A 55,314-nucleotide genomic window follows, 5' to 3' on the forward strand; every position below is an offset into this window, starting at 1 on the left:
GTCCGTCGCCTTGGTGTCGGAGCTGCGGTGGTCGTTGTTGTTGCGGTTGTCCCGGGTCGATTTGGAGCCGTTGTCGCTCTTCGCCGACTTGCTGTCCGTCGCCTTGGTGTCGGAGCTGCGGTGGTCGTTGTTGTTGCGGTTGTCCCGGGTCGATTTGGAGCCGTTGTCGCTCTTCGCCGACTTGCTGTCCGCCGACTTGCTGTCGGTGGAGTCGGTGTGCCGGCGGTCGCGGTTGGCGTGGTTCTTCGCGTCGTTGGTGTGGGTCCGCTTGTCGTCGCGGTGGTCGCGTCCCTGATGCTGGTGGGTCTTGTTGTTGAGGTCGGCGGTCTTGGCATCGCGCTGGGTCTTGCTGTGGCTGGAGTTGTCGTTCTTGGCGAGCCGGTCGGTCTTGTTGGTGCTGGTCGTGTTGCTGGAGTTCCCGGAGACGCGGTTCTCGCTGATCGAGTGTTGCTGGCGGATGGTGGTCGCCGTGCCGGTGCGGCCCAGGCGGGCGGCCAACGCCCGGAGCAGAGCGCTCACGGGGCCTTCGCCGGGGTTGCCGGAGGGGTCCTTCCTGCCGTTGGCGTCGGCCCTGCCGTCCGTGCCGCCGGTGTCCTTGGCGGGGTCGCCGGCCTGGGCGCGGTCGGCGGTGGTTCCGAGGACGGGGCGGGCGGGCTGGACGGGCGTCAGGATCTGAGTGAGGGCGCTGTGGCGGCCGTTCTCGGTGGGCCCGGACGGTGCCTCTGCGGGGTGTGCGGCGCCGTCCTCGGGCGCCGGCGGGGCGGGCGGCGCGGGCGGTCCCACGACCGGCTCGGGAGCGGGCCCGGGGGGCATCGGGGGGACCGCCGGCGGGGTCGAGGGCGGGGGCGGGATGTCGGTCGCGGGAGTCGCGGTCACCACATTTTCCTCACTGTTAGTGACCTCCCTCCCTCCTCCCTCCCGATCGGAGAATGCTCTCCTGCGGCGTCTGATCTGCCGGGAGGAGGTATTCCCGAGGGAGGGAGGAGGGAGGGAGGAGGTCACGGAGCGTTATGACTTGGCGAAACGCTTCTTGGCCCAGCCGAACGCCACAAGAACGCCGGCGCCGCCGAGGACGACGAGTCCGGTCCCGGACGCGGAGGCGTCGTCACCGGCGCTGGAGGCCACCTTCTGGGCGGTATTGACCATGCCCGGGGAGGTGTCGGGGAACGCCTTGCCGCAGTCGGCGATCGCGTTGTAGCCGACGGCCTTGGCGACGCACGCCTGGACCGCCTCACGGCGGGCCTTCTGCGCGTCGGTCTCAACGCTGCTGGTCTTGGCCGTCTCGGCCGCCAGCGAGGCCTCCTGCTTCTGCCGCTCCAGGTCGACCTTGGATGCGTCCAGCGCGATCTGCGCCTTGCGAACGTCGGCGTCGGCCTCGGCGGAGGCGTACTGCGACCAGGCGACCATCCCGGTAGCGACCAGGACGACCGCCCCGCAGGCCACGCCGGCCTTGGCGCGCGGGGACAGGCGGGCATTGGGGGCGTAGGCGCCGTGCAGCGGCGGCGTCTGCTTCCAGGACGGGATGCTGCTGATGTCGTAGGCGGGGTCGTTGTAGACCGAATCACGCTCGGCCATGGGCGTGCTCCTTCTCTGTTCGGTGGTGCTCGGCGCCGGGGCCGGACGCCTTCGCCGACCGCCGGAAACACCCCAGGTCCAGGGGCGTGCCGGCGGCTGGCCGAGAGGCCCGGATCGGTGGACTGGGGCCGGTCGGTCAGCGGCGGCGCAGCCGGGGGTGGCACCACCAGCAGGTGGGGCCGTGGTCGCGCTCGCGGGCGTGGACCAGCAGCAGGGGGGTGGTCACGGCCGCGATGACGACCAGGACGACCAGGACGAGGCCGATCAGGTACAGCAGGACGCTCATCGAAGGACTCCTCATGCGGGCGGCGGACAGCCGCCTGACCTGCGGTGTTGTGGGTGTTCTCGGCGATCCGGGCCCGTACGGGGTCTTCGGATCGCTACGGTGGTGCTCGGCGCTTCGGCGCCTTCGGCGGTCACCAGGGCGATTGCTGCGCCCTGGTGACCACCGGAGAGGCCGACCCTGCGTCAGGCCGCCTCGTCGTCGGCCTGGACGTCGTCGTGCTTGGTCTCCTCGGAGACCGGCATCTCGTCCTCCAGCGCGGAGGTGATGACCTCGTTCTCGAAATCGGTGTCGTTCGCGAGGCGCTTCTTCGCGGACCGCACGCGGTCTCCGACCCACGTCTCGCCCTTGCCGTAGCGCTCGCCGATCGCCTGCTGGTCGATCTGCGAGCCCTCCAGCATCAGCCGCGCGACCTCGCGCTCGGCCTGCTCGCGAAGCTGCGAGCGCAGTTCGCGAGGGACCGTCCCGCCGTTCTGCGAGGCGATTTCCGAGGGGACACGCGAGGAGCCGTTGCGGGAAGCGCGAGTGGTCTGCGAGGCGAGTCGCTGCTGCCGCGAGGCAGCCCGCTCCTCCGCCTTGCGGCGCTTCTCCGCAGCCTCGGCGGCCTCCTTCGCCAGACGCGCCTGCTCGGCCGCCTGCTGCTGCCTGACCTGCTCGTTCGCCAGCAGGATCTTCGCCTTCGCCTCACCCTCGGCCTTGATCCGCAGCGCCTCGCGCTCGGTTTCCGAGCGCCGCCGGGCCTCCTCGTCTTCCCGGGTCTGACGCAGCTTCTCCGCCTCAGTTTCCTGCTCGCGGCGGGCCCGCGCGTCCTCGTTTTCCTGGGCGATCCGGGCCTGCTCGGCCTCGCGAAGCGTCCTCGCGTTCTCCAGCTCGCGCTGCTCGCGGATGCGCTCGATTTCCGCCTCACGTTCGCGCTGGAGCTTCTCGGCCTCGTTCTTCGCTCGGGTTTCCTCCAGCTCCTTCTCGCGAAGCAGCTGCTGCGCCTCGAACTCGCGGGCCTCGCGAAGCTTGCGGTCCTCGCGTTCCGCCTTCTCGGCCTCCAGTCGGCCCTGCTCGCGCAGCCGCTCGATCTCCGCCTTCGAGGCACGCTCCGCCTGCTCGGCCATCGACGCGACCCGCTCGCGTTCGCGCCGGTCCTCTTGCTCGACCCGCTGCGCGTCGACTACGGCCTGCTCGGCCTTCTCGCGCTCGGCCCGCGTCCGCTCCTCGCGGTCCTTCTTGGCCGCCTGCTCCTGGTCCTCGTAGGCCTGGATGACCGCACGCAGCGCCTCCAGACGCTTGGACAGGTAGGAGCGGTAGCCGGAGGACGCCTCCGCCAGGGTGATCAGCAAGAGTGGCGCGACCGAGTGGAGCAGCAGGCCGCCGGCGTCCGGCTTGGTGGGGATGAAGGCGAAGACCCCGTCGGGGTAGAGCGAGGTCCAGGAGTTCATGAGCCAGGTGGACAGGCCGGCGAACCAGCGCAGCACGAACGGCCAGCCCTTGGCGCGATCGCCGCCCTGTTCGGTCAGCACGCCGTCCACGTACAGGACGGTCAGCAGCGCCAAGCTGGCCAGCGGGTCGAGCATCCAGGCAATCCAGCCGGGGACGTCGTGCGACATCGCGAACAGCGTGACGTTCACGCAGGTGAAGACCAGGGCGCCGCCGCCGATGGCCATCAGCGCCTTGGTGATCAGGGCGCTGAGGCGCTCCAGCTTCTCCAGTGCCTTCTTGGCCGCCAGGTACTCCTGGCGGGTAACGACGTGCCGCACCGCCCTGACCGGGGCGGTGGGCGTCGGGGTGGGGCGGTGCGGGGCCGGCGAGGGGCGCGCGGGGCCGGGCGGGGCCGCCGTCGGCGGCAAGTCGATGGTCGTCACAGGGGCCTCCGGAAGGCTCGGTTCAGGTGGGTCCGAAACGGCGGCCGGTGCTCCCGAAACGCGGGTCCGCGCTTCCGAAACCGGCCGCCGCTGGGGCGAAGAAGGGGCGGCCGGGCCCGAAACGCGGACTCGGTCAGGCGCGGGTGGCGGCCTTCCCGGCGTCGGCGGTCCCGGCCGGGATCGCCCGGCAGACGGCGGCGTGCTCGTTGGCCCACCGGCGGCCGTCTTCCATCCGCCAGGCGCCGTCGGCCTCGCCGCCACACGTCAGGCACTGGTAGCCGTAGATGCGGGCGTCGTCGATGCGGTCCTCGTCCGGCCGGGAGATCAGCGCGACCAGGCCGCCGCCCAAGGTGCGGAACTGCAGCACCGTGTGCTCCGGCAGCTCCGGCTCGGCCGGCTGGCCGGCGCGGGCCTGCTCCAGCTCGGCGCGCAGCTCGGCGATCGCCGCGTCGCGGGCGGCGAGCTGCGCACTCGCGTCCTTCACGACGAGGTTGCACACGCTCTTGGTCCGGGCCTCGCTGGCCATCGCCTCGTCGGCGAGCCGCTGCGCGGCCTCGAGCTCGTCCCGCACGGCGGCCGGGTCGTTGCCCGTGTCCGGCCGTTCCTGGCCGGTCTCGCGCCGCTGCTCCAGGAGCGTCTCCAGCTGGTGGGTGGTGTCGGTGAGGGCGGTCTCGGCCTGGGCGGCGCGCTGGCGCAGCGCGTCGAGCTTGCGGGTGGTGGTGATGGTCAGCACGGGGGAGCTCCTCGTTCGGTTGGTGGTCGTGGCTGGCGTCTGGTCAGGCGCGGGTGGCGGCGCTCTGGACGACGGCGAGGGCGAACTCCAGCTCCTCGGCCCAGCCGCTCAGCGCGTCGGGCCCGCCGCCGGCCTCCACCGCCGCACGGCGGCTGGTGAGCGGGGCGAGCGTCGCCTGCGCGGCGCGGTGCACCTCGTCCGGGTAGACGAAGTCCGCCTGCAGCTCGGTGAGCAGCTCGCGGGCGGCGAAGTCGATCCGGGTCGCCCGCAGGCACAGCGCCTGCGGGTCGAGGGTGCTCTCGGCCGCGTCGGTGCGCAGCACCGTGGCGACGGCGCGCAGCCGGGTCGCCTCGGCGAGGTCCTCGACCAGGACGAGGATGCCGGCGCGGCCGCGGGCCGCTTCCAGGTCCTCGTGCAGGTCGGCGATCCGGGCCGCGCGGGTGTGCTGGCTGGGGCGCTGGGCGTCGTCGTGCGCGTGGTCGGCCTCGGTGACGGCGGCCTCGCGGGCCTTGCGGGCGGCGCGCCAGGCGAAACGGCGAGCCGGGTCGTCCAGCCAGCGGCCCAGCTCCACCAGCTGCGTCAGCGGGTCCGGGGTGTGCTCCGCGCCGAGGTTCGAGGCCATCCAGTTCGGCTTGCTCACGGGGGTCCTCCTATATAGGGGAGAGAGGCGGGTGCGTCGGGCACCGTCGAACACCGCCGCGCCCGGCCCGGCGTGCGGGGCGGGCGCGGCGGCGAACGACAGCAACCGGCGGTCAGGCCGCGGCGGCGAGGCGCCGCAGCGCCTCGACCTGGTCCGGGTGGGCGGCCTCGTACAGGGCGTGCCGCTGCTCCAGGAGCGCGCCGCCGGTGGCCGGCTGCTCCAGGACCGGGTCGGCCCAGGCGGCGACGTCGCGGGCGTCGAGCTCGTCCGTGTATGCGACGTACTCGGCCTGGTCGGCCTCCTCGTACGCGGCGTGCATCGCGGCCAGGTCGGCCTGCCGGGCGTCGTACTCCTCGGTCGTCCTCACGGGCGTGGTCCTCTCTGCTGGGCGCCGCCGGACACGGCCGGCGACGCAAGGGGGGGGCGGCTACTTCGAGGCCGGCTGCGCGGGCGCGGGCGGCTGCGGCGTGCGGGCCGGGGCGGCCTCGTCCGGACGGCGGTGGACCGTGCGGGCAGTTGCCTGCCGCGAGATCCGCAGCATCAGGTCCGTGTCGTACGTGCTGTCGGGGGGCGCTCACCTGCGGCCGTCCTTCGGGGTGGTCGGCGGGACCGGCTTGGGGACGGGGGTGCCACCGCCGGCGTAGGAGCGGCAGACCACGGGGTCGGTGATGGTCACTGGGCGCTTCCCTGGGCGGCGGCCTGCTGCTGGCGCAACTGCTCGGCGAGCTGCCGCTCAGCGGCGTGCTGGGCTTCGAGGCGGGCGAGCTGCTCTTGGATCTGGCGCTGGAGGTCGGCTGCGGCCTGGTCGGTCATGGGGGTCACCCGGCCAGGAGGAGGGTGTGGAGGGTGGCGATCGTGGAGGCGGCGGTCGGGAGGGGCCGCGGCTGGGCGGGGACGGTCCGGTCGGCGACCTCCTCGACCTCCTCGAGGAGGTCGGGCGACTCGGCACGAGGGCGGGTGCGGGGAAGTCCGGCCGGCCACTCGCGAACTCGGACGGCGCGGACGCGGCGGACGGCGTGGTCGAGGAGGACGAGGAGGCCGTCGAGGCCGCGGTGGTCGGTGGGGTAGTGGCCGGCGGCGACGGCGGCCCACACGTCCTGGGTGACGTCCTCGTCGAGCTGGGCGGCACCGGGGCCGATCTCGGCGAGGCGCTCGGCCGCAGCCGCGAGGAGCCGGCAGGAGTAGCGGGTGTAGAGGTCGAGGGTGGTGTCCTCGTGGGGGATGATGGGGTCCACGGTCGTGGTTCCTTCCGTAGTGGGTGGGTGACGCGACCGGTCGGGCCTCCGGGGTTGCAGCCTCGGGGGCCTTCTTGCTGCTCTGGCTGTACGAGCAGCCACGGCCGCCGCCCACCCCGGCGGGTCGGGGTGGGCGGCGGCCGTGGTCGTTCGTGCTGCTGGTGGTCAGTCGGATCGGCGCTCGGACCACGTCTCCTCGAACTCGGGAGCCAGGCCGAGGTACTGCCCGATGAGGTATCCGGGGACAGCGTCCGCGCACTCGTGCCATGACGGCCGGCTCCGGTCCGACGGGACGCGGGCCACACCCTGCTCCACGCCGTCGCTGGTACGGGCCAGGTAGGCGATCAGATGGATTCGCATCAGGCCGCCGCGCGCTGCGGGCGGGGGCACTCGGCGGCGCCGCGGCGCGGGCGGGGGAGCGCCCGGCGGCCGGCGCCGCCCACCGCGATGGTGGCGGGCTCGGCGACGTCGACCGGGTCGACGGCGGTGTCGAGCCGACCCGCCAGGCGCACCTCCGGCCGGCAGCGGAGGCGGTTCACCAGCAGGTCCGCGTTGCGGTCCAAGAGGTCCAGGACCTCCGTGTAGGAGAGGGTGTGGGTGGCGGTGAACTCCGTCGCGTGCAGCCACAGGTCGCCGCACAGGTCCTCGACCGTGTCCACGCCGGCGTCCAGGCCAGCCTCGCCCAGCAGCTCGTGCACAAGCTCGCGCAGGCCGGTCGAGTACCAGGTGTAGGCCTCGGCCAGCAGTTCGGCGGCGGGGGTGTCGGGCATCGCGGTCTCCTCGGGGGTGGTCTCGCTGGGCGGGTTGCTGTGCGGAGCAAGGCCACGGCCGCCGCCCACCCCGTCGTGCGTGGGGTGGGCGGCGGCCGTGGTCGTTCGTGCTGATGCTGGGTCAGGCGGCGGTGGGGTGCAGCGTCGTCCTCGGGGCCTCGATGCCGCGGATCGGCCCGATGGCACCGACCAGCGGCTTGGCCCGCAGGTCGTCGGTCTCCTTGACGACCTGCACCACCTTCTTCCACTGCGCCGTACGCTGCTGGGCCTGCTTCTTGAGCTGAGCGGCCGTGGGCTCGTCGGTCTCCGGCCGGGGCGTGGCCATCAGGTGCACCGGGCCGGGCTGGGCGGGCAACGGCTTGTAGTGCTGGGTGGCCGCGCGGCGTGTCTCGGCCGGCAGGGCGTCGAGCTGCTGGCGCCGACGGCGGGCCAGCCACCGCTCCGGGGTGATGTCGGCCTGGACCTGCCGGTTGCCGCCGGGGCAGCGCTCCCCGGTGTCGCGGCCGTGCTGGACCACCCTCAGGTCGGTCGTGCCGGCGACGCGGTGCCAGCTGTGGCAGTCCCGGCACACGATGGAGAGCTGGACGCCGGGCAGCATGTCGATGTCCGCTGGGTTGAGCCTGCTGAGCTGGAGCGGCTCGCGACCGTAGGTGCGGCGGGAACGGGTACGGGTCGACATCGGGTCCTCCCGGGAGGGTCGAGGGGGAGAGGGGCGAGAGGCTGCTGCTCTCTCCACCCGCCAGGCCCGACCGATGGCCGGTGTCCTGGCGGACAGGCAGCGCAGCACGCTGCTCAAAGATGGTTCTGGGGGTGCCCGATATGAGGTGCAGCCGTCCGGCGCTTGGGGGAGCTAGAGCATCAACCCCTGGACCTCGCCACCGCCCGAAGGCGGCTGACGGCCGCTGTTTTGCAGTCACAGACCCGTAGTCCTAGGACTACGGGCCGTTTCCGTCGCGGACCGTAACCGGCCCGATGCAATCGAAGATAGGGGCTCACCTCCTCAGGTGTCAAGATGGTTTGGATATGTCGTGACGGGCGTCAAGATAGTGACGCTCGCTGCTTGACGCGATAGCCTGTAGCCCGGCAGCCGCTCGATAGGAGACTGAACTTGAACGCCAGCACCATCGCGGCCGAGATTCGGGAAGGGATTTCGGCTGGGCGCTACCGCCACGGGACGCGCCTCCCCGCCGTACGCAAATTGGCTGATGAACGCGGCGTGAGTCAGCAGACCGTCGCGGCGGCCTACGCGCAGCTAGCGGCCCTAGGCCTGGTCCGCACCGAGGCCGGCAGCGGCACTGTCGTCACCGCTGGTCGGACCGCCGAAGCCCACCTCGGAACGTTCGGCCCCCCTGACTTGAGCGTGCCGATCTGGAAGCCGGCATCCGGTGGTGAAGCCAACGAGGCCACCACCCTTGTCCGTCAACTGCCCGCACCTCCGCATATGGCTGCGTGGGGGATCGTTGACACCGATGTCGTGGAGCGCACGCGGGTCCGCTCGGTAGATGGTGTTCCGGTCCAACACAAACTGACCATCGTGCCCTACGAGCTGGCCTCTCGTCGGCCTGAGGGCCACGAAGGCGTCCCGCCTCTGCTGGCCCCGGTTGGTGCCACTCGCATGTCCCCCCCTGCCGGAGTTCGTTTCGCTGACTGGCTCGGCTGGACCGTGCTGCGCACTGACACCGTGATCTCTGCCGAGCCCATGGATCAGGCCGCGGCAGCAGCGCTCGGTGTGGCAGAGGGAACCCCGGGCTTCCGCATCCTGAGCATTGCTCGCGATCCACAGGAGTCCACGGTCTTTGTGACGGTCAGCACCACGCCCCTGCACCATTTGCTGACACTGAGCATTGCTGGCTGACCCCAGGAAGCCACGCTGCGGCGGAGAATGCTGGTCGAGGTTCCTTCCCACATCGTTGGCCTGGACCATCTCCTCCGCCGCGTTTCGTCCATCAGTACGCATTGGCTGTCCTCCCGGTTCGGCTGTCTGTGGGGACCAATCACAGCCGAACCGGAGCTGACAAAGAATCACTTAGAGCTACAGCACTTTCTCAACCCGGTTCAACATCCAGCTACACATGGATTTCGACGGGCCGCCCATAGGCTCCGAAGCATGGCGACGACAGAAGTGGTGGGGGAGATGGCGAAGAAGACTGAGCACCCCGGCTGGAAGCCGTACAAGCTGCGTGAGCAGCGGGAGGCCCACGGCCTGACTCAGGAGCAGGCCGGCGAGGAACTGCGCAAGGTCGCGGAGCGGGCCCGGCTCAGGGGTGTGCCGGCGGGGAACCCGCAGACTATCTCCCAGCATGAGTTGGGTGAGGTGTATCCGGGGCCGCACTACCGGCGGGCGTACGCGTTGCTCTACCGCGCGACCGACGTTCAGTTGGGCTTCCGTGACCCGTTGCCGGGGGAGCCGGCGGCAGCGTTCTCGCTGACTCCGATGGAGCACAAGCACAACGGTGGCCATGTCCTCGCGGTGGAGCGGGCGCTGACGCACATGACTCCCGGCACGGCCGGCATCGACGCGGTGGCCTTCCAGCAGCGGGTGATGGACGCGTGGAAGCGTCGGCACACGGGGGGTGACTCGAACTCGCCGACGCTCGTGCTGGTCGGCGGATACGCCGGGACCGGGAAGACGGAGCTCGCGCGGTTCCTGTCCGAGCTGACCGGGTGGCCGCTGCTGGACAAGGATCCGATGTCGCGGGCGCTGGTGGAGGCGCTGCTGGTGGAGCTGGGCTCGGAGCCGAACGACAGGCACTCGGACCTGTACCGGACGAGGGTGCGGCCGTTGGAGTACGAGTGCCTGTTGAAGGCCGCGTACGCCAACATCGACTGCGGGATCAGCACGGTGTTGACCGCTCCGTTCATCACCGAGATGGTCGATGAGGCGTGGATGCGGCGGCTGGAGAACCGGTGCGCGGCGCGCAGGGTGACAGTCGCTCCCGTCTGGGTGCAGTGCGACGCCGACTCTATGCGGGAGTACATCGGTCAGCGGTCGGCCGCGCGGGACACCTGGAAGCTCCAGAACTGGCCCGACTACATGGCGAGCCTCGACATGGAGCTGCGCCCGGTCGTGCCGCACCTGGTCGTGGACAACCGGTACGGGACCGCGGTCTCCCTCGCAGACCGGGCGCGTCTGGCGCTGGGGATGGTGGGCTAGTGGGCACCCAGGTCAGGGCGGGCGTCCTTCTGTACGGGCCGCCAGCGTCCGGGAAGGACACGATCACCAGGGCCTTGAGCAACATCGACCCGGCGTTCTCCCTGTTCTCGCGGGTGAAGGTCGGCCCGGGCCGGTCAGCTGGCTACCGGATGGGCAACCTCAAGCTGCTCGAGGAGCTGCGGGCGTCGGGCGCGGTCGTGTACGAGAACGTCCGCTACGACAGTGTGTACGTGACGGATCGTCCCGGCCTGGACGAGGCGTTCGCGCACGGCGTGCCGGTGATGCACCTGGGGCAGGTCGACGGGGTGCGGGCGGTGCTCGACCGCTACCCCGCCCAGTGGCTGACCGTCCTACTGTGGTGTCCTCGGGAGATCACCGAGTCGCGATCGACCGGCCGGGCCGATGCGGACACTCCGGCACGGCTGGCCGCATGGGACGCGACCCGGGCCGACCTCGACGCCAACCCCGACTTCAGCTTCGACCTGACCATCCGCACCGACGAGGTCGGGCACGAGGCCGCCGCCGCGCAGATCCGCCAGGCACTCACCGCACCGCGCGCCGACGGCGACCTGGTGCTGATCGACTTCGACGACACGCTGGTCGACCGGCTCGCCGCCGTGACGACCTGGGTGGCCGACTACTGCTCGGGCCATGGCCTGGGCCCGAAGGCCGAGCAGCGGATGCTCGAGGCGATGCGAATCCGGGCAGACCTGGACGTGATCGAGGGCCTGTGCACCGAGCTCGGCCTCCCGGAGTCGGCCAACGAGCTCTGGTCACGGTATGAGCCGGAGCTCGCCTCGTCGGTACAGCCGTTCCCCGGCGTGACCGACGCCCTGACCGCCGTACGGGAGGCTGGCCACCAGGTTGTCGTCGTCACCAACGGCGGCGCCCGGATCCAGAGCGCCAAGCTCAGCGCCTCCGGCATCACCGACGTGGTCGACGCCGCCTGCATCTCCGGAGCGATCGGCGTCCGGAAACCGGAGCTCGGGATCTTCGAGGCCGCAGCCGCCAGCGTCGGTCGGCACCTCGGGCAGGGCGGGTGGATGATCGGCGACAACGCCGACCTTGACGTCGTCGGCGGCCGGAACGCCGGACTGCGCACCATCTGGATCTCGCACGGCAGGAAGTGGCCGGGGCCGGACGGCGCCAAGCCCGACTCCATCGCGCAGGACGCCGTCGAGGCCCTCGCCCACATCGCGGGAGGTGCGCGGTGACGACGGCTCAGCCCGTTCTCGCGGTGCTGCACCCGGGCAGCATGGGCGCGGCCGTCGCGGCCTGCGCGGCATCGACGGGTGCCCGGGTGCTGTGGTGCGCGTCCGGGCGTAGCGCCGCGACCGTGCGGCGGGCCACGCAGGTCGGGCTGGAGCCGGTGGCCGAGCTGGCCGAGCTGCTCGAAATGGCCGAGGTCGTGCTGAGCCTGTGCCCGCCGGCGGCTGCCGAGGACGTCGCCCGCGACGTCGCCGAGCGCGGGTTCACCGGCGTCTACGTCGAGGGGAACGCGATCAGCCCGGAACGGTCGCAGCGGATCGCCAACCTGGTGGGTCGCAGCGCCCGGGCTGTGGTCGACGGCTCGGTGATCGGATCCCCGCCAATCAGCGGCAAGCAGACCAAGTTGTTCCTGTCTGGACCGTCCGATGCCACCACTCTGATGGCGGCACTGTTCACCGGAACTGCGGTGTCGACACCGGTGCTCGGCGAGGAGATCGGCCAGGCGTCCGCGTTGAAGATCTCCTACACCGCCTACCAGAAGGCCTCCAGGGTGCTCGCCGCTCTCTCGTACGGCCTAGCGGAGCACCACGGCGTCGGCCAGGCGCTGCTGGACGTGGCGGGCAAGCGGGTCGGCAGCTACCTGACCGAGACCGACTACATCGCCAAAACGGCGGCGCGGGCGTGGAGGTGGGCGCCGGAGCTGGAGGAGGCCGCCGACGCTCTGCGCGAGGCCGGCTTGCCGGACGAGGTTCTGCGTGCTGTTGCCGAGACGCTTCAGCGTTGGACGGATGCGAAGGACAACGGCGAGATCTCAGTCGAGGGCGCCCTCACGATCCTGCGGGAGTCCAAGTGAGCTGGGATTTGTCGGACCGTCTGGCCGTTGTCCCGTCAGATCGACACGGCGTGCTGGCGGCTACGCTCAGCGTTATCCACAGGGGTAAGCTTTGCCATGCAGTGATCAAAAAGCTTTGCCGTCCGGGCCTTGGACAAGCCCGGACGGCATCAAGGTGGATCGGCGCCCCTGGCCGGGGGCCCGTCCTGGTCAACCACGCGGAAGGTGGTGACGTGATGAAGGGTACCCGTAGTGGCGCCCCCTCATACGCGCGGCACCCCGCCGTGGAGTCGACCGGGAAGTCCCGGGTCTCGCTCCGGCGGGGTGCCGTCGTCGTGTGTGTGGCCGGCCACGGCGGCCCCCAAGGTGGGGGTGTTCCGTGACCTAGCCCTCGTCTGCGGCGCCTGACCTTGCAAGAGGCCCAGCTCCGCCAGCCGCTCCCTGGGACTTTCCACCCCAGATCACCGCGGCCGCCTGCTCCACCTCGCTCGCTGGCTTCCAACCGTTGAGCGGGGCTTGCTGGAGATCGGACTTTCCACCCGACCACCAGCGGTACTACCTGGTTCACCAGAACCGAGCACGACCCCCGAAAGGGACGCACGTCGCACGACCCCCCGAGAGGGGACGCACCACCCGGCCTCCTGGCAGAGGCCGTCTTGCACGACCGGCCCCTTTCCAAGGGCCAACCGCATTTCCGCAGTCGGGGCCTTTCCAGGGGCCTCGGCTGCACCCAACCCGCAACACAGGTCCCGGGAGAACTGGAGGTCGCCGATCGGTTTTCGCCCCCGCGAGGGGGCTTCTGTCCACACCCGCATGGGGTGCTTCTTGTCGGCACCCCTCAGGGGACGCCGTGGTGTCCCCTACACGTCCGTAGGGAGCTTTTCCATTTTGCCGCAGCTCACAGGCCCTTTCCAGTCCCACCGTGTCCCCACCACGAGCGGCGTCGCCTCGGGTTTCAGTTCGCGCGAGGTCCCTGGAGGCCGGAGGAGAACTCTCCTGCCCGCCCCTGCCTTGGGTTCTGTCGGGAGACCAGTTAGCGGACCGGTTGTCGGAAGTGCAGCACACTTCGATACGAGTGTGGCACACATCACACGTTCGGGTGAGGGTGTCGGGGGTGCCGTGGACGGCCGCCCGGGTGCAGTTCCGGCCGCGCCGGCCGTTCCCGGCCAGCGGTCCGCGGGGTGGCAGTCCAAGATCCCTTCGGACCTGTCCGCTCGGATGCGGGCGTTGGTGGTCGAGGGCGCGGGGATGGATCGGTACCGGGAAGGTGGATCTGACGGCGGCTCTGGTGCTGGTCGGGACACGCACCGGGTCACCAGTGCGATCGCCTTCTCCTTCGCCCGTGCCGGGGCCGACCTGCTGGCGCTGCGGGATATCCTGCTGGCCTCTCCCGCGCCCGGTGGTGCCCTGCTGCGGGACCTGTCCCGGGCGAAGGGCTACGACCACGCCGCGAAGTACCTGGACGGGGTGTGGCGGCGTGCGGTTCGTGTGACGGGTGAGTCCGCGCCGATTCGGGAACGGCGGGATGCGATGGCTGCCCTGGCGGAGCGTCGGATCATGGTAGAGACGTTCCCCTGGGACAGGCAGGCCGGGCAGACGGACCGGGCGAACCTTCTGCACCGGCTGGAGCTGTGCGAACGGGCCGGCGGGTTCGACCATGAGGTGTCGCAGCGTCAGCTGGCGCTGGGTATCGGGGTCGGGGAATCGACGGTGAAACGCTCGGACCTGCGGCTGGAGGAAGCCGGGTGGCTGTGGCGTGCCGAGAAGGGGGGTGCCGGGAAGTCCTCGAAGTGGGTGCTGGGCAAGCCCCGCAAGCGGTCGGCTGACGTTGTGTCGCCGGTTGACCCCAACCGCCAGGTAGGGCACGAGGCCCCCGGGTACCTGGATGGGGTCAACCGGCGACACACCCCCACCACGACGGCTCCTCCCCCGTCCGGTTCCCCCGCTGAGCTGGACTTTCGGCTCCTCTCCGACCTGATGGCCCGAGACGCCTTCCGCGCACGCGGCTTGGGCAAGACCGCCGCCGAGATGGTTGCCGCGCTCGCGCTCAGGGACGGGCAGACCGCCGTGGAGCTCGCGGCCAGCACCCGTCGGCACCGCGCAACCGTCCACGCCCGCCTGGCCCCGCTGGTGGAGCACCGTCTCGTGGTGAAGGTCGGCGAGCTGTACTACCTGGCCGACGGTCTCCTGGACGCCCCTGCGAAGCGCGCCGAGGGCAGCCGGCTGCCGTCCTGGCGGCCCGTCGACCGCTGGGACGATCTGGCCTCTGACCTGGGTCTCTTCGGCTCCTCCTACCGACAGTGGTGCCTGTACGCCTTCGACCGGATCTCGGCGGACGAGGTGTACCGCCGGGTGCGCGAGCACGTCCGTCCGGCCCGGCCGGCCAACGAGCTCACCGAGCAGGACTGGGAGTTCATGAACTCCTGGAGCTCCGAGGGCGCCGACTGGGTGGTGAGTGCCTGATGAGCCAGCCCGTCAACGGAGGGGCCGACCTGGCCCGCACCGCCCTGCGAGCCGCTCGCAAAGCCGCAGCCAGATGCGGTGACACCCCGGCGAAGCGCCCCGCCTCCAGCCCTCGCCGCGCCGACCGGCACAGCCGCGAGGCCCGGGAGCCGCAGCCGATTGCGGACGTGTTCCTCGCCCTGGTCGCCGCCCACGGCTGGACCCTGGGCACCGCCGGCGGAGGACTGCGCGACCGCTGGCCCTCGATCGTGGGCCCAGACGCCGCCGCCCACTGGCACCTCGCCGGATACGACCCCACCACCCGCTGCCTGCGCATCACCGCCGACTCCCCGGCCTGGGCGGCCCAACTCCGCTTCCAGACCCGCCGCATCCTCACCGCGCTCGACCAACTGCGCCCCGGTACCGTCCGGGCCATCGACGTCCGCGTCGGCCCCGCCCCCGTCGCGCAGGACGACCAGGACCACGACCACCAGTCGGCCCGGCACGATGACCGGCCCTCCACGCCGGCCCGGCCCCTGCTCGCCGACCACGGCACCTACCAGGAGCTGCGCCGCCGGATGCGCGAGGACGCGGCCGCCCGCCAGACCGCGAGGGGGGAGGTCGCCGGCCCAAAGGCGCCCGGGCATCGGTTGCTACGGACTCGCTTGCACGATGCCGAGGCGTCCCTCCATGGCCTCGGCGTGCCGGGCACGGGCGACCTGCCGAAGCGATTCCTGCATGGCGTCCCGGCCTTGCCCCCGGGTCTTCAAGGCATGGCAGTTGGGGCACAGGGCGATCATGTTGGCGGGGTGGTCCTCTCCACCGTCGGCCAGTCCGGTGATGTGGTCGACTTCCACAATCGGATCCCCGTCGTCGGTCATCGCCCGGAATCCCGGGCTGAGGCAGGCCGGGTTCTCGCAGGAGTGCTCGGACCGGGCGACGACCAGCGCACGCGCGACAGGTGAGCGGACCGGGCGCAGGACAACGGCGGCGCGGCGGCGTCGGGAACGCCCGGTCTGGGCGTACTCCAACGCGGTGGTTTTCGCCCGGTAGTCACCAGCGCCCAGCAGGACGGCTGCAGGCCCGTACCGGCCCGCCGGCGGAGCCTCAGGGGGCGTCGGCAGCTGCGCCGGGACCGTTGGAGAAGGACCGCCGGGTTCCCCGTGCAGGGTCGGGCGTGACCCGGGACTCGGAGGGCGGGGGTATCCGAGGGTTCCCGCCTCGATCGGACCGAGGAGGTGACGCTGGATGCCTTCCACTGTACGGACGGCCCAGTCGATGGCGTCGTCGGCCACGGCCTCCGAGCCGTCCGGGTACCTGGCAACGGCGGGGACGGGGCAGTGGGCCCACACGCTGAACTGGCGCTCCGGATTCCACGACAGCTCGGTGCCGATGAGCTCGGCCGCGGACTGCACGTCCTTGCGCAGTGCCGCCATCACTTCCAACTGTGGCGCCGTCGGCCTGCCGTCGCGTGCCAGGTAGGCCGACACGCTCGGCTTCCCGGTGGTGCCGTTGTAGGCGTTCACGTGCATGGCGAAGCCGTTCGGCACCCAGACGGTGACGGACTGGGGGCTCGTCATGGTGCCGCCGTTCACGCGGGCGGCCACGGTCGCCAAGAACTCCCGACGCATGGCGATCCGTGCGACCTCAGCCTCGTGAACCGCTGCGGCCCGACCAGTGGCAACGGGGATGGCGAACGTGAACGGAGCGGAAGCCTGCTGATCGAGGGCGGAGGCCGGCTCCTCGGCCACCGGAGGAAGGGGTGCGAGAACGAACCGGCGCAATCCCTTCGCAACGTTCACCGCCCAGTCGACGGCCGCGCTGACGACCACTCCCTTGTTTCGGGAGGAACCGTTGAGATAGCGCCATCCCCGTATGTGCTCCGGGGCACGCGCTACCACCTCGTCAGGACCCCACTGAAGAGTGGCGCCGACCCTGCGGGCGATGGCATAGCCGTCGGCCTGCAGGACCGCCATCGCCGATCGCACCGCCTCACTGTCCCGCCCCGACGGAGTCAACCGGACAGTTACCACGGGAAGCTCAGCGTCGGTTGAGGAGACGATCAGGTCAGCAGCCCTACCGACGATGACCGCCTGTGTCTCGTCAGTGGTGGCACCTACCAGCCGTGCGGCCACGGCCCGCATGTAGTGCCCGAGCAGTTGCTGCCGCCGTCCCTCCGGGCTGTACGGACTGACCACGATGACCTTCCCCCTTGGCAGACCGTGCCATTCAACCTGCTATCCCTTGATGTACCAGCGCTCTACGACACGACGAAGAAGGGTGAGCTGAAGACCTCCGATGATGCGGTGCCAACCGCGGCCGCCGAGGCAGTTCCATCGAACTGATCACCCCCGTGCCCAAGTCCGACACTGTCATGCCACCTGATAGGAGGCTTGTCGGGCGGCGGCCTGGCCGCAGCCCAGATACTGGCCGCCCGCCGCCGCGAGCGCGAACTCCTCGGGAGTCGCTGATGGCCGCAACCACCGGAGCCGGCCTGGCCCGCACCGCCTCGCGCGCGGCCCGCCGAGCTGCTCACAGCGACGGAAGCGCCCCCGCCCACCGGGCCCGAACAGCTCGGCCGCTACGGGACCTTGGGACTGCACATCTTGCACAGCCGGTACTGTTCCCCGCCCCGAGGTCCGGTGTGCTCCCGGATCCACGCGGCGGCTTCCTCGATGGTAAGCACCCGCATGTTGGAACCCTGGTAGCCGTGGTGAGCGAAGTCCCGCAGCAGCCGTGTGTCACGCCCCACTGGGTCCCAGCCCCCGAGGTCGGCCAGGGAACCTGCATGTTGGGCTTCCTTACAGACGGAACGATGCAATGCGCGCCGTCCAGCAGCGTACGGGTACTCGTCAGGAACCTTGAGACGCTCCCGTTGAGCAACTGCGTCAGCCCGCAGCGCCTCGAAGGCGGGCTTGGCCTCGGCGCAGACTGCGCACCCCACTGGGCAGTCGGAACCCCAGGGCGCGCTGTTGACAGGCTCGTCGTCCATCCCGGGCATCGGCTCGTCGTAGGCGTTGCGAATTTGCTCGGCGAGGCGAAGGAGCTGCCCTTGGAGTTCCTCGACGGAGACGCTCCGCTGCGCGACCAGGTGCACCATCTCGATGACCGCGGGCAGTTCGACGGAGATGCCCCAGCCGACCTGCCCGCGTCGAGCCGGGTTGTAGTGCACACCCCAGGTGAACTGCACGTTCTCAACACGCTGGCTGCCGATGGGCAGGTTCGCAGAGCCGTCGATAGGCACGATCGCTACCTTGCTGTCGAGTCCAATGACCTGCGCAGCGTACCGGCGATGCAACATCCGGATTCCGGCCTCGTCGGATCTGGTCCCCTCGCATTGACCTCGGTCGCCTGTCCGGTCCGCAAGGCGGTGAGCGCCCAATGACCCACCCCACCAACACCGGGGCCGACCTGGCCCGCACCGCGCCGCCCGCCAAGCCGCCCGCACCGGCGGCAACGCCCCCGCCCAGCGCATCACCCGGCAGGCCACGGCCGCGGCGCGGCCCGCGCGAACCCGAGCCGATCGCCCACTGGCACCTCGCCGGCTACAACCCGACCACCCGCCGCCTGCGCGTGGTCGCCGACTCACCCGCCTGGGCCGCCCAGCTCCGCCCTGGCACCGTCCGGGCCATCGACGTCCGCGTCGGACCCGCCCCCCTGGTGCAGCACGACCAGCACCCCGACAACCGGCCTGCCCGGCCGCGACGATCGACCTGTCGCGCAGCCGACTCTGCCCCCGCTCGCCGACCACCACGCCTACCAGGAACTGCGCCGCCGGATGCACCCTGCGCCGGCACAACAACCGTCTGCGGAAACCCGAGAGCGCCCACCACCCGTCCGTCGACGACGAACAGGCCACGGCCGAGGCCGTCCACGCCCGGCAGTCCCTCGCACGCCACCGCGCTGCCCTCGCCGTCGCCCGCGTCTCCCGGGCCGGGGCGATCCCGTTGCGCACCGCCCGCCCGGCTCCGCAGCGGCGCGGCGCGGCGTGATCCGCAGCAGCGTCGCTCGTTCGGGGAAAGCCGGGACAACCATGTGGCGGTGGCGGCAGGGTGGCCGCGACCAACCCGTTCGCCGGCCCCAACCGGGCCACGCCGGATCAGCAGCGAGGTGGATGCGTGTGAACGAGCAGGACGTTGTGGAGACGACTCCATCAATAAAGCGGATCGTCTACGCGATCGGCAGCAGCGCCTCGACGCTGGTGAAAATCGGAATCACAAAGAATTTATCGCGGAGGTTGCTGCAAATTCGTACGATGTCCCCACTGCTCCTGTCGGTCATCTGGCAGCACGAGACGGAAGATCTACAGCTCGAGAACAAGCTCCACCGGCACTTCGCCGACCGTAGGAAGCACGGCGAATGGTTCGACTTCGGCGGTCTCACAGCAGACCAGGCCCTGGACGGTGCGGTCCTCCACCTGGAGGCCAGCCTGCCTGTGCAGCGATCCGATGAACCAGTGGAGCATCCTGAAGCACCGGGTCTCGACAACAATTCCCCGGACTGCAACTGCGGTCACTCTGTCCTGCGACACTCGGGGCCGAATGTCATAAACGACCCGCCGTACCTTTGCGCGGCAATCGTCGAATACGGATTCGACTGTATTTGCATGGGCTATGATCCGGAACCGATGACCATGGAAAAGTGGAGCCAAACCGGGATTTGGGCAGACTACGCGGTCTACCATCCGGCCTTCCGCCCCAAGGAAGTCCGGCTCGCCTCACCACTGCGTCCGGCGCTGGCCCGCCTCATGCCGGGTGATCCGAGCGCCCACCCCGAGGGCCGCACGCTCGTCTTGCGGGACGTCGGCCTCTACCTCACCGCTCTCAACCTGATCGAGGCCAACGGCTCGACAAGCGCACCCGAAGTCGTCGAAGCGATCGGCGGGCGTCTGCCCATCGAGGCCGTCCGAGCCGAGCTGGACGCCCTGCTTGAGCAGGACTTGCTGTGCCAGGTCCCGAACCCGGGCTGACGAGCGGCCGCACCGTCCTGGTCCGCGCTAAGCCGCACGCCGCCGGCCGGGCCTGTACGCGGCGCCGCCGTGTGACACGACCCCACCACTACGACCCGCACCTGGAAGTAGGGACCCCCGATGGACGCGAACAGCGGGCACGACGAGCGCTTCCCCGCCGTCCTGTACCGGTATGACATCGGCGAGCTGATGATGCCCGCCATCGCGCGCCCTGAATGGCTATTTCGTGATGGAAACAAACCGAGAACAAGTCACGAAAGCTTGCTCCGTCGGGTATTTTCGTGATGGTTAGACGGCTTGTTGCCATCACGTTTTTGAGGAGGATGTGGGACGTGGGGACAGCAGCAGCGGAACCGGCCTGCGAGGGGTGCGGCGCACCCCTCGGCAGGACGACTGAGGCGACGCGGGGACGGGGACGTCCGGCGCAGTACTGCAACGACGCGTGCCGGGCCCGTGCCTACCGGGCGCGCAAGGCCGGGCGCCGGCGGGCGCTGCCCGCGATGGCGGACGCGCACCTGGTGCTGGCCGACGCCCGCAGGCTGCCGCTGCCGGATGCGTCGGTGGACCTGATCGTCACCTCGCCGCCGTACTTCGCGCAGAGGTCCTACGGGGGCCAGGACGAGGACCTCGCCGGGCAGATCGGCTGCGAGGACTCGCCGGAGGAGTACCTGGAGGCGATGTGGGAGTGCACCGCGGAGTGGGCCCGCGTCCTCAAACCGTCCGGGTCGATGTTCGTACTGCTCGGCGACAAGTACAACGGGGCGCCCGGCGGTGCTGTCCAGGGCGGTGCCTGCGGCGTCCGCTCCGAGCACGACCGCAAGCGCGGGCGCACCCAGTACGCTCCGAAGCGGCACAAGGTCACCACGACCGTGCCGAACAAGTCACTGTTCGGGATGCCCTGGCGGTACGCGATCGGCTGCGTCGACCGGCTCGGGCTCGTACACCGGGCCGAGCTGATCTGGCACAAACCCAACCCCATGCCCGAGTCCGTCGCCGACCGTGTCGTCCGCGCTCACGAGACCGTTTTCCACTTCACCCGGGGATCCAAGTACTGGCACGACCCCGAGCACGCACGCCTGCCGAGTGTGTGGACCGTGCCCACCACTCCGCTGAAGGTGCCGGCCGAGCTGGAGGGCTCCCGGCACTTCGCCGCGATGCCCGAGTCCCTGCCCCGCCGCCTTATCCTCGGCTACGCTCCGCCGCTTGGGATCGTCCTGGATCCCTTTGGCGGCACCGGCACCACCGCGGCGGCCGCCAAGGCCCTTGGACGCGTCGGCATCAGCGCCGACATCTCACCCGCATACACCCAACTCGCCGCCTGGCGCAGCACGACCCTCCCGGACACTGTCCGCCGGCGGGCTGCCGCCCGCCGCTGAGGCGGTACCAACCTGATGCGACAGCAAACCTAGGAGGCTTTTCGGGCGGCGTCCTGGCCGCAGCCCAGATACTGGCCGCCCGCCCGGCCCAGGCGGCCCGGGCCGAGGTGTTCGCCTCCGAGCAGGCCGACACCGAAGCCGACCGTGCCCGCGCCGCCGAGCAGCGCCGCGTCCTCCCCGCGCAGGCGGAGCGGATCTTGGATGACCGGCAGCCCACGACGGACACGAACAGCGGGCACAACGAACGGTTCCCCATCGTCCTCTACCGGCACGACACCGGCGAGCTGATGATGCCCGCCACCCACGTCACCGCCCTGCTGCGCCACGTCGCCGAGACCGTACGGATGCAGCGGGCCACCGGCAAGGTGCCGCTGGAGCTGATGACCACCGCCCGCATCTACGACGCCGTGGTCCGCCACGCCGCCGACCTCGACACCGCCATCGCCGCCGCCGACACGGTCGACACTCCCTCCTCGGACACCGGCCGGGCCGCCGCGGACGACCTCGCCCGGGACCTGGCCGAACTCGCCGCCGACTACCTCGCCACCGGCGAACCCCCTAAGGCCGCCACCGCCTAATGGGACTTGCCGGGCCGTAGAGACTCGGTGCCGTAGCCGCCAGCAGGTGAGCACTTCTATCGCCGGAACCATCACGAGTTCTGGGGTCAGACCGTGCCCCTGCTGGTCGGCCGGAAGGCCATGACCGCTGATGGGGTGGCGTGCCCGCCCTACAGGGCGTGAGCACTGGATCCATTAGGCCGCGTGCCGTGTCTTCCGCAGGCTGCACGACCAGGAAGTACTCAATGGGGAGGAAGAGTTGCTGCTGATCGGCGACGACTGGGCCGAGGACCACCACGACGTCGAGGTCCAGGACACCACCGGCCGCAGACTCGCGACCGCGAGGCTGCCCGAGGGCGCGGAAGGCATTGCCAGGCTCCACGAGCTCGTGGCCAAGCACGCGGGCGAGGAGCCCGATCCGGCCGACGTCGTCGTCGGGATCGAGACGGACCGCGGCACGTGGGTACAGGCCCTGCTCGCCGCCGGCTACCAGGTCTACGCGATCAACCCCCGGCAGGTCGCCCGCTTCAAGGAGCGCTACGGCACCTCCGGCGCCAAGAGCGACAAAGGGGACGCCCACGCGCTGGCCGACATGGTCCGCATCGACCGCGACCAGCTGCGGCCGATCGCCGGGGACAGTGACCAGGCCCAGGCCGTCAAGGTCGTCGCCCGGGCCCACCAGACCCTGATCTGGGAACGCACCCGCACCTTCCAGCGACTTCGCAGCACCCTGCGCGAGTACTTCCCCGGCGCCCTGGCCGCCTACGCGAGTCTGGGCCTGACCAGCACCGACGCACTGGAACTGCTGATCAAGGCACCCACACCGCAGGAAGCGGCGAAGCTGACCCGAACCCAGATCAGCACGGTCCTCGCCCGCGCCCGCCGCCGCGACCGGGACCAGAAGGCCGGGGCGATCCAGGCCGCACTGCGCGAGCAGCACCTGGAGCTGCCCGAACCGGTGACCGCCGCATACGCGGCCGCCACCACCGCCCACGCCCGTCTCATGCTCGCGCTGAACGAGCAGATAGCGGCGATGGAAAAGCAGGTGAAGACGCATTTTCTCGCGCACCCGGACGCTGAGATCTACCTCTCCATGCCCGGCATCGGAGAGATCACCGGCGCCCGGGTGCTAGCCGAGTTCGGGGACGACTCCACCCGCTACAGCTCGGCCAAGGCCCGCAAGAACTACGCCGGGGCCAGCCCGGTCACCCGGGCCTCCGGCAAGAGCCACACCGTCCAGGCCCGCTACGTGCGCAACAACCGCCTCGGTGACGCCCTCCAGCGCCAGGCGTTCTCCGCCCTGCGCGCCTCACCCGGCGCCCGCCGCTACTACGACAAGCAACGCGCCCGCGAAGCCGGCTACAACCCCGCCCTCCGCCAAGTCGGCAACCGGCTCGTCGGCATCCTCCACGGATGCCTCAAGACCCGCACCTGCTACGACGAAGCGGCCGCCTGGTCGCACCACGCACAACCCCATGCCGCTTGACCTCAAACGTCATGGGGTGTCTGACCCCGCACCACCCGCTCCGGATCCACCAAGGGCCCGCCCCCTCACCCAGGGGGCGGGCCCTCTCGCGTTCCCCGACGAAGGAGACCCCGGTGCCCACCCTCCACTACACCCCCGCCGCCACCCGCGTCCTGCACCGCCTCGAACGCGGACGCCGCGCCGACCCCAGCCGCCTGCGCCGGGTCCGCCGCGCCCTCGACCACCTCGCCGCCGACCCCCGCCACCCCGGACTGTGCAGCCACCGCTACACCTGCCTGCCCGGCCACGAGCGCACCGCCGCCTGGACGTCCTACGTCAACCGGGGCACCGACGCCTGGCGGATCTACTGGACCTGGGGAGCAGCCGACGGCGACGGCCAGGACCGCCACGGCCAGGACGGTGCGGTCACCGTGCTGCTCATCGGCCCGCACCTCTGACTCTTCCAGGCCAGGCCTGTTCTGCCCGTCACCGACGCTCTGACCAGTCGTTATACACGTCACACATATCCCATGCGGGAGGCGTATATGGGCACGTCGACAGAGGACCTGCTCCGGGCCACGGTCACCGCGCTGCTTCGCGCCACGGGCGAGTTGCAGAGCGACCTGGCTCGCGGGCTCGCGCTCAGCCAGGCCCAGGTCAGCCGGAAGACCGCCGGCCGCAGCACCTGGACGGTGGCCGACCTGGACCGGCTCTCCGCGCACTACGGGATCGCCGTGGTCGACCTCGTCGTCGGCCCGACCCACGCCCTGGAAGCGCTGCCCAAGGCGCGCCGGGCCATGGTCGGCGGCATCCAGACCGTGATCGCCGTCTAGCCGGGGCCCGGCGCCCGCGGGACCGCCGCCGCTGCGCCCGAGGGCCGGCCCCGTTGCCCGGCCGAGGTGGTGCGGGATGCCTGGCCAGCGGTGTGCTCCGCTACTACGTCGCCCCATGCCTGGAGCTCGTCGTGGTGCGCCGGCTCGCGCTGCCCGTGTGGCCCCGTTCCTTCCCCGATCGGTGACCTCGCCGACAGCGGCAACCGGGCCCGCTGCGCGCCTTCCTCTCCTGCACCACGCCGAACACGCCCTCATCCAGCTGCGCCCGGCGAACTGGACGAGACCGACAAGCCGATCCCGGCGGCCGGCTCGACCCGCTATTCGTCGATCAGGGGGAACCCGGACACGCTGAACCGCTCGGCAAGGCCGAGAGCGGCCGCGGTGGCCAACGGCATCGGGGTACGGGGGCGCGGGGTGTAGTGCTTCGGCTGGAAGCCGCGTTCGAGATCGGAGGTCACGTACCTGACGAAGGTCGTGATCGTCGCCGAGGAAGCGGCGCTCTCACTGATGTGGGCGTTGCGTTCCTTCCATGCTGCAGCGCTGGCGGCAGCCCGCCACGCGACGCAGTTGACCTGGTCGCGGTGCCATCCAGCGCGGAGGGCGCCCAAGGCGGCCGCGTGGGCTTCCCCGTGCCGGGCCGCAGGAAGCGGCGGGTACTGGTACTCCCTGGTGATGAGGTCGTCCAGGTAGCCGAGCACGCTGTACGCCTGGACACCGAGGGCCTGGTCGACGATCTCCTTGCAGACCGACCTCGACTGGAGGTCGAACTCCTCGGAGTCCCCGAGCATCGCACGAGCCTCGCTGGCCGACTGGGTCAGCCGGTAGGTCACCAGGCCCGGTGCGTAGGACCCGGCGAGCGCGTCGATCCGGCCGTCCTGGAAAGCAGCAGCTCCCATCGAGGCGACATCGAGAGCGAGGAAGCCGCACGCGTACATCGCGACCAGCTCCTCGATGTCCTTCTCCGGTTGGCCGGTCCAGCCCCACGGAGAGCCAGCCGCAGGGGGAAGGGCCTTCGCACCGCCCTCAAGTAGGCACACCATCGCCTCGGCCAGCACGAGCCCGCGCTGCGTCAGGGCGTGAACCGCCGTCTCCGGGGCCTTGCGGGCGACCTGCTGCTCCCACAACGACCGGACCTGGGCCTCAACCCGTGAAGCCTCCCTCGCCTCATGCTCAGCGGCGACCTTCGCCGCCGCCGCGGCAACGGGATTGCCCGACCCGGCCGGGGCCGTACTCGGCGAAGGTTCGGGGGCAGACCACCCGGACCGAGGCCAGGGAACGGCGTTGCGCCGGGGCACCGCGGTCGAGGGGACACGGTGCAGTCCCTGTTCCCGGCACGCCGCACAGTACTGCTTCGCCTTCCAACCGAGCTGCCCGCTGGCAAGGCGCGGAAGTGAGGCGATCTGGCTGACGGCGCTTCGATTCCGAACCGGCAGCGGTTCTTCGCACCCTTGACACGGAGCGGCAAGAAGGAACGCCCGAGACTTTGCCGGCACCGAGTGAATCACCCACTGCTCGTCGCCGAGCTCGGCGACCCGGTACCGCCATGCCGGCTCCGGCTCCGTCGCGATCTGCCAGTACCGGGCGCACACGTCGCGCAGACCAGCGGGGGTATCCGCGTCGATCTCCACCCGGATCAACGGGTCCGCGTCGTCGGGGAACAACAGCACCGATGCCGCGGCATCGGCGATTTCCCGCTGCTGCTCCCGCTTCCGACGCCGTTGCCGCTTCCCCACCTCGGTCCCTCCATCCCGATACGCACGGTAATGGATCGTAACGATAGATCACGCACAGCCCGCGAGATGAAGGTTCGAATGCGTACCAAAGACCGCGGAAGGCAGTCCCACCGCACACCCCCTCCAGGCCGCGGTCGCCTATCGGGCCAGGAAACGGTGCGGACGCCCGGGCAGCGCCTCGCACCCAACGATCCGCCCTGATGGCGCTCCACCGGACGCAGCACCACCCCCACTGGGAAGAGCGGAAGTTGACGGAGCGCGAGCGAGACCCCGGCGACCGCCGGGTGATTCTGCAGCCCCGCGCCGCAGTTGGCGCCCGCGGCAACGACCGGGGCGGGCGCAGGCCGGATTCCCGACGCGGCAACGCCGCCGGAGCCGGCCTGCACATTTTCGACGAGGTCCCCAAGCGGCTGTTCACGGTGCCCCGGCAGGACCGCCGACTCGACGCCACCGAGACCCAGCGCCGCGAAGCCGGCCTCGCCCACGGCTGCGAGCCCTGGCAGATCGGCCCGTGCGCCGGCTGCGGATCACCCATCCGCCGATACGGCAACGCCGGCGTCCACGCCTGCCAGCCGTGCCGGACGAGGACCACCCGACGGTAAGCACCCACCCGAGCGCCTCGACAAGCCCACCGCGTCGGCAACGCCGCCCCACCCGGCGACAATCCTCCCCGGTGCCGCTCCTCCACCCGCCCACCGACCGCTACCGTCGACCATGCGACCCGCCACCACGGCGACCGCCACCATCGAGGAGGCCCAGGTGACCACCCAGCCCGACCACCAGGACGCGGCCGCGCCCCGGCCGGCCACCCTGCACGAGCTGCGAACCGCGCTGTCCCGCTACGGCCTGCCCGGCGACCGCGACCTGTTCGAGCAGAACCTCGCCGCCGCCCTCGACGCCTCCCCGATCGGCGACCTCGCCGCCGTCGCCGACGTCATCGCCACCTACCGCCACCGCCTGCTCCTGCGCACCGACGAGCAGGCCATGGCCTCCCTCGCCGCGCCCATCGGCGGCCAGCAGTGGACCCCGGCCGCCGAGGCCTTCGCCCGGCTCCGCGCCGCCGGCGGCGACCGGTGACCGACCAGCCCGAACAGCCGGCCCCGCTGCACGTCTTCCTCTCCGACGCCGCCGAAGCCGCCCTCGGCACGCTGCGCCCTGGCGAGCTGGACGCGGTCGAGAAGCTCGTCGAACGCCTCGCCATCCACCCCCGGCTCGGCATCCCCGTGCCCGGCGGCACCGACCCCGAGGTCGACGACTACACCGCCCGCACCGACCCGGCCGCCGACTCCGGCGACCGCATCAGCGTCGTGTACCGGGTGCACGAGGGCATGGGCTCGGTGTTCATCACCTGGGTGATCGCCGGTCCCTGACCCAGCGCGCCAAAACCGGGCACCCGACCGGGGAGGCCCGGCCGTCGCCGCGTCGGCAACCGCCAGCCGCCCCAGCGTCGTTTGGCATCCCCTCCCCGCTCCGCCGGGGCACGGACCACCGGTGCCCGCGCGCCCACCGAAGCCGAGCATCTGCGCGTCGCCACCGGAGCAGGTCGGTCGTTGGTCAATATGACCAAGAGCGAACTCGGCCACGACAGGAGCACACCTCCCCGGCCGAGACCCGGTAGCGGCTTGCCGAAGCTGCCGCACGCGCGGCCCGGACCGATGGTGGAGGACCAGGTGACCAGCGACTTCGCCCACGCCGCGCTGAAAGCGGCCCGGGCCGCAGCACGGGGGCGCCTCGCCACCGGCCCGACGCGACGCATGCCCCTTCGGCCGCCGCGCCGTGCCGTCGCGCGGGACGGACGGGAACCCGTCGGCCTCTCAGCCGTCTTCACCGCCCTGGCCACCGAGGCCCACTTCGAGCTGCCCGCGGACACCGGAACCGTCCTCGGCCAGTGGCCCGCGATCGTCCCCGACCTCGCCGGCGACGTCACCGCCACCCACTACGACCCGGCCACCGGCCGTCTCGACCTCCAGCCCGCCTCCCCCGCCTACGCCACCCAGCTGCGCCTGCTCTCACGACAGCTCGTCGCCCGGATCAACACGAAGCTCGGAGCCGAGACCGTCCGCAGCATCCACGTGCTCCCGCCCAGTGCGCGCGCTGCTGCACGAGCCTCTGCCGCCCCGGTGCCCATTCCCGTCGCCCCGCCGCCCGAACCGGCCCCGACGAAGTCCCGTGAGACAGCGTCAGCCGGCTACCGACAGGCGCTGGCCGCACTCCGTAGGGCCAGGCCGACCATACTCATCGACCCCGCCATCACCGCCGCTGTCGAACGCCAGGACCAGGCCCTGAGGAATCGGCGGGAACCCGAGTCCGCCTTCGCCGACGCCCTCGCCTACCAAGAGGACCAGGCCTCCGTCCGGAAGCGGGCCGCCACGACCGCCACCAGTCAGGCCCTGGCCGTCCGTCGTGCCCGTGCCGAACGTGCCACCCCGGCGAACGCCGCCCGCCGCCGACCCGAGGAAGCCGGCCGACCCGAAGACCCGGTCACCCGGATCCGGACGTCCCCGACCGGCGGGCACGGGCCAGCTTCTCCTGACGCGCCCGCCGGAGAGCGTCCTCGTGGATCGCGGAACGCTGCTCCTGGCGGGCCTTGAGCACGGGGCTGTCCTCGCCCTCGGGCTCGGCGGGCGGCCACACTGCCGGATCCTCCCGTACTCCATCCGGTCTGGGACGCAACTCCGGAGCCCGCGAAGGCCGGCGGCGCCGCGGTGCGCGGTCGCTGCGGGAGCTGCCGTTGCGGCGCCTCAACTCCCGGCGGATCGCCGAAGCCTCCGCGCTCACCCGCCGGGGGTCAGCGCGGTTGCCGTCGGTGCCGGCATCCGAGAGCACCTCCCTGATCGGCCGCTCCGGCCGGTCAGTGTCCGCAGGGTGGGCGGTGCACTCCCGACACACCCGGTCCGCCTCGACGAGCCACCCGTCCTCACAGTCCGGGTGCGGGCAGTCACCGGGTGCCACCAGGTGGTAGGCACACTCGTCGGGAGTACGGTCATCGTCGTCGGCGTAGCCCAGGCGCAGGTGGGCCCAGGTCCGCCACCAGCGCACTCCGATCCGGTCGACGAGGCGTCGAGCGTGGACACGGGAGAGCTCGGCTCGCACGACCGCGACGACGTTCGCGTGGAGCCGTCCGCCGCACAGGCTCATCAGGACGTTCGGGAAGGAGAGCAAGACGAGCGTGAGCGGATCGGGGTGGGCACTGGTGAGGCACTTCGCGCAGATCAGCTGCTCCGTGTGTGCTTCGCAGGTGCGGCACTGCCCGCGGCACCTGCGGCAGAGCCCACCACGGATCCGCTCGGTGCCGCCGACCTTCGTCGGGGAGCTGCTGCCGACCGGGGCCCGACAGGCTACGCACTCGATCCGGCAGATCCGGCAGAGGTGGTCGGCGGGATGGGGCACTGGGAGCGGTCGTTCCTGGCACCGAAGGCAGCGGTCGGTCCGGGCCTCGGCCAGCGAGCCGGCGGTGGAGAGGACCTTGTAGACCTCAACGATCGGCGCACCGGGGCAGTCCTCGCAGACAAGTTCCAGTACGGACAGTCTCTTGTCGCGCGGGACCTGGGCTGGCCGGGGCTCGGATCGGGACGGCCTGGGGGAGGGAGGGAGGTCGGGGGACTCCGGCGCCCCGGGACGCCGGAGTCGAACGGTGCTCTCGGCGGGCGCGACAGGAAGGCGGGAGCGTTGCGGCCCCCGGTCGTCCAGGAAACCGGTGGTCAACGATTCCTCCGTCGCGGTTGCACGCGGTTGAGCGGGCATCCTGGGCCCGGCGATGGCGTTGCAGCGTCTGCATCATCGGAGAGTTCGCCGGCCCCGGATCCCGTATCGGGCGGTCCGGCCACTCGTGTGGCCCAGCGGCGGCACCCGATCGGCCCAAGCTCCGCAACCCCTTTGACCCAACCGCAGTTGCCCGCACCATGACATCAAGTGTTCTGAGCGCAGACCTGCGCTTCGGAGACCCCGACACCCAGAACTGGGCCCAGAGCCTGTTCCGGCAGCAGTACTACGATCACCACGAACGCTCCTGGCCGAACGTGGTCCACCCCGGAGAGATCGGCTTCCAGTTCCGGGACTGCCACCGTTGCGGATCACCGAGGGTGATGATCCTCGGCGAGCGGGGCACCACCCCCGTCAGGCAGGACGCGTCCTGCGGCTGGAAGTGCAGCCCGGACAACTGCCCGGTCTGCCGGATCGCCTCCCTCTTCCCGAACGGCAGGATCAGGGCCCGCACGCCGATCTTCCCGTTCAACTGGCGAGAGGGCCTCGCCGCGGCAGGGGTTGACGTGCCGTTGTTCTTCTCCGAGCGAGGTCCCCGATACCGCCCGGTCGAGGAGAAGCCCCCGCACCCGCACAGGGAGCCCGTCCACGTCCCGGAGAACTGACCACTCTCGCCCCATCGGCTACTGAGCGTTCCGATCCGCGCGCGGCGGCGGTAGCACCAGCTGAACCGTTCTGGCCCCCGCCTGGGGGCCAGAACACCCCCTGCACGCTGATCTTCGTACTCGGGAGACTCCTGACCCTCCCTCGGAGCGGGTCCGGGAACCGGCGGCAACTGCAGGTCGTTGCGGACAGCAGCAACAACGACGGCTGGGCGCGGCGTGCTCCGCCCCCGCACCCGTGGCCAGCGCCAAGGGCTGCGCTGGACCAGCCCCTGCCGCCTGCCCTGCGCCGCCGGATCCGCCGTCAGGGCCGTGGCCGGCCCGGCCGTCGGCCCGTCGCCGCACCGGCCGGACCGTGGACGGTCCGGCCTGGGCAGTTGCCATCGACTAAGTGGCTGGTGCCCGTACTGGGTAGGGCCACCTGCCGATCCGGCCCGCCCCGAGTACCGCAACCTGCCCTCCCACCAGGTGGTTGTTGGCGTCACCACCCACCTGGCGAACACCTTGTTGCTCACCTGCACCACCGGGGAGCACTGGCCGGAACCACCACGTTCCGGGACCAGCCGTAGGTCCGCGGCACCGACAACGGCAGGGCACGGGCACCAGCCCCCTGGGCCGGTAGGCATGGAAAGGCCGTCAAGGCCTGGGTCCGGGGCCCTCAGACTTCCATGAGTGACGCAGTGGCATCAGCCGACCCCGGCCAGCGGTCAAACCCGGCCTGGCCAGGACGGCGGCAGCGGCACGGACCTCCGGCTTCAGGTGGTGCTGGAAGCAGTGGGGGTCAAGCGCGGCCTGGGGTGCTCGCCGCCGGGGTGAAGGCCCGCATGACCGCCTGCCTTTACTACCTAAGAAGGGACATGTGCCCTGACCTGCGGTTTTCTCCTTGCTAACGGCTGGTTTTCCAGACGTTGTAGCCAGAAAACCAGACGTTACGACAGGGGTTCGAGGGGAAGCTGCAGCTCGACACGCTCCCGTGCACCTGCGTCTTTCAACGCTCTTCCTGTAGGTTCTTGCCTCTAACGTCTGGTTTTCCAGAGCTAACGTCTGAAAAACCAGCCCTTAGGAACCTGATGGCGGACCGGTCGTTGAACCGGTCCACGGACCGTGACGGCATGGTGAGGAGCAGCATGGCTCGCAGGGGCAACATCGCCCTGGTGAACCTGGACACGGGCGCGGTGCTGCCCGCGCCGAAGGCCAGGACGCCGCACACCATGGACGGCGGTTCCTACACCCTCAACGCCTACACCGACGACGCGCCGCTGTACTCGCTGGCGCTGTCCGGCGCGGAATGGGCGACCATCGACTGGGTGCGCTCGAACGGCGGGGCCGGCGCGGCGGTGAAGGTGACAGCGGCCGCCGTGGCACAGGACATCCTGGCGACCGAGACGACCGCGAAGACGGCGCTCGCCCGCCTGGTGAAACTGAACATCCTGCTCAAGACCAGCCCGCGCAGCCAGACCTACCAGTTGAACCCGAGACGGTTCTGGGAGGGCTCCGGCGACGCACAGGTGCAGGCGTGCCGCAGGCTCGACCCGCCGCCGATCACGCCGGACGCCAAGGCGATCGCCGTCGCGCAGAAGGCTGCGGACAAGGCCGCCGCCAAGACGCCCGGACCGCGCCGCACCGCCACGGCCAAGAGCACGACGAACGGAGGCACCCGATGAGCGCCGCCACCCACAGCCACCACGGCTTCGACCCGGACAGCCTCGGCATGCCGCCCGTCTACACGCTCAACCTGAGCGCCAGCCAGCGCAGCGTCCTGGAATGGCTCACCAGCCACGGCGCCGTGTTCGCTCCGATCACCGCCGACGTCGAGGAGATCGCCCACGACTGCGGGACCTCGACCTCAACCGCGTACGAGGCCCTGGCCCGACTGGAAGCCCTCCAGCTGGTCGACCACCCGGACCCGGGGAGCTACCGGGTCAACCCCCGCTTCTTCTTCGCGAGCAACCCCGAGATCCGCCGCCTGGTCGGAGAAGCACTGGAGGCGCCGGAGATCATCCTCGACGCCCGAGCCGAAGGCCCACGGAAGGTCGGCAACGTCGACGCCCGGCGCCGACGCACCATCAAGGCCGTCCCCGACCAGGAACGGGAGTCGTAGAGCGGTACACCGGGCCGCGTACGCATTCAGACGCTCGGCGCGACCTCACGGGCCACGTGGGACGCCCGGGCACGCCCGCCGCTGTCGGTGCGGCAGTGCTCGCCAGGCACCATGGCGCAGCGGGGACAAGGGAACCCGCGGATCCGCAGGCGCTCCTGGCGCTCCGCCTCCCTCGCTGCGAGGAAGCGCTGCATCGCCTCCTCCTTCGCTGCGGCCGCTTGCTCGGCGGCCTCAGCGCGCTGCTCCTCGGTGGCGTGGTCGGGGCACAGCCCCTGGCCAAGTCTCCAATCGCAGGAGCGGCCGCCGAAGAGCGGGGTGTTGCAGTACTCGATGGCCTGCCATTGGATCTGATGGAAGGGGGTCGCCGTGGCTTCCCCGGCTTCCATGTGCAGCTGAGGGAAGCGATGCCGACGGGCGGACTCGACGACGTTGGTATCACTGGTGTGGGCGATCGACGGGTTCAGCCACAGTGCCTGGATCGCTCCGGCTGGGGACGAATCGGAGACGACGGCTTCGACTGCTTCGAGCTCGGCGACCGCTTCCCTCAGCTCCGCTGGCGTTCCCCCGTACTCGGCGGCCGCTGTCCAGTAGTCGAGTCGCACCGGGGCGTCGCCAGTCAGTCTGCCGGCCAGATAGCAGATCAGCCACAGTCCGGCGGACCCGTATTGGTTCTCGCGCCACCGGCGGCCTTGGGCTTCGACCGCGGCGCGCTTTTTGTCCCGGATCAGCTGTCTCACCGTGAAGAGAGAATCGCCGTAGAAGTGGATGGGGAGGGGCGCAGGGGGCTGGGTGTCGGGACTTGCCACCAGGGTCAGATGGGCGGCGGGGGAGGCGTCCGGACGGCCGGAGGAAGGGATGGGCACAGGTGCTCCAGATCAGGCTCATGCGCCGGTGCGAGACCGGGTAGCTCACATCCTGCTGAGAGTGCGGCTGGATACTGCCGAGACACACCACACCGGTGCCAGCTCTTCGGCCGGGGCCCCGGGCACCCCCTGTCTCCGCTGTCTCGGCCGGCTGCGCACCGAGCCGGACGGCCGGACAGAGGTCGAGCGGCTGCGGCAGTGCCACGAGGGCCGGTTCGCGGGTCGCGGTATCGGCGCCTGCGACGGCCCAGGTCGTCTTCGTTGGCCCTGCTGGCCAGGGCCAGATCACCAGCACCGGTGATAGCGGTCTGGCCTCCCGACCCCGTCCGGGCTGCGAGACTGGCGATCATGACTGACCGCCGCAGGCTCTCCCTGCGCTTCTCCGGGTCCGCCGTCGACGCCGCCGTGCCCGCTCAGTCCGGCGGGCGCCGACTTCCGCCAGCCGCCCAGCGAGATCGCGGCCGCGCCCGCACCGGTTCGGCGACCGCTCGCGGCCGGCGGCCTGACGTTCTCCGATCCGGACCGCCAGATCTGACCACTCTGTCGCAGGTTGCTGACCTGCGGCGCTTTCATAGATCGGCCCTCAAATGAGGACCCGTTTTCACAGATGGTGGTAGCCGATGCGGCCCGGGAGCGGGCCAGCGGCGGCGTAGCCTACCGTCAAACGGCATGCCAATGATCTTGGGGGAGCCATGGCCGAGACGGTCTCGTTGATGGACTGGCCGGACGACGAGATGCGCGGGGAGCACCTGCGCCGTGCCGCGCGGGGAGGGTGGTCCCGGATCCGTCCCCAGGTGACGATGATGCTGCTCATCGGCGCCGCTATGGAAGGCGCACCCTTCACCCGCGAAGAGCTCGGCCCGTTCGTCGCCACGAAGACCAACCCGACCGGCCTCCTCACCCACTCCTGCTGGGACACCGGCGACGAGTACGACGAAGAGACGGCCGCCGAAGCCGCAGAGGCCCTGCCCGGCCAGATCGCCGACGTCACCCGCTACGCCGCGCAGTACGGCCTGCCGCCGCTGGAGACCATCGACGACGTCATCACCCTGCTGGTGGCGGCGAAGGTGCTGCACGAGATCCCGGACGACGCGGGAGTGCTGCGCCTGCACCCGGCCAGCCCACTGCCGTTCCCGAGCGAGGTCCTGCCGCTGAGCGTCGAGGAGGAGCAGGTGCAGCGTGAGCTGCGGATGAGCCTCATCTACTCCGAGGACTCGTTCGAGATCATCGCCCTGTTCGAACCCGACGGGCGCCGCATCGAGGAGGTCACCACCAGCCTGCAGCGCCTCGCCCGCGTCATCGACGGCGACCCCCACGACGCCCGCCAGGCGGTCCTGCTCCTGCTCGGCGAAGGCGACTTCACCGCCACCGAGGACGTCGCCGCGATCCCTGCACACAAGGTCTTCCGGCTGCGCTGCGACTGGGACAAGTTCGACCGCAGCCGCATCTCCATCCACGGCGTCAACGACGAAGGCCAGATCGTCGTGACCCTTCCGGAGGACTGAGCCGCCGACCGGCAGCCGCTGCTACCAGCCGTCCATCGCCCGTGGGTCGCCGGAGATGGCGTAGCGGCGGCAGGCCAGCAGGTGGTCGGTGGTGAGGCCGATGTCGTTGGCGAGGCGGGCGAGGCCTTCGTCCTCGGCCTGGCGGTCGGAGAGGTAGGCCGGGCAGACCTCGAGGGCGAGGGCACCGATGCCGAGCTCGGCGGCGCGCTGCTGACTGATCGCCTCGCGGCCGGCGGCGACGTGGCGGCGCCAGGCTTCGGCGGTGATGCCGTCCGGGGCCGGGCCGATCCCCAGCTCGGCGGCCGGGACGTCCGGACGCGCGCGGACCTCGGCGACCGCCGCAGCGACGATCCCGCCGACCGCCCCGGCCGGGAGCACGGCCCCGCCGGTTTCCTGATGGGCGTCGGCGAGGCGGTCGGCGATCAGGTCGGTGAGCTCGCTGACGCGGCCCTTGAGGTCGACGACCGCGCGCACTGGCAGGACCAGGTCGGTGCTGTCCCACGCGTGGGACACCCCGAGTTCGGCCTGCACTGTGTCCTCGATCGCCTCGGCGACGGCCGCCAGGTCGAGCAGCCGGTACGCCGTCGAGCGGCCGATCCCGAACTCGGCGAGCGCGTACGCCGACCACGACGGGTGCCCGAGTACGGTCCATACCCGCGCGCGGTGGGCGGAGCGGACCCGGCGGGCCAGGAGCAGCACGGCGGCGCGGACGTCCTCGATCGCGGTGCGCAGCTGCTCGGTGAGTTCCCGGGCACGTGCCGCGTCGACCGGGCCGGCCTGCTCCTGGTCCTCGTTCATGCCCGGCTCATGCCCGCGGCCGGCCAGGGGAACCGCCCGAGGCTAAGGTGTCGTCCGGGTTTCCGGTTCCCCAGGGTCGTTGCGGGCCGAGCCGGTCGTCTGGCAGAGGTAAGAAATTCTGATCCTGACATGTTCGCGGCCTGAAAGATTGCAGGTCACAGGCCTGTTCACAGGCCTCGGACGAGGTCTAACATTCCCGGCACGGCGGCCCCGCCACAGCACCACCGGGCCGCCGAGCAGCGCAGCCGCGCCACGCCCCCGGCGCTGCTGGCCTCCCACCGGCCGGGCCCCCGAGGAACGAACCCCCCTGCTCCCCGAGGACCCGGCCGGGCTGCGCCCGGCCAGATCGATCACGTGAGCGTGGTGTTCGCCGTCGGGCCTCTGCCGCCGTCGGGCAAGACACCGGTGATCGACGAAGCGCACAGCTACGACGCATACGGGCACGGGCTGGAGTGGTGCGGTCGCCTGGGCATCCCGGTGGTTCTCAGGAGGGGGATAATCGTCTGCATGACGCTTGCTTCCGCCGACAGCCGTTCCGGGCAGCTGGCTGCCCGCCTTCCGCGTTCTCTTGGGGATTTGGAGGGGCCGACGGCCGGCCGGGTGGAGCTTCCGCTGCACATCGCGTGGTCGGGCCTTCGGGCCTTCGACCTGGGGCAGCCACGGCAGCGGATGGGCCTGTACCGGATCGTGCTGAACGAGGGCATGCGAGAGGACCTTCCACGGTTCCTGGACGCCGGCCTCCTCGTGGCACAGTGGCCGGTGCTGAGGACACTGGTCGGCCCCGCCGTCCGTACGGTGTGGGAGAGCGCCTTCGCCGAGCTCGCGGCCGCCGCCCGGCCCGTCGCGGCGTGAGGCTGACCCCGCTCCACCGGCGCCTGCTGGCCGACGTCCTCGCCGTCGGCGCCCCCTACCGTCTCGTGCTGACCGGCGGCTACGCCGTCCAGGCCCACGGGCTGGCAGACCGGCTCAGCCAGGACCTGGACGTCGCGACCGAGCACCCGGCCGCGATGAAAGAGATCGCCGAAGCACTCACCGCAGGCCTGGCCGAGCGGGGATGGCAGGTCCACGAGGTCGAGGTCGTCCCCCTGTCGGGCCGCCTGGTCGTCACCGACCCCGAGACCGGCGAGAGCTGCGAGGTCGACGTCCTCAAGGAACACCTCTGGAAACCCGCCGTCCAGCTGGAGTTCGGCCCCGTCCTGCACGTCGACGACGTGGTCGGCACCAAGATGAGGGCCCTCGCCGACCGCGGCTACGCCCGTGATCTGATCGACGTCCAGGCCGCTGCCCGCTGGTTCAGCCACCGCGATCTGGAAGACCTCGGACGCCGCCACGCCCGCGACACCTTCGACCTGGCCGAGCTGCGCGATCGCCTGGCCGGCGCGGACTGGATCGATGACGCCGAGTTCACCGCCTACGGCCTGGACGACGATGCGATCGTCGGCCTGCGGACGTGGGCGCAGGAGTGGGTCGGTGACCTGGAGCGGCGCCTGGCTTCCGAAGGGGACTACGAGGGCGGCTGACAAGGCCGCAGTATCGGTTGCGCTGGCCGGGCTTCATGTGGCGGATGTCGTCCTTGCCGGCGGTCGTCATGCCGCCGCCGGGCAGCCGGTCATTTTGCTCATCGCGGAACTCCTGTTTTCCGTGTGCGTCGGCCAGGTCCTGTGCGTGGCCAGAGCTACCACGTGCTCTGTACCCGCTCTCGCCGGTCTGTGACGAGGGCGCGCCAGCGGGCGCGGACGGCCTGGTCGCCGTCGATCCAGCGCGTGTCGGAGGGGGCGGGGCACGGGAGGCCAGCCATGAACGCGGCGATGTCGGGGTAGTAGGCGTGGTCGCCGTCACTGGTGAGGTCGCGTAGCCGGGCGATGTCGGTGGCGAGTGCGGCCTGGTCGTCGTGGACGGCGTGGTGGAAGGCGAGTGCGAGTGCGAGGGTGGCTTGCTGGTAGCCGATGCCGGCGGTGCGGATTTCCGTGTCGAGGTCGTGGGCGCGGTCGGCGATGTCGTGGTGGCCGGCGTCGCGGACCAGGGCGGCGATGCGGGTGGTGAGCCGGGTGGCGGTGAGGTGGAGGCCTGCGAGGTACTGCTCGGCGAGGTCGAGTTCGGCGCCGGCCTGCTCGGGGTCGGTGAAGGCGGTGGTGAAGGCGAGCTGGGCTTGGGCGGTGGCGCGTTCGCTGGCGGCGTCGTGTTGTTGGGCGTCGGTGACGGCGGCCTGGTAGGCGGCGGTGGCTCGTTCGAAGTCGGCGTGGGGCCACCACACGTCGCCGAGGACGCGGTGCTCGCGGCCTTTCCAGCCGAGTTGTGCGGCGGCGGCGAGCGCGGTGGGGAAGTCGCCGGCGAGGCGGGCGAGGTGGGCCAGGCCGCGACGGGCGGCCGGGGCGAGGCGGGTGTCGCCGTCGGCGACCCGCTGCATGCCGCGTCGGGAGGAGTCGGCGCGGCCGAGGTCGCGGTGGGCCTTGGCCCGGTAGTACAGGGCCAGGTCGGTGAGGTCGGGGGGCAGCAGGCGGCTGTCGAGGACGCGGGTGAGGCGGTCGGCGGTGCGGGTGCGGTGCTCGTGCTGGCGCCCGGCGAGCGTGGACAGGGTTTCCACCAGGGCGTCGGCCGGGGTGTCCAGCACAGTGGTGCCAGTGTGGGGCTGCGCGTCGTCGGGGGCGGGCGGGGCGAGCGGTTCCCAGATCTCGTCGCCGACGTAGGCCCACGCGCCGCCGGCGAGCCAGCCCAGGCCCAGGCGGTGGTCGCGGGCCAGCCTCAGCCCTTGGCGCAGGCAGCCCACGAGCAGCGCCCGGTCGTCGGGGCGGGCGGCGTGCTGCTCGCCCAGGCCGGCCAGGGCGCGGTCCGCGGCCCGGTGCCAGTCCTGGTCGGACCAGCGGTCGTCGGTGCGGTCGGCGCCGCGCACGGTGGAGCGGACCAGGGCGTGCAGGTGGTACGGCCACAGCGCGGCCGGGTCCTCGTGGACGAGGGGGCGCTCGGTCAGGCGCAGGGCGGGGGCGTCGCGGTCGGTACCGGCGGCGCGGGTGGCCAGCGGGATGTCGAAGGCGTCGAGGAGGGTGGCGGCGCGCAGCACGTGGCGTTCGTCGGGGGTGAGGTCTTGCAGGACGCGGGAGACGAGGGCGGGGAATTCGGCTTCGAAGTCTGCGGGTTCGGGGGTGCGGGTGCGGCGGATCTCCAGGTAGCGCAGGACGGCGAGGTCGAGATAGAGGGGCAGGCCGTGGCTGCGTGCTGTGATGATGGTGCGGATGTCCTCGTCGATGAGGGGGTGTCCGTCGGGGGTGGTGAGGCGGTGCGCGAGGTAGTGCTCGCAGTCCTCCGTGCTGAGGTCGCCGATCAGGATCTGGCGGGCCGTCGTGGTGGGGGCGGCGGTGCGGGCGGCGGGCACGATCGGGTGCGGGGCGGCCGCGAGGCCGGGCCAGGCCGTGGGCCCGGTGTAGTCGAGCTGGCCCTGGAGGTCGGGGTCGGCCCACTGGAGACGGGAGCGGCCGGTGACGACGAAGAACGCGTCGGGCATGAGCCAGACGGTGCGCTGGATCAGGCGCTCCAGTTCGCGGTGGGTGCGGTCGCCGACGTCCTCGACGCCGTCCAGGAGCACGACCGGCACGACGGCGTGCTGTGCCGGCAGCTGGGAGAGCTCCCAGGCGAGCAGGTGCGGGTAGTAGGAGAGCACGTCGAGGTTCGGTTCGGCGTCCAGCAGGTCGGCGAGCCGGGCGCAGCCGGCGAGGGCGCGGGTGCGTTCGTGGCGCTGGCGAAGCGAGGTGACGAGGGCGGCGGCGACTTGGCCGGCGGCGGAGCCGACGATGCCGGGCAGGGCGAGGTGCTTGGCGGCCTCGCCGATGGCTCCCTTGATCTGGCCGGGCAGGGCGTCGCCGAAGCGGGCGGCAAGCCCGCGGCGGCGCAGGTACTCCTCCAGCGGCTCGCCGGGGTGGACGGTGTCCCAGTAGCGGCGCAGGGCGAGGTCGAAGGCGGGCAGGGCACGGCCGAGGTGCCGGGCGAGCGCGAGGCGCAGGGTGAGCACGTACTGCTCGAAGTCGCCTCCGGCGGCGCGGGACAGGTCGATCCTGACCGGCAGGAGCCGGGGTGCGCCGTCGGGCCAGGCGGGGTCGTCCCAGTGCGCGGGGCGCCGGGCGGCGTCGGTGAGAGCGGACTCCAGCTTGCGGGAGAGCGTCGTCTTGCCGATGCCGCCGACGCCGTGGAGTACGAGGACGTTGCGCCTGGGGGCTTCGAAGTCCTGGACGCTGAAGTCGGGGGAGGTGATGTGGGCGAGGTGCTCGGCGAGCGCCGAGGTCACCGTCTCCCACTGGCCGCCCCGGTTGACGAACGTCTCTTCCTGGTCCATCCGTACCTGGTCGTTCGTGCTGAACAGTGCCCTCAGATCCGCCATCGCTTTTCCCCTCCCCATCGGTCTGACCTGCCATCAACCTACGCGCCCGGGAAGCGGACCCGCACGGTTCCGGACAGGCCCGTTGTCCGTCTTCGTGCGGGAATGGTTCGCGTGCTGTGCTCCTGGGCGGCGGGTGGTCCCTGGATGAGCGGGGGCAGCCGTGTGGGACGGGGCGTTGGCGGTGACCGTGCGGGCCCGGCGGCCGCGCGGTTCGGAACCCGAAGGCGGATGTTGCCGCCGGCCGTGTGAGACTGGGGCTTCAGCATCGTTCCAGCCCAGAGGTGGTTTGCCGTGTCCGATTCCCGGCCCGAGGACCGCGCCGACTTCTCCGAGCTGGCGGGGCATGGAGGAGAGGTTCAGCAGGCCGTGGGCGCGGTGGGGGCCGTCGTGGCCTGGTACAGCGGGCAGCTCGTGGCCGAGAGCCGCCAGCCGGAGCCCGACCTGTCCCGGCTGGAGGATCTCAAGGACGCGCGCCGTCGGGCGGCGGCCGACCTGGAGCGCGCCCGGGACGCGGACCCGCAGGAAGCCGCAGGGATCGTGGCCTTCTACGCCGGCCTGTTGCAGAAGCTGACGGGCTGACCGGCAGGCCGTACCGCGGGCAGCGCGCGGGCGCGGGGCCGCCCGACCTGGGCGGCGCGCATGCCCTCCGGCAGCAGTGGCCACGCCTGCGCTGAGACCGCGTCCAGCTCGGCGCGGTGGCGCGGCAGGGCCTTGCGCAGCGCCCGCTGCAACGCGACGAACCGCAGCGCCTCCTGCGGGACGTAGGGGCGTGTCCGCTCGGCGACGAGCGTGGCGAAGGCGCCGGCCCCAGCACCGAGAAGGCGGCCGGCACGGTCGACCACCCGCACTGCTGCGGCCTGCGGATGCCCCAGGGCCGCGGTCACTTCCTCGACGGCGGCGAAGGACACGTCCTGGCAGGCTGCGGAGGCGAACGGTGCCGGGATGTCGATCTCCAGCGCCCGGGCGTAGCGCAGCGCCGCATCCTGCCGGCTGTCGCACCCGCGCGCGGCCTGGACTGTGACCTCGACCCGGTAGCCGGCCGCGCGGAAGGCGGCCGTGCTGTGCAGGACGGTCCCGGCGTCGGCGGGGGCGGTCCTGATGAGAGCGTCGCAGCGTCGTTCGCGCAGTAGTGCGCAGGCCTGGTCGAACCAGACGGCGCAGTCGGCACGGATGGTCTTGGCCGCTTCGCGCGGGTCGGTCTGTATCAGGGCGAGGTAGTCGGGGTGGGCGGTGTTGAGGTCGTCGTCGGCCAGGCGGGCGGTGCCGGGGCGCATCGCCCGCCGGACCAGACGGGAGAGCACGGTGGTGTCCGTACCGACGGGGGCCACAAGGAACACCGCCACGGGGCCCGGCTGCGGGACGGCGCCGCTCAGCAGTCCGGGGGCGATCAGCTCCTCGAACACCCAGCGGTGTTCGGTCGGGGAGAGTCGGTGGTAGTCGACGCCGGGCGCCCCTGTGCGGGCCTGGGCGATGCGGCGCACCGGCTCGGCCAGCGCGGCGGTCCGTTCGGCGTCCCTCGACACCGCCAGCAGCCGGTCGGCCGGCACCCGGTTCTCGGCCCGCACCAGCGAGCGCTCCGTACGCGTCAGCGCGCGTCGGAACTGCCGCGTCTCCACCGCTCCCCACCAGCGTCCACGTTCGGTTTCCACCGCGGTCCCTGCGGCCGGCGGCCGCACCCAGATGCCGTTGATGAGCTCGTTGCCGTACAGGAGTTCCAGGCCGCGCCGCACCACGGTGACGCGGTCGACCAGGCGCTCGTTCTCCAGCACGTCCAGGGTGTGGGCCAGCTGCCGGGCGCACTGGTCGTGATTGGCCCACGACACGAAACGCCCAGCCCCCTCCCCGGCGCCGAGGTAGCGCTCCAGCACGCCGAGCTGACTCCACGCCAGGGCGCAGGCCAGCGCCACGACCTCGATCCGGTGCCCGGCCTCCCGGTACGCCGCCGCCTGGGCCCGGGCCTCGTCCGGGTCGGCTAACGCGGTCTCCACCAGCGCGTCCAGGCGGTGGGCGCGCACATGCTCCTCCACGAGGGACTGCCAGCGGCGGGTGTCCGGCCGGACCAGGACGCCGGCGGTGCGGACGTCCTGGTCCAGCAGCGCCTCGTAGTGCCGGTGCGCGGCCTTGTACAGGTCGGACCCGACGCGTACGGCGCCGCCGCGCAGGCCGAGGAGAGGGTGGAGTAAGTCCCCCAAGCGGGTCTTGCCGCTGCCGGGAGGGCCTGCGACCAGGACAACCACGGGGTGCTCCTGAGTCACGGCCCGGCTTGTCGAGGCCGGAATGATCGCCCGGGCCAGGACGTCCTGGTGCTCCGCCTCGGGCAGTGCGTTCTGCGCCACGTCCCTCTCCGCCGGGTCAGGTTCGGTCGTAGGCGACGCGGGCCAACGCGATCGCCTGGCGCAGCGTTTCCTCGTCCGTGACGTCGATGCTCACCCGGTACGCCCGGTGTCCCGTGTGCACGGCGAAGGCGTCCGGCGCGAGATCCCTGAGCGACGGGTCGGCGTCGTAGGTCAGGCGGACGTTGACCCGCCCGGTCTCTGCCCACACGTAGGCGAAGCCTCCGAAGTGGCTGCCGACCTTTCGCAGTCGCAGGTAGGCAGAGTAGTCCAGCGGGTCGTTCGGATTTGCGGCCCTGCGCTTGACCCCGAAGACCTCCGCGTTCTCCCACGAGCAGGCCTCGCGGAGAAAGGCGACGAAGTGTGCTGCGGCGGGGTTCTTGGCGAGCAGGGCGGTCACCGCCGCCTGTCCCTCATCGGCGATGCCCGGCACGGCGTGGCCGAGCCGCCAGGCCGCGAGTGACTCACCCTCGGTCCGGACATCCGAGGACGCCGAAACGGCGGCGGCCGAGCCCTTCAAGGCCGCGACGAGACTACGTGCCAGCTCGGAGGAGTCCAGCTCCTCCGGGGTCCCCTCCAGCTCGACGTACCGGACCTTCATCCCAGCTCCCCTCCCAGACAGTGAATAAGCTGGACCCTAGAAGGCGAACAACTACCTGTCAAACGAGCAAGCTCTAGCGGAACTTATATAACTTCCGCAGTAGTTCGGCATGAACTTCCTATCGACGATCCAAGCGCGGCTTGCGGGCGGCTCCTGGCCGGTCGGCGCCGGACGCCCCGAGCGCGACGGTCTGCTCGCCGACTTGGTGGTCGAGCCCGACCTGTCCGGCCGTAGGCGGAAGGAGCGGAAGGACACGTACGCGCACGGCGGCCGGCCCGGCTTCATCACCGACGACGACCACCGCCTGGTCGGGCACGCCCGAGAGCGCGTGCCCGAGCTGCCCGACGGCGCCGCCGGGGCCCCTTCAACGGACGGCAAAGAAGGCGATAGCGTGCCGGGATGAGCGAGAGCCCAGGCACGGTAGCGCCGCAGACGACGTGGGAGCACTGTCTGTCCGCCGCCGACGAGCTGACGCGGGAACAGGCACCGCCGGACACCAGGCAGCACAAGCGGGTGGTCGTACTGCTGGCGGCAGTACTCGCCGCGTGCGCGGAAGGCGCCGGCCAGGTCGGCGCCCAGATCGCCGACCTGCCGATGAACGGTCCCGTCGGAGTACTGGACAGGCTGGAGACCGCGACACGGTGGTCGGTGCACGCCTGCCCGGCCGTGCCCGGCCTCGGTGCCGAGCAGCTCGAGGAACTACTGGCCGACTGTGAGGTCTTCCGCACGGTCCGGGACGTCGCCGAAGGCATCGTGCGCCAGCACCTGGCCGCAGCCCCGCCCGGCACCGTACCGACCGTCCGCGAGTGTGCGACGGCGGCCGCGGCCGCCCGCGGGCTGCAACACGCAGCCCTCGCCCTCGGCATCGAACAGGAGGACTGACCGTGCTGACAACGGATGAAATGCTGCGCGTCCTCGCCGCCCTAGAAGCCGCCTGGACGGGCGACACGCCGGCCCTGGAGAGCCTGGCCGCCGCCAGCCCTGGAGAAAAACCCCTACAGGCCGCCATCGCCGACTACGCCGACATGGCCCTCCAGACCCTGCTCGCCGCCGCCCACGGCATCCACAACGGCCTGTCCGCCGACCAACTGGACGACGCCGTCACCCGCATGCGGACCGACACCGGCACCCGAATGGCCAAACTCCTCGCCCAGACACTGCGCCTGTGGGCTAAGCGTCCGGCGGACCTGCAGACGATCGACGACATGGCCCACGTGCTGATCAGCGCACTCCTCGTCCTCACCGTCGACGACGACCAGGAGAACGTGCTGCCGCTGCTCGCGCAACTGCGTGCCGGCGCGCTGGCCTCGGGAACCTGACACGGGAACGGTCGACTCCGTCCAGCCGCACGGCCGCGCGCCGGCCGCTGTACGACCCCGGTGCCGCACCGTACGGCAGCGACGACCACGGGGGACCGCAGACCGACTTATGACAAGCCGGACCCCTCACGCTCGAACCGCGAGGAGCCTGGCCATCAGCGCAGGGCGGCCGGCCCTGGGGCTACGTCCTGGTCGTCGCCGTCGATGTCGTGTTCCACGGCAGGCTCCAGCTCCTGGCCGTCCTGTTCTTGGGGCGCCACCGCGCGGTCCTCTTCGGTGGGCAGCAGGTCGGTGGCGAGCAGGGGGACGCCGAGTCGGTGGGCGGCGGCCGCGCACAGCGCGTCCGGCATCGTCAGCTCGACGCCGCCGACGGCGGCTTGGGCGGTGAACACCACCCGCTGGTCGCTGGCGGGCGAGACCCGGCTGCCGTCCGGCAGAAGGCGCAGCGCCGCCGGTGAGCATCCGGGCCGGGCCGGTCGGCAGGTGGTCGGCGAGCAGCAGGGCGACCGCCGGGCCGACGATCCCCCCCGTGGTCCTGGACCTCCTCCGTGACCAGCTGAGCCACGTCTGCGGCGCCCCGCCGCCTCCCTGACCATCCGCATCCGACAGCCGGCACGCCCGTACGACCCACCGAGGGCCCGTCACCCCAACCGGGGTGACGGGCCCTTCCGCATGCCCTGACGAAGGAGACCGAGAGCGATGCCGACGCTGCACTACACCCCCACCGCCGCCCGGACCCTCGCCCGCCTGGAGACGGGACGCCGCGCGGACCCGCGCCGGCTGCGCCGGGTCCGCCAGGCGCTGGAGCACCTGGCCGCCGACCCGCACCACCCGGGCCTGCACAGCCACCGCTACGCGGTCCTGTCCGGTTACCGCGGCACGGCGTGGACTTCATACGTCGACCAGGGACCGGGTGCGTGGCGGATCCACTGGGCCTGGGGGCCTGGCGCCCAGGCCGGCGGCGTGGTCACCGTGCTGAGGGTGGGCCCGCACCTGTAAGCGGGGCGCTTCCCATCAGGTCCGCGTGGCGCCGGTCGGGTCCAGCACCACGACGGGCCGGCGCGGGCGGTCGTCGTGCTCGCAGACCTGCTCCACCGCGAACTGGCGCTCCATCTGCCGCGACAGCCTCTGCTCGCGGCCGGCGGGTTCGGGCAGCCGGACCAGCAGCTGCCACGCCCATCTGCCCAGTGCCTGCTCGGCCGCCTGAGGGGTGACGCAGGCCTTCCCTCTGGTGGTGTGGGTGTCGATGTCGGTGAGCAGCATGTCGGAGGCGGCCAGCACCCGCGCGGCGTCGCGCAGCGCCTGGGCGGCCTCGCGCACCGTCACCTCGTAGTGCTCCTGCTGCTGGTGGGCCGCGGCCGCCCAGGCCGCCTCCTCCTGGTGGTCCTCGCCACGGGCCGTGGCGGCCGCCTGGCAGTCCTCACGCTCGCACGTCCACCGTGACCACGCCCCGCGGGCCTCGATGCGGTACCCCCTGCTGTACGACACTGCGCTCCCCTCCGCCAGTCTGCGACCACTTAGTGTGACATCTCCGACACGTCTGCTGCTGGCCTGTGGAGCGGCCGCGCGCTGTCGTCGTCTCGACCGCTTCTGAGCTGCGTGGATTCGAACCGCAGCGCACGGACTGCTGGAGCTCGGTCACCCGGGTGCTGCTCACCGACGAACAACGGATCGCGTACCGCCTGCCGCCGACCGAGGGCAAGAAGAATGACCCGCGCTGGCCGGCCTTCGCCGCGAAGTACGGCTTCGACCCAGCCCGCCCAGTGCAATGGGAGGCCGAGGCACTCGACCGGGACGAGCTGCACGCCCTGCTGATGGCGGGCGTCGACCCGTACGTCGACCGGGGGATCCTGGCCGAGGTGCTCGCCGACGAGCAGCGGCAGCGTGCGCAGTTGCAGACCTTCGTGAACGGCTGGCCCCGCCGGTAGAACGGTGGCTTCCGCAGCTGATGCCACGGCCGGACGGCCGTGCGTCGACCCGTCGGGCGGTGCTGGGACAGGGTGTCCCAGCACCTGTCCCAGGTGAGTCTCAGGGTGTCCGGTTTCGACTGTTTCGCTAGGACAGTCCCAGGCGTTTCGCTTGGTGACGGTGCTCTGGGCCGGGCCTGGGACAAGGGTGGGACATCCGGCCTGGCTGGCTACCGCTCCAGGGCGGCGCCGTCGATCGCGGCGAGCAGCAGGGCGTGGACGGCGGCCGCCGCCTCCCGGGTCGCCGGGTCCTCGCTCTTCAGCTGGGGCACGATCAGCTCGGCGGCCGCGGCGAGGACCGGCACCGGCACGGTCGCCTCGCGCAGATGGAGGAGCTGGGAGGCGGCGCGCTCGCCGGGCGTCGCCTGGGCGCGGGCGTCGGGGATCAGAGAGGTGAGGCCCCGGGGCAGGGGCTGGTTGCTGGTCACCCGCCCCATTCTTTCGTGCCCTGGGCCTACGTGATCACCACGGTCGGTCGTCGGGTCCCTCGCCCGGCAGGTGACCGTGGTGGTGGCGGGCGACGGCCTCCAGCAACGCCTGGCGGGCCCGGCGCCAGCGGACGTCCTCGGCGAGGCCGGCGTCGGCGGCCCACTGCGGCAGCGGCCGGTCCTGCGCGGACGCGGTGAGCCGGCGGCCGAGCTCGCCGATCGCGTCCTGCCAGTGGTCGAGCTCCAGCAGCAGGCCGCGCACCAGCTCGTCGACAGCGCCGGCCGGGTCGGTGCCGAAGGAGCGCGCCTCGGCGGCGGCCTCGGCGAGGACGTCCTCGTCCAGGTCGTCGAAGGCGTCCCGCCACGGCTCGGCCCGCCGCTCGAATTCCTCCCAGACGGTGCGTAGGGCGGCGTCGACGGCGGCCGGTGACCACGGGGGCGGGATGCGGGGAGAGCGGACGGTGTCGGCCAGGACCCGGGCGGCGCCGGGCCCGAGCGCCCGACGGGTCCGGCCGGGCCGCGCTCCGTTGCTGCCTGGGTTCACCGGCCGGGTGCGGCGGCGCGGCCCGCGGCGACCGCCTCGTCCATCACCTGGGCGAGGTGCGGTAGCTCCCGTTCGTACCAGGTCAGCGCGGTGCCCGGCATGGCCAGGGCGAGGGCGGTCACGGCGGCCAGGGCGATCCGCTCCCCGCCGGTGAGCTCCGGGAGCGTCTCCAGGTTGGTCGCGCCGAGCAGCACGCCGCCGTCCAGGCGGTAGCGCAGCTCCGCAGCGAGCTCGTTGTCGTTGCCCGGGATGATCTCGCGGGTGCAGGTCTGCTCGATCGCCTCGGCGGTCAGCTCCAGCACCCGCCCGTGGATCTCGACCGGCTGATGGCGGGCCAGCTGCCGCACCCAGATCGCCGCTCGCTCACCGGCCGCGGCGGCCACCTGCAGCCCGGCACGCTCCTCCTCGGTCAGCTCCTCCCCGGACGGCGCGGGCTCGGGCGCAGGCTCGGCGTCGAGCGAGGAGGGGATCGGAAGCCAGGACAGCGGGGAAATCGACATACCGGTGCAACCGCCCGCCGGACCGGACGGTCACGGGTGCAGCAAGGACACCCTCGCTGCACCCGGGCGCGCTGCTGCTCCTCGTGTAGCAAGGGCGGCCTTGCTACACGCCGCTGCTTCTGGCGGCGCAGCAGCGTGCCCGCTGCACCGCCGGGTGCAGCAGCGGAGAAGTTGCGGCCCGGTCCGTAATCCGTGCCCCTTGATGCCCGCCGGGTGACCGCGCTTTACGACTCGCGGGTCGTAAAGGGATCGGTGTGGGAGGGCGCCAAGGTTACGATCCCGACCGTGAGTAACGACCCGGGCCGTAATTCGGCTACCTGCGCTGACGTGCTGTTCGATGTGCTGCCGGAGAAGCCGGCGGCGCCGGTGTGCGTGCGGCCGGGCTGCGGGAAGCCGGTGCCGGTCGCCGAGTCCGGCCGGGGCCGGCCCACTCTCCACTGCTCTCGCTCGTGCAAGTCGAAGATGGCCCGCGCCAAGGCCAAGGCCAAGGCCGCCGCCGAGGCGGTGGGCCGGACGGTCCCGGAGCAGCCGGCGCCGGCGCCGGAGGGCGTCCGGGCCGCGATGCTGGGCCACCTCGCCGCCATGGAGAGCACAACCCGGGCGTTCTTTGCCGCTGTGGACGCCGACCCGGTGGCCGCGTACGAGGCGTTCTACCAGGAGTACCTGCGGCTGGAATCCCGGGTGCGGGCGGCGGCGGCCGACGCGCGCGACGAGGTCCGCTGGCCCGGTCTGACCGGGGACGAGCTGGAGCTGCGCCGGGCCGAGGAAGACCTGATGCGCCCGGACGTCCTGGCCCGCGTCGCCCCGCACGTTCTGGCTTCTGCGGCCCGGGCCGTAAATGCGCCCGCAGCCGGGGTCGCGCCGAAGCCCGGAGAAACGGCCCGGGCCGCAAATGCCGACCCTGCGCCCGGCACCGGCACACCCGGGGCAACGGCCCGGGCCGAAATCCGCCCCGGCGCCGCCGTGCCCGCCCCGGCTGCCACAGCCGAGCAGCGGGCGGAGGCCTTCGAAGCGCTGCGCCGCGCGGCGTGCACGATCCCGACGGTGCGCTTCGGCGAGCCGGATCGCCTCGACGACCTGGACCTGACGGTCGGTGAGGGCTGGCTGCTGGCCTCCTGGGACGACCCACGAGCTACGGACGTCCACCAGCTGCTCTACCGGGGCCGGCCCATCGGCTGGACCGCGCCGTTGCCGGACGGGTCGTGGGGGCAGGCCGGGCACATCGCCGCCGCGTACCGGGACGCCAAGGAGGCCGTGGTCCTGACCGACCACGCCAGCGGGGCCCGCACCCACCGCTCGGTCGGCCAGGCCCTGGATGTCCTGCACCGCGCGCACCTCGACCGGCTGCGCGCCGAGCGCGCGATGCCCGACGTGCCGCACCTGGCCCTCAAGCGCCCGACCGGCTGGAGCCTGCCCTCCACCCGCGGCCTCGGCGACCCCGACCGCGCCGCCCTCGACGACGGCCTGGTCCACCTCACCTGGCCCGACCACCCGGGCGTCCAGGAACTCCAGCACGACGGCCGACCCGTCGGCTGGATCGAGGAGTACGACGTCCAGCGCGGCACCTGGACCGCCCTGATCGACAGCAGCATCGTCGCCAACGCCGCCAGCGGCGAACCCCTTCGCTGCCCCGACGCCGAAGGTGCCCTCGCCCTGCTGCGCCGGGCCTTGGGGGAGCACCTCACCCGCTGGTAGGCCGGCCCCCGCCGTCCTGCGTATCCCCTGGTCCAGGGCGCGTTTCCCCTGGACACGGTCCACAGGCCCGTACTTCGCCGCACCGCGTCGGGCGGCTCAGCGAACGGGGAGTCGCGGCAGTTGCCTGACCGTCACCGGAGCGGTTGTTGGTCATGTAGGGCACCGCCGTGATGAGACCAAAGGAGACCCGCCGATGAACTGTCTGCCGCACGATCCGTACATCGACGCCGTGATCCGGGCAATCCGCGAGGCCGGGTACAACACCGGCCCGGACTGCTCCACCGAGTACGACACCGACGACGGCGCGGTGATGTGGATGGAGGCGTTCGTCGACCTGGGCGAGGACGGCCAGGACGGGCCCGGCCGGGTCGCGCTCGGCTGGAGGCAGACCACCGGCTGGCTCGGCGTCTACTACGACGGGCGCGGCCGGTACGACGAGGAGTCGTCCGGGTTCTTCGCCGACGACTGCGTGCTGCCAGCCCCGGCTGCGGTCGCCGCCGTCGTCCGGCAGTGGTTCAACGGCAGTACCGTGTGGCCGGTGCCGGGCGCCGATGACACCACGCCCTCCGACGGCCCGCTGCCCGCCCTGCTCGCCGAGGCCCTGGAGGCCGGCGACGTCACCGCGGACCTCGCGGTCCGGCTCGCCGTCTACTGGCCGGCCGCCTGACCGCCTCGGAGTGATCCCAGTCACGGACATACCGGGAGGACAAGGCCCTTGACCGGGGCGAATCGGACAGGACAACACGCTGGTCAAGGGGTCGGACAAGGGGTGGGGCCAGACCGCGGACAAGGGGGTGGTGTGCAGTGTCGGCCGCACCTGGGCGCTCGCCCGGGTGCCGGACCGGCCACTGCGCCCGCACCGGCTTCCTGCTGACGGAAGGCCAGTCCGATGACCACCACCTCGCTCGCCGCGCCCGGTCCGGGCGACGGCGACCAGGCCGCCGACCACGACCAGGCCGGCCAGGCGAAGGCCTCGCCCGGCCGGGACAAGGGCCCCTGCGCCGCCTTCGCGGGCACCTCCGCCGGCACCTCCGTGCCCCCACCCACCCGCCGACCGGCCTGTTTCCGCAGGCCAGCAGCCCCGGACAAGGGGCTCACGGCGTGGCGACAACCCTCTTCCTGCCACTGCCGAGGTGCGGTGGAAGGCGGACTCGACGGAACCGGTGCGGCGTGGGGTCTTGGTGTCGCTCGGCCTGTTCCAGCGCGCCACCGCGAGGGAGCTCTGGCATCTGGTCCTGCCGGGACAGCGGAACGACAAGGCCACCCGCGACGCCCTGGTCGACCTGGAGGCCGCCGGCCGGGTGCGCGAGGAGCTGCGTCTGCCGGACAACCGCAAGCTGTGGACCCTGACCGCGGCCGGCCGCCGCGAAGCCGCCCGACTGCTCCCGGCCGGGACGAAGCTGTCCAAGCTGCGCACCGAGCGCGACGGCCGGGCAGCGGCGTTCTCCGAGCACGCCCTGGACGTCGTCGCCACCGCCGGCCTCCTCGCCCGCGCCGGGCTCGGGTACCTGGAGGCGTTCTCCACTGAGGTCGAGCACCCGATCCCGCACCGCCGCTCCCTGTTCACCGACCTCGTGCTGCGCGACCCCGGCTCGGACGTGCCGGTGCTCTTGGTCGAGGTCGACAGAGAGAACGAAGGCGTCGGCACCCTGGTGGAGAAGCTCGCCTCGTACCGGGCCTGGTGCGAGCTCCCGGCGAAGGGCACGGCGAAGGCCGCCTTCGAGGCCTCGCTGCGCCGCCGGGGCGCCCGTACGCACGGCCTGCGGCTATGGCCGACCCTCTACCCGCCGACAGGCCGCGAGGGGCTGCCGCCGGTCGCCCTCGTCCTGGAGGCCGGCCGCAAGCGCGACCGACCCGGCACCAAGAAGCTCACCCCGCAGCAGAAGAAGGAGAAGGCCAAGCGGGACCACGAGCGGCTGCTGAACCGCATGACCGAGGTCGAGACCGCCTCCGAGGACATCTGGCACGCGCCCGCGTACGGCGGCGACGCCGTCCACGCCCGCGACGCCGTCCACGCCCGCGACCACCACCGCGCCCTGCCGGTCGTGGCCACCACCCTGCCGCTGCTGCGCCGCCACGGGGCCGACGCCCCGGTGTGGCACCGGTTCGGTCGCCGCGGCTGGCACACCCTCACCGACGCGCTCGACAACCCGGACGGCGACGAGCTGCTGGCCGTCGAGCGGGCGGAGGCGGACCGGGCCCGCCGGGCGCGGGAGGCGGCGGAGCGGGAGAGGCGCCGTCCGGCCTGTCGCCGCTGCTCGGCGCCGTTCTCGGACGAGCGGTGGGAGGAGAAGGAACGGGGCTGGAACGACGACGGGCTGTGCGCCGGCTGCCGCCAGGCCGACGCGGACCGGAAGGCGCGGGAGGCCGCCGAGCGCGAGCGGGCCGCCGCCGAAGCCGCGGCCGCCGAGACGAAGCGCACCAGCTCCTGGTGGCACCGGTCCTGACCCGGCCTCACCCCGAGCACAGGCCGCTGACCTGCGGTGGGGAGTTTCGGCACCCCCGCTGACCTGCACTGGGGAGTTTCGCCCCGGGGCCGGTGGGTTTCGCCTCGGGCCGCTGGGGAGTTTCGCCTCGGCCCCGGTGAGTTTCGGGTGTCGCCGCAGGTCAGCGGCCGGTTAGAACGGACTGCGGTACGCCGTCCGGGTGGGGGCGGGGTTCGGCTCGGTGGCGTGGTGGGCAGAGCCTGCGACATGACGACTCCCATGAGCAGGCGCCAGCGCCGTCCGGCCGCGCCCGCCCTGCTCGCCCCCGCCGCCCCGGTCCGCACGGTGAGGCTGCCGACCCCGGCCCGGTCGGGCGAGGCTGGGTGCTGCCGGACCTGGTCGAGCGAGCACCTGACCCAGGGCGGGATGGTCGTCAGGACGACCTGGCACGAGCACGCCTGCCCGGCCTGGGCAAGGCGATGACCACCAGGGCGGCCACGGGGACGGGGGTTTCGCCGGAACTGCCCGCCGGACGCGGTGGAAACGGGATACTCGGGCCTGTGACGACGAAGAGCCCGGCGGGCCTGGAACTGCCTCGGATCCTGCCCGGCAACCCGGCCTGGATCCAGCACGCCGCCTACCTCTCGGAGGTCCTCGACCTGACCGCGGCCGCGGCCCGCGTCCGCCCGGGCGAGTACCCTCTCCCGGCCCTGGCACTGGAGACGGCGGGGGAAGCCATCGGGGAGATCGCCGCCGACCTTGCCGCCGCCGCGGTGGACGCCGCGCCCCAGGCCGTTCTCTACGTCCTCCCCGCCTGGGCCTTGAAGGTCCTGCAGGATGTCCTGGCCGCGCTGCGCGCCGCGGCCGCCGACGGGGAGGAGGCGTGCGTGCTGCGGTCGACGCTGGTGCTGCTGGGGGAGAGCCTGGACTACCCGAGGGGCCGGACGCCTGCCGAGATGGCGGCGGATCTGGAGCCGGTGGTCGCGGTCCTGGCCCTCGACGGTCCGGCGGTGCGGGCGGCGGCCACCGAGCTGGCCCTGAACCGGTGGCAGGCCGGCACCGAGACGGCGCTCACCGAGGTCTACGCGCAGTGGGTCCGCCTCGGGGTGCCGCTGTAGGACCGAAGCGATGCAAGGCACCGCGCCGCTGCGCAGGGCGGTTGCCGACCCGCTCACCCGCTTCGCTGCTGCCCTCACACCCACGGTCCCGGCCCCCGACCTCACCCCGGGCCAGGCCACCGGCTGGACCGCGCCCGCCGACCGCGCCCTGGGCGAGGCACGCCGCGACTACGCGCTCGGCGACGGCCTGGTCCACTCCGGCGCGCTGCGCCGCGAGCTGCCGGTGGCGGCCGTCGCCGTGGTCGAGCAGGCGATGACCGGCGCGTCCTACCAGTGGCGCCGACCACCCGCACGGTGTTCACGGGAACGGAAGTCGCCGGTGGGTGCGGCGCGGGATAGTGCGGGGGTGACTGCGACTCCCACCCGTCTGGACCTGCCCGCACGCCGCCGCCGCCACGCCCGGCTGATCGCCGCCCTGACCACCACGATCGGCGCTTGCGCCTCGGCGGCGCAGGCGCTGTACCAGCCCGTCGCCGACGCCCGCCGGGGCAGGAGGCGGTCGTGGTGGACCCTCTGCCGGTCGTCTACCTCGGCCACACGGTGGCCCCGCTGCTGGACGCGGCCCGGGCCGAGGACGACGCCCGGTGGCCGGCCGCCGCCGCCCGGGAGCGGGAGCAGGCCCGGCGGACGAGCGCCGCGCGGGTGGCGCTGGCGCGGGCCCAGGAGATCGTGGAGGAGCTCGGACTGTCCTGGCCCGTGCCGCTGCCGACCGTGGAACAGGGCGCGGCCATCGACCTGGCCGGTGCCGGTGACCAGGTCGCCGAGCTGTGGCGCGCCGACCCCGCGCAGGCCGCTGCCCTGGTGCGCGAGTTGGCGGCGGGCGGGGAGTTCACCGCGGCCGAGGTTCTGGACGCGGCGGTAGACGCGGCCACTGGTGCCGGGGTGCTGGCGCTGGCCGACGCGGGCACGGCGTCCGACCCGAGCATGATGGCCGAGCAGTGCCTGGAAGCCGTCCCGTACCTGGTGCTCGCGGTGGCTCTGGCATCCGCCGACCTCGACTGAACGGCGAAGTCGAGACGCCGGAAGGCCGCCACCCGCAGGTGGCGGCCTTCCGTGCCTTCTCGGGGCCCCGGCAGCGTACCGCCGGCCTCGGACACTGCCTGGAACAGGAGCGGGCGGCCGTGCGGCCCGAACCCCCAACTACGCCGCCGCTTCCTCGACCGGCTCGTCGATGTGCTGGAGCTGGCTACGGGCCTCGACCCGGTCCTCGACCGGCAGGCCCGCCCAGTACTCGTCGGCCCACACCGCGTGGGAGGCCTGCCGCTCGGCCTCCTCCAGCCTCGCCGATTCGGCCAGCTGCTCCTCGGCGAGCCCTTCCCGGGCCGCCTCCAGGTCACCGTTCCAGGACCCGAGCGCGGCCAGGTAGGTGTGCCGCTCGGCCTGTACGGAGGCCAGCGCCCGCTGCGCCTCGATCAGGTGGCCCGGGTACTCGAAGGTCTTCTGCTGCTTTCCCACCGCGCAATCGTACGTGCGACCCAATCACCGTCCGGCTGGGCCTCGCCGTCGGCCTGGCCTGCGTGCCCCGACCGGTGCGGCCTTCAGGGCCTCGCGGATGACGACCGATCGCCGTCGGCGGGGCCGCCAGCGCCTGGAGCGCGCTGTTCGAAATGGGCGGAGTGTGCCGCCACTATTTGAAGGCTCCGAGTGGTCGGCTGGGCGCGTTCGCTCCGGGAACCGGCGTGATCGGGCGGATTTGACGACCAGTCGGCTTCTAAACCTCGGAATGTAACCCTCCGAAACTCTTTACCTTCGGAGTGTGAACAATCGGCTGTTCGAGCGACATGATGCCCCCATCGACACGCTCCGGCCACCACGCACAACGGAGCGTCACCTCGGGCCTCCCTGCCCCTTATCCGTGAGGAACCCCCGACCCCATGCACACCCCCGCCCCCGTCCCCACGACCCCCGCCGGCAGGCCCTGCCGCCTCGCCGCCGGCCCCGTCCTCAAAGCCGACCGCACCCCGCGCCCGCGCGCCAGCGTCCCGCCGGCCGGGGAGGCGTGATGAGCGAGCCGTCCTTCACCGACACCCCCGGCACCACCCCGCGCCCGTACACCGATCTGCCCATAGCGTTCCGCGCCTTCCAGGAACTCCACGCCCAGCCCTACTTCGACTTCGCCCTCACCGTCCTCGGCAACCAGACCCTCGCCCAGCACATCGTCGACGAGGCCTTCCTCGCCCTCCTCGACCGCTGGGACCGCGTGCTGACCGAACCCAACCCGAACGCCTACGCCTGGGCCGCGCTGCGCTGCGCCGTCGAGGCCCAGCAGGCCCGCGCCGCGGAACACCGCCTGCTGATTGAGCGGCTGGTGTTCTCCGCCGTGGTACGCCGGGAAGCGGAGCCGCTGATCGCCGACATCGACGCCGACGCCCTGGCCAACCGCACCGACGAGGAAGTGGGCGTCTCGGTGGCGGCCGCCGTCCTGGAACTCTCGGGCGCGAAGTTCGACGTCATCGTCCTGCGCTACCTCAACAAGTACGACATCAAGAAGACCGCCGCGGCGATGGGCATCGACGAGACCACGGTCCGCTCGCTCACCTCCCAGGCCAAAGCCAAGATCGAAGCCCGCCTCGCGCCGCGCCGCCTGCTGCGCCCCGGCCCCGCCAAGCACGACCAGGAGTGACCCGGTGATCCACGACATCGACCGCCTGCTGGAAGGCGCCGGTTCTGACCCCGCCGCCCGGCCCCGCTACGACCTGGAAGCCGGCCGCCGCTACATCACCG

General features: G+C 72.0%; 62 protein-coding genes and 2 pseudogenes (1 of these 64 running past the window's edge). 38 read left to right on the top strand and 26 right to left on the bottom strand.

Annotation, left to right across the window (positions count from 1 at the left end; genetic code table 11):
• From ABT015_RS26825 to ABT015_RS26880, 12 genes and pseudogenes are all read right to left on the bottom strand, one after another.
• Positions 1-876, bottom strand: a pseudogene (locus ABT015_RS26825) (hypothetical protein); the annotation flags it as partial.
• Between the two features lie 132 nt (positions 877-1,008).
• Positions 1,009-1,575, bottom strand: coding sequence for a hypothetical protein (locus ABT015_RS26830; RefSeq protein ID WP_350883368.1), 567 nt, complete (start codon positions 1,573-1,575; stop codon positions 1,009-1,011).
• Positions 1,576-1,711: 136 nt separating this feature from the next.
• Complete coding sequence (locus ABT015_RS26835; RefSeq protein ID WP_350883370.1) at positions 1,712-1,861, bottom strand: hypothetical protein; 150 nt, start codon at positions 1,859-1,861, stop codon at positions 1,712-1,714.
• A 182-nt stretch (positions 1,862-2,043) separates the two neighbouring features.
• Positions 2,044-3,711, bottom strand: a complete 1,668-nt coding sequence (locus ABT015_RS26840; protein WP_350883372.1) for a coiled-coil domain-containing protein — start codon at positions 3,709-3,711, stop codon at positions 2,044-2,046.
• 133 nt (positions 3,712-3,844) lie between these two features.
• Positions 3,845-4,444, bottom strand: coding sequence for a hypothetical protein (locus ABT015_RS26845; RefSeq protein ID WP_350883374.1), 600 nt, complete (start codon positions 4,442-4,444; stop codon positions 3,845-3,847).
• Between the two features lie 43 nt (positions 4,445-4,487).
• Positions 4,488-5,084, bottom strand: coding sequence for a hypothetical protein (locus tag ABT015_RS26850; protein WP_350883376.1), 597 nt, complete (start codon positions 5,082-5,084; stop codon positions 4,488-4,490).
• Positions 5,085-5,196: 112 nt separating this feature from the next.
• A complete protein-coding gene (locus tag ABT015_RS26855; protein ID WP_350883378.1) occupies positions 5,197-5,451 on the bottom strand; it encodes a hypothetical protein in 255 nt (84 codons plus the stop codon).
• A gap of 305 nt (positions 5,452-5,756) precedes the next feature.
• Positions 5,757-5,897 (bottom strand): hypothetical protein, encoded by a 141-nt coding sequence (locus ABT015_RS26860; protein WP_350883380.1) that lies wholly within the window; start codon positions 5,895-5,897, stop codon positions 5,757-5,759.
• 5 nt (positions 5,898-5,902) lie between these two features.
• A complete protein-coding gene (locus ABT015_RS26865; protein WP_350883382.1) occupies positions 5,903-6,319 on the bottom strand; it encodes a hypothetical protein in 417 nt (138 codons plus the stop codon).
• A 165-nt stretch (positions 6,320-6,484) separates the two neighbouring features.
• Positions 6,485-6,679: a hypothetical protein gene (locus ABT015_RS26870; protein WP_350883385.1), complete on the bottom strand. Its 195-nt coding sequence runs from the start codon at positions 6,677-6,679 to the stop codon at positions 6,485-6,487.
• Positions 6,679-7,089 (bottom strand): hypothetical protein, encoded by a 411-nt coding sequence (locus ABT015_RS26875; RefSeq protein ID WP_350883387.1) that lies wholly within the window; start codon positions 7,087-7,089, stop codon positions 6,679-6,681. Before ABT015_RS26875 ends, ABT015_RS26870 begins: the two co-directional genes overlap by 1 nt.
• 121 nt (positions 7,090-7,210) lie before the next feature.
• Positions 7,211-7,768 (bottom strand): hypothetical protein, encoded by a 558-nt coding sequence (locus tag ABT015_RS26880; RefSeq protein ID WP_350883389.1) that lies wholly within the window; start codon positions 7,766-7,768, stop codon positions 7,211-7,213.
• Positions 7,769-8,197: 429 nt separating this feature from the next.
• Between ABT015_RS26880 and ABT015_RS26885 the strand changes: the two genes are divergently transcribed.
• The 6 genes and pseudogenes from ABT015_RS26885 to ABT015_RS26910 all read left to right on the top strand — a co-directional run.
• Positions 8,198-8,944 (top strand): GntR family transcriptional regulator, encoded by a 747-nt coding sequence (locus ABT015_RS26885; protein WP_350883391.1) that lies wholly within the window; start codon positions 8,198-8,200, stop codon positions 8,942-8,944.
• Between the two features lie 252 nt (positions 8,945-9,196).
• Positions 9,197-10,243 (top strand): AAA family ATPase, encoded by a 1,047-nt coding sequence (locus ABT015_RS26890; RefSeq protein ID WP_350883393.1) that lies wholly within the window; start codon positions 9,197-9,199, stop codon positions 10,241-10,243.
• 74 nt (positions 10,244-10,317) lie between these two features.
• A complete protein-coding gene (locus ABT015_RS26895) occupies positions 10,318-11,457 on the top strand; it encodes an HAD family hydrolase (RefSeq protein ID WP_350883395.1) in 1,140 nt (379 codons plus the stop codon).
• Positions 11,454-12,305, top strand: coding sequence for an NAD(P)-dependent oxidoreductase (locus ABT015_RS26900; protein WP_350883397.1), 852 nt, complete (start codon positions 11,454-11,456; stop codon positions 12,303-12,305). Before ABT015_RS26895 ends, ABT015_RS26900 begins: the two co-directional genes overlap by 4 nt.
• A 1,206-nt stretch (positions 12,306-13,511) precedes the next feature.
• Positions 13,512-14,747, top strand: coding sequence for a hypothetical protein (locus tag ABT015_RS26905; protein WP_350883399.1), 1,236 nt, complete (start codon positions 13,512-13,514; stop codon positions 14,745-14,747).
• Positions 14,747-15,157 (top strand): annotated as a pseudogene (locus ABT015_RS26910) (DciA family protein); the annotation flags it as partial. The gene ABT015_RS26905 and the pseudogene ABT015_RS26910, both read left to right, overlap by 1 nt.
• Positions 15,158-15,379: 222 nt before the next feature.
• Here ABT015_RS26910 and ABT015_RS26915 read toward each other — a convergent pair.
• Complete coding sequence (locus ABT015_RS26915) at positions 15,380-16,924, bottom strand: HNH endonuclease (protein WP_350883401.1); 1,545 nt, start codon at positions 16,922-16,924, stop codon at positions 15,380-15,382.
• A gap of 383 nt (positions 16,925-17,307) precedes the next feature.
• Positions 17,308-17,970, bottom strand: a complete 663-nt coding sequence (locus tag ABT015_RS26920; protein ID WP_350883403.1) for a hypothetical protein — start codon at positions 17,968-17,970, stop codon at positions 17,308-17,310.
• An 876-nt stretch (positions 17,971-18,846) separates the two neighbouring features.
• Here ABT015_RS26920 and ABT015_RS26925 point away from each other — a divergent pair.
• The 7 genes from ABT015_RS26925 to ABT015_RS26955 all read left to right on the top strand — a co-directional run bounded on the left by ABT015_RS26925 (position 18,847) and on the right by ABT015_RS26955 (position 23,926).
• On the top strand, positions 18,847-19,695 hold the full coding sequence (locus tag ABT015_RS26925) for a GIY-YIG nuclease family protein (protein WP_350883405.1): 849 nt from the start codon (positions 18,847-18,849) through the stop codon (positions 19,693-19,695).
• 120 nt (positions 19,696-19,815) lie between these two features.
• The gene (locus ABT015_RS26930; protein ID WP_350883407.1) at positions 19,816-19,980 is read left to right on the top strand and encodes a hypothetical protein; all 165 of its coding nucleotides are present in this window, start codon (positions 19,816-19,818) and stop codon (positions 19,978-19,980) included.
• Between the two features lie 215 nt (positions 19,981-20,195).
• Positions 20,196-21,071, top strand: coding sequence for a DNA-methyltransferase (locus ABT015_RS26935; RefSeq protein ID WP_350883409.1), 876 nt, complete (start codon positions 20,196-20,198; stop codon positions 21,069-21,071).
• Between the two features lie 107 nt (positions 21,072-21,178).
• Positions 21,179-21,649, top strand: a complete 471-nt coding sequence (locus ABT015_RS26940; RefSeq protein WP_350883412.1) for a hypothetical protein — start codon at positions 21,179-21,181, stop codon at positions 21,647-21,649.
• Between the two features lie 238 nt (positions 21,650-21,887).
• On the top strand, positions 21,888-23,114 hold the full coding sequence (locus ABT015_RS26945) for an IS110 family RNA-guided transposase (protein ID WP_350883414.1): 1,227 nt from the start codon (positions 21,888-21,890) through the stop codon (positions 23,112-23,114).
• A gap of 113 nt (positions 23,115-23,227) precedes the next feature.
• Positions 23,228-23,551: a hypothetical protein gene (locus ABT015_RS26950; RefSeq protein WP_350883416.1), complete on the top strand. Its 324-nt coding sequence runs from the start codon at positions 23,228-23,230 to the stop codon at positions 23,549-23,551.
• A gap of 87 nt (positions 23,552-23,638) precedes the next feature.
• A complete protein-coding gene (locus ABT015_RS26955) occupies positions 23,639-23,926 on the top strand; it encodes a helix-turn-helix domain-containing protein (protein ID WP_350883418.1) in 288 nt (95 codons plus the stop codon).
• A 317-nt stretch (positions 23,927-24,243) separates the two neighbouring features.
• On the opposite strand, the gene ABT015_RS26960 is transcribed toward ABT015_RS26955, so the two are convergent.
• On the bottom strand, positions 24,244-25,659 hold the full coding sequence (locus ABT015_RS26960) for a hypothetical protein (protein ID WP_350883420.1): 1,416 nt from the start codon (positions 25,657-25,659) through the stop codon (positions 24,244-24,246).
• Between the two features lie 200 nt (positions 25,660-25,859).
• Here ABT015_RS26960 and ABT015_RS26965 point away from each other — a divergent pair, with 200 nt between their 5' ends.
• From ABT015_RS26965 to ABT015_RS26995, 7 genes are all read left to right on the top strand, one after another.
• The gene (locus tag ABT015_RS26965; protein WP_350883422.1) at positions 25,860-26,261 is read left to right on the top strand and encodes a hypothetical protein; all 402 of its coding nucleotides are present in this window, start codon (positions 25,860-25,862) and stop codon (positions 26,259-26,261) included.
• Positions 26,262-26,373: 112 nt separating this feature from the next.
• Positions 26,374-26,736 (top strand): hypothetical protein, encoded by a 363-nt coding sequence (locus tag ABT015_RS26970; protein ID WP_350883424.1) that lies wholly within the window; start codon positions 26,374-26,376, stop codon positions 26,734-26,736.
• On the top strand, positions 26,733-27,029 hold the full coding sequence (locus ABT015_RS26975; protein WP_350883426.1) for a hypothetical protein: 297 nt from the start codon (positions 26,733-26,735) through the stop codon (positions 27,027-27,029). The genes ABT015_RS26970 and ABT015_RS26975 overlap by 4 nt, the downstream gene beginning before the upstream one ends.
• A 300-nt stretch (positions 27,030-27,329) precedes the next feature.
• Entirely contained in the window at positions 27,330-28,250 is a 921-nt protein-coding gene (locus tag ABT015_RS26980; protein WP_350883428.1) for a DciA family protein, read from the top strand.
• Positions 28,251-29,561: 1,311 nt separating this feature from the next.
• A complete protein-coding gene (locus ABT015_RS26985; RefSeq protein ID WP_350883430.1) occupies positions 29,562-30,026 on the top strand; it encodes a hypothetical protein in 465 nt (154 codons plus the stop codon).
• Between the two features lie 1,124 nt (positions 30,027-31,150).
• On the top strand, positions 31,151-31,687 hold the full coding sequence (locus tag ABT015_RS26990) for a MarR family transcriptional regulator (RefSeq protein WP_350883432.1): 537 nt from the start codon (positions 31,151-31,153) through the stop codon (positions 31,685-31,687).
• A complete protein-coding gene (locus ABT015_RS26995; RefSeq protein WP_350883434.1) occupies positions 31,684-32,124 on the top strand; it encodes a MarR family transcriptional regulator in 441 nt (146 codons plus the stop codon). Before ABT015_RS26990 ends, ABT015_RS26995 begins: the two co-directional genes overlap by 4 nt.
• A 26-nt stretch (positions 32,125-32,150) precedes the next feature.
• Here the strand turns inward: ABT015_RS26995 and ABT015_RS27000 are convergent, their stop codons facing one another.
• Positions 32,151-32,987, bottom strand: a complete 837-nt coding sequence (locus ABT015_RS27000) for a zinc finger domain-containing protein (RefSeq protein WP_350883436.1) — start codon at positions 32,985-32,987, stop codon at positions 32,151-32,153.
• 692 nt (positions 32,988-33,679) lie between these two features.
• On the opposite strand from ABT015_RS27000, the gene ABT015_RS27005 reads away from it, so the two are divergent.
• A complete protein-coding gene (locus tag ABT015_RS27005) occupies positions 33,680-34,492 on the top strand; it encodes a DUF6042 family protein (protein WP_350883438.1) in 813 nt (270 codons plus the stop codon).
• A gap of 21 nt (positions 34,493-34,513) precedes the next feature.
• Here the strand turns inward: ABT015_RS27005 and ABT015_RS27010 are convergent, their stop codons facing one another.
• Positions 34,514-35,290, bottom strand: a complete 777-nt coding sequence (locus ABT015_RS27010) for a hypothetical protein (protein WP_350883440.1) — start codon at positions 35,288-35,290, stop codon at positions 34,514-34,516.
• A 507-nt stretch (positions 35,291-35,797) separates the two neighbouring features.
• On the opposite strand from ABT015_RS27010, the gene ABT015_RS27015 reads away from it, so the two are divergent.
• Positions 35,798-36,142: a transcriptional regulator gene (locus ABT015_RS27015; protein ID WP_502897407.1), complete on the top strand. Its 345-nt coding sequence runs from the start codon at positions 35,798-35,800 to the stop codon at positions 36,140-36,142.
• Positions 36,139-36,810, top strand: a complete 672-nt coding sequence (locus ABT015_RS27020; protein ID WP_350883444.1) for a nucleotidyl transferase AbiEii/AbiGii toxin family protein — start codon at positions 36,139-36,141, stop codon at positions 36,808-36,810. Before ABT015_RS27015 ends, ABT015_RS27020 begins: the two co-directional genes overlap by 4 nt.
• Before the next feature lie 155 nt (positions 36,811-36,965).
• On the opposite strand, the gene ABT015_RS27025 is transcribed toward ABT015_RS27020, so the two are convergent.
• A complete protein-coding gene (locus ABT015_RS27025) occupies positions 36,966-39,659 on the bottom strand; it encodes an ATP/GTP-binding protein (RefSeq protein ID WP_350883446.1) in 2,694 nt (897 codons plus the stop codon).
• A 291-nt stretch (positions 39,660-39,950) separates the two neighbouring features.
• On the opposite strand from ABT015_RS27025, the gene ABT015_RS27030 reads away from it, so the two are divergent.
• The gene (locus ABT015_RS27030; protein WP_350883448.1) at positions 39,951-40,238 is read left to right on the top strand and encodes a hypothetical protein; all 288 of its coding nucleotides are present in this window, start codon (positions 39,951-39,953) and stop codon (positions 40,236-40,238) included.
• On the opposite strand, the gene ABT015_RS27035 is transcribed toward ABT015_RS27030, so the two are convergent.
• Both ABT015_RS27035 and ABT015_RS27040 read right to left on the bottom strand, forming a co-directional pair.
• Positions 40,205-41,995, bottom strand: coding sequence for a zeta toxin family protein (locus tag ABT015_RS27035; protein WP_350883450.1), 1,791 nt, complete (start codon positions 41,993-41,995; stop codon positions 40,205-40,207). The two genes, ABT015_RS27030 and ABT015_RS27035, sit on opposite strands and share 34 nt — an antisense overlap.
• 16 nt (positions 41,996-42,011) lie before the next feature.
• Complete coding sequence (locus ABT015_RS27040) at positions 42,012-42,593, bottom strand: hypothetical protein (RefSeq protein ID WP_350883452.1); 582 nt, start codon at positions 42,591-42,593, stop codon at positions 42,012-42,014.
• 109 nt (positions 42,594-42,702) lie between these two features.
• On the opposite strand from ABT015_RS27040, the gene ABT015_RS27045 reads away from it, so the two are divergent.
• Genes ABT015_RS27045 through ABT015_RS27055 form a run of 3 tightly spaced genes read left to right on the top strand, consistent with a single transcriptional unit; the run spans position 42,703 to position 43,912 of the window.
• Positions 42,703-42,996, top strand: a complete 294-nt coding sequence (locus tag ABT015_RS27045; RefSeq protein WP_350883454.1) for a hypothetical protein — start codon at positions 42,703-42,705, stop codon at positions 42,994-42,996.
• Positions 42,993-43,475, top strand: a complete 483-nt coding sequence (locus tag ABT015_RS27050) for a hypothetical protein (RefSeq protein WP_350883456.1) — start codon at positions 42,993-42,995, stop codon at positions 43,473-43,475. Before ABT015_RS27045 ends, ABT015_RS27050 begins: the two co-directional genes overlap by 4 nt.
• 2 nt (positions 43,476-43,477) lie before the next feature.
• Positions 43,478-43,912 carry a hypothetical protein gene (locus ABT015_RS27055; protein ID WP_350883458.1) on the top strand — a complete coding sequence of 145 codons (435 nt, stop codon included), beginning with the start codon at positions 43,478-43,480 and terminating at the stop codon, positions 43,910-43,912.
• Positions 43,913-44,067: 155 nt separating this feature from the next.
• Here the strand turns inward: ABT015_RS27055 and ABT015_RS27060 are convergent, their stop codons facing one another.
• Entirely contained in the window at positions 44,068-44,304 is a 237-nt protein-coding gene (locus tag ABT015_RS27060) for a hypothetical protein (protein ID WP_350883460.1), read from the bottom strand.
• Positions 44,305-44,611: 307 nt separating this feature from the next.
• Between ABT015_RS27060 and ABT015_RS27065 the strand changes: the two genes are divergently transcribed.
• On the top strand, positions 44,612-44,911 hold the full coding sequence (locus ABT015_RS27065; protein ID WP_350883462.1) for a hypothetical protein: 300 nt from the start codon (positions 44,612-44,614) through the stop codon (positions 44,909-44,911).
• Between the two features lie 15 nt (positions 44,912-44,926).
• On the opposite strand, the gene ABT015_RS27070 is transcribed toward ABT015_RS27065, so the two are convergent.
• On the bottom strand, positions 44,927-45,400 hold the full coding sequence (locus tag ABT015_RS27070) for a hypothetical protein (protein ID WP_350883464.1): 474 nt from the start codon (positions 45,398-45,400) through the stop codon (positions 44,927-44,929).
• Positions 45,401-45,465: 65 nt separating this feature from the next.
• Between ABT015_RS27070 and ABT015_RS27075 the strand changes: the two genes are divergently transcribed.
• Positions 45,466-45,840: a hypothetical protein gene (locus ABT015_RS27075; protein ID WP_350883466.1), complete on the top strand. Its 375-nt coding sequence runs from the start codon at positions 45,466-45,468 to the stop codon at positions 45,838-45,840.
• 209 nt (positions 45,841-46,049) lie between these two features.
• Here ABT015_RS27075 and ABT015_RS27080 read toward each other — a convergent pair whose 3' ends face one another.
• From ABT015_RS27080 to ABT015_RS27090, 3 genes are read right to left on the bottom strand one after another with little or no spacing between them, the layout of a single operon-like run.
• Positions 46,050-46,307 carry a hypothetical protein gene (locus ABT015_RS27080; protein ID WP_350883468.1) on the bottom strand — a complete coding sequence of 86 codons (258 nt, stop codon included), beginning with the start codon at positions 46,305-46,307 and terminating at the stop codon, positions 46,050-46,052.
• A 34-nt stretch (positions 46,308-46,341) separates the two neighbouring features.
• Positions 46,342-46,851 (bottom strand): hypothetical protein, encoded by a 510-nt coding sequence (locus ABT015_RS27085; RefSeq protein ID WP_350883470.1) that lies wholly within the window; start codon positions 46,849-46,851, stop codon positions 46,342-46,344.
• The gene (locus tag ABT015_RS27090) at positions 46,848-47,351 is read right to left on the bottom strand and encodes a hypothetical protein (protein WP_350883472.1); all 504 of its coding nucleotides are present in this window, start codon (positions 47,349-47,351) and stop codon (positions 46,848-46,850) included. The genes ABT015_RS27085 and ABT015_RS27090 overlap by 4 nt, the downstream gene beginning before the upstream one ends.
• 327 nt (positions 47,352-47,678) lie before the next feature.
• Here ABT015_RS27090 and ABT015_RS27095 point away from each other — a divergent pair, with 327 nt between their 5' ends.
• The 6 genes from ABT015_RS27095 (at position 47,679) to ABT015_RS27120 (ending at position 53,592) form a co-directional block, all read left to right on the top strand.
• Positions 47,679-49,046 (top strand): hypothetical protein, encoded by a 1,368-nt coding sequence (locus ABT015_RS27095; protein WP_350883474.1) that lies wholly within the window; start codon positions 47,679-47,681, stop codon positions 49,044-49,046.
• Positions 49,047-49,239: 193 nt separating this feature from the next.
• Entirely contained in the window at positions 49,240-49,713 is a 474-nt protein-coding gene (locus ABT015_RS27100; RefSeq protein ID WP_350883476.1) for a DUF6292 family protein, read from the top strand.
• 514 nt (positions 49,714-50,227) lie between these two features.
• Positions 50,228-51,493, top strand: coding sequence for a replication-relaxation family protein (locus ABT015_RS27105; RefSeq protein ID WP_350883478.1), 1,266 nt, complete (start codon positions 50,228-50,230; stop codon positions 51,491-51,493).
• A 258-nt stretch (positions 51,494-51,751) separates the two neighbouring features.
• Positions 51,752-51,955, top strand: a complete 204-nt coding sequence (locus tag ABT015_RS27110; RefSeq protein WP_350883480.1) for a hypothetical protein — start codon at positions 51,752-51,754, stop codon at positions 51,953-51,955.
• Positions 51,956-52,032: 77 nt separating this feature from the next.
• A complete protein-coding gene (locus ABT015_RS27115) occupies positions 52,033-52,590 on the top strand; it encodes a hypothetical protein (RefSeq protein ID WP_350883482.1) in 558 nt (185 codons plus the stop codon).
• Between the two features lie 501 nt (positions 52,591-53,091).
• Entirely contained in the window at positions 53,092-53,592 is a 501-nt protein-coding gene (locus tag ABT015_RS27120; RefSeq protein WP_350883484.1) for a hypothetical protein, read from the top strand.
• Positions 53,593-53,730: 138 nt separating this feature from the next.
• Here the strand turns inward: ABT015_RS27120 and ABT015_RS27125 are convergent, their stop codons facing one another.
• Positions 53,731-54,045 carry a DUF8825 domain-containing protein gene (locus tag ABT015_RS27125; protein WP_350883486.1) on the bottom strand — a complete coding sequence of 105 codons (315 nt, stop codon included), beginning with the start codon at positions 54,043-54,045 and terminating at the stop codon, positions 53,731-53,733.
• 419 nt (positions 54,046-54,464) lie between these two features.
• Between ABT015_RS27125 and ABT015_RS27130 the strand changes: the two genes are divergently transcribed.
• The 3 genes in view from ABT015_RS27130 to ABT015_RS27140 are tightly spaced (at most 4 nt apart) and all read left to right on the top strand, a layout consistent with a single transcriptional unit that may run on beyond the window.
• Positions 54,465-54,593: a hypothetical protein gene (locus ABT015_RS27130; protein WP_350883488.1), complete on the top strand. Its 129-nt coding sequence runs from the start codon at positions 54,465-54,467 to the stop codon at positions 54,591-54,593.
• Positions 54,593-55,213 (top strand): RNA polymerase sigma factor, encoded by a 621-nt coding sequence (locus ABT015_RS27135; RefSeq protein WP_350883490.1) that lies wholly within the window; start codon positions 54,593-54,595, stop codon positions 55,211-55,213. The genes ABT015_RS27130 and ABT015_RS27135 overlap by 1 nt, the downstream gene beginning before the upstream one ends.
• Positions 55,214-55,217: 4 nt before the next feature.
• Positions 55,218-55,314, top strand: the beginning of a protein-coding gene (locus ABT015_RS27140; protein WP_350883492.1) for a hypothetical protein. 623 nt of this gene lie beyond the right edge of the window; only the first 97 of its 720 coding nucleotides appear in the window; the start codon lies at positions 55,218-55,220; its stop codon lies off the right edge, out of view.

The sequence above is a fragment of the Kitasatospora sp. NPDC094016 genome (genome assembly GCF_040304045.1).
GTDB lineage: Bacteria > Actinomycetota > Actinomycetes > Streptomycetales > Streptomycetaceae > Kitasatospora.

Bases quoted from the DNA above. Each gene is read 5' to 3' on its own strand.
- ABT015_RS26830 (WP_350883368.1), bottom strand. From the start codon at position 1,575: ATGGCCGAGCGTGATTCGGTCTACAACGACCCCGCCTACGACATCAGC.
- ABT015_RS26835 (WP_350883370.1), bottom strand. From the start codon at position 1,861: ATGAGCGTCCTGCTGTACCTGATCGGCCTCGTCCTGGTCGTCCTGGTC.
- ABT015_RS26860 (WP_350883380.1), bottom strand. From the start codon at position 5,897: ATGACCGACCAGGCCGCAGCCGACCTCCAGCGCCAGATCCAAGAGCAG.
- ABT015_RS26870 (WP_350883385.1), bottom strand. From the start codon at position 6,679: ATGCGAATCCATCTGATCGCCTACCTGGCCCGTACCAGCGACGGCGTG.
- ABT015_RS26875 (WP_350883387.1), bottom strand. From the start codon at position 7,089: ATGCCCGACACCCCCGCCGCCGAACTGCTGGCCGAGGCCTACACCTGG.
- ABT015_RS26880 (WP_350883389.1), bottom strand. From the start codon at position 7,768: ATGTCGACCCGTACCCGTTCCCGCCGCACCTACGGTCGCGAGCCGCTC.
- ABT015_RS26890 (WP_350883393.1), top strand. From the start codon at position 9,197: ATGGCGACGACAGAAGTGGTGGGGGAGATGGCGAAGAAGACTGAGCAC.
- ABT015_RS26930 (WP_350883407.1), top strand. From the start codon at position 19,816: ATGGACGCGAACAGCGGGCACGACGAGCGCTTCCCCGCCGTCCTGTAC.
- ABT015_RS26935 (WP_350883409.1), top strand. From the start codon at position 20,196: ATGGCGGACGCGCACCTGGTGCTGGCCGACGCCCGCAGGCTGCCGCTG.
- ABT015_RS26955 (WP_350883418.1), top strand. From the start codon at position 23,639: ATGGGCACGTCGACAGAGGACCTGCTCCGGGCCACGGTCACCGCGCTG.
- ABT015_RS26965 (WP_350883422.1), top strand. From the start codon at position 25,860: ATGGCGCTCCACCGGACGCAGCACCACCCCCACTGGGAAGAGCGGAAG.
- ABT015_RS26970 (WP_350883424.1), top strand. From the start codon at position 26,374: ATGCGACCCGCCACCACGGCGACCGCCACCATCGAGGAGGCCCAGGTG.
- ABT015_RS26985 (WP_350883430.1), top strand. From the start codon at position 29,562: ATGACATCAAGTGTTCTGAGCGCAGACCTGCGCTTCGGAGACCCCGAC.
- ABT015_RS26990 (WP_350883432.1), top strand. From the start codon at position 31,151: ATGGCTCGCAGGGGCAACATCGCCCTGGTGAACCTGGACACGGGCGCG.
- ABT015_RS26995 (WP_350883434.1), top strand. From the start codon at position 31,684: ATGAGCGCCGCCACCCACAGCCACCACGGCTTCGACCCGGACAGCCTC.
- ABT015_RS27005 (WP_350883438.1), top strand. From the start codon at position 33,680: ATGGCCGAGACGGTCTCGTTGATGGACTGGCCGGACGACGAGATGCGC.
- ABT015_RS27010 (WP_350883440.1), bottom strand. From the start codon at position 35,290: ATGAACGAGGACCAGGAGCAGGCCGGCCCGGTCGACGCGGCACGTGCC.
- ABT015_RS27015 (WP_502897407.1), top strand. From the start codon at position 35,798: ATGACGCTTGCTTCCGCCGACAGCCGTTCCGGGCAGCTGGCTGCCCGC.
- ABT015_RS27025 (WP_350883446.1), bottom strand. From the start codon at position 39,659: ATGGCGGATCTGAGGGCACTGTTCAGCACGAACGACCAGGTACGGATG.
- ABT015_RS27040 (WP_350883452.1), bottom strand. From the start codon at position 42,593: ATGAAGGTCCGGTACGTCGAGCTGGAGGGGACCCCGGAGGAGCTGGAC.
- ABT015_RS27045 (WP_350883454.1), top strand. From the start codon at position 42,703: ATGAACTTCCTATCGACGATCCAAGCGCGGCTTGCGGGCGGCTCCTGG.
- ABT015_RS27050 (WP_350883456.1), top strand. From the start codon at position 42,993: ATGAGCGAGAGCCCAGGCACGGTAGCGCCGCAGACGACGTGGGAGCAC.
- ABT015_RS27065 (WP_350883462.1), top strand. From the start codon at position 44,612: ATGCCGACGCTGCACTACACCCCCACCGCCGCCCGGACCCTCGCCCGC.
- ABT015_RS27090 (WP_350883472.1), bottom strand. From the start codon at position 47,351: ATGTCGATTTCCCCGCTGTCCTGGCTTCCGATCCCCTCCTCGCTCGAC.
- ABT015_RS27100 (WP_350883476.1), top strand. From the start codon at position 49,240: ATGAACTGTCTGCCGCACGATCCGTACATCGACGCCGTGATCCGGGCA.
- ABT015_RS27110 (WP_350883480.1), top strand. From the start codon at position 51,752: ATGAGCAGGCGCCAGCGCCGTCCGGCCGCGCCCGCCCTGCTCGCCCCC.
- ABT015_RS27130 (WP_350883488.1), top strand. From the start codon at position 54,465: ATGCACACCCCCGCCCCCGTCCCCACGACCCCCGCCGGCAGGCCCTGC.
- ABT015_RS27135 (WP_350883490.1), top strand. From the start codon at position 54,593: ATGAGCGAGCCGTCCTTCACCGACACCCCCGGCACCACCCCGCGCCCG.